This window comes from Clostridium sp. DFI.1.208 (assembly GCF_024463855.1).
Lineage (GTDB): Bacteria > Bacillota_I > Bacilli_A > Erysipelotrichales > Erysipelotrichaceae > Clostridium_AQ.
The window spans coordinates 1-51622 of the sequence record NZ_JANGCA010000035.1 but is presented as its reverse complement, the minus strand read 5'-3'; the positions used below and the strand labels follow the sequence as shown (position 1 = coordinate 51622).

Genomic DNA, 51622 nt, shown 5'->3' with positions numbered 1-51622 from the left:
TTGATTTAGCTCTAACGCATGACTTGCGTTTGAATTTCATTTTAGTTATCGTTATACCGAGAATATTGTTTTCTCAAATAATTGACGTTTCCTGTTCAGTTTTCAAAGACCGAAATTTCTATTTCGTGCGCCGTTCTTTCGTTCGGTGCCTGTATATAATACCTCTTTTAAAGATTATTGTCAACGATTTTCTACTCTTTTTTTCTATTTTTTTGCCTTTTTTATTTTAAACCACTATAAATGTAACATTTTTTCAATTTCTTATCTGTTTATGCACGAAATTCCTACCAAAAGGCAGCTTTCCCTTCCCCTTTCCTGCATATACTCCGGTTTCCTCCAGTAATTTGAAAAAAAGGTTGTAGATGCTCTGCCTGTCAGCTTTTATCCTGTAAGCTGCAAAACCAATCAGCCGGTTTGCTATCATACTGAAAGCATCGCGCTAACCTCCATATTTTCTCCATTCATCAGCCTCATTCTATCTGCATAACCCGTTTCTTCGTACAACGATCATTCAGATGGAATCGTATCGTTTTTATGAGTTCCCCGTAGATACTGCTGCCCCTATGTCACACTTATCGCCATAGGCTTCCCCTGTACGAGATGCCTGTGGTTATGCATGCAGGATCAGACGTTGTCGAATTCCTCTACTATGACTCCCTCTTGAAATTTCCATTCCGATGCGCCTGCATAGGAGCTGCAAATAAAGATGTGTTGCTTTATAAGCAGCTCCCAAGGTAGGAAATTCAGAACTGCCGTATGATTCCATAGTATCTAAACGCCCTTTCCCATAAGCAAGAATTATGAGAGTGCCTGTTTCTTTCCTGCTACGCTAGCGATACAGCATATAATCCAGCATATCTTTATAAAATCCAGCCTTTTTTAGCAGAGCTTCTGACTCTTTCGGATATTCTTTCACAAGCAGACGTTTTTTATCCGGATAGATATGCTGCTTACGATATGCCTGTACAAATGCACACAGGGCTTCCTCAGCAAGATTTATATCAAAGATTTTTAACGTACTTCCCTGTCGTTCAAAGACCATGACCACAAGGCCTCCTGCCAGAGCCACTGCTGTTCCTGCTATATTCATAAAGGCTGCAGAAGCCGTATGCTCCAGCAGCTTTCCCCACGGCTGCATAGGGTCCTGCGCATTTAACCAGCAGATTTGCTGCTTGGGGTGAGCCAGCATATGCATGCTGCCTTCATATTCCTGCTTCCATATAAACTGCGTACCGGACAGTCCTTTCACAAAATAGCCTCTGCGAACACGACCGGTAAATTCCCAGATACTGAGCAGGTCCAGAGCCTCTCTCCAGCTAAAGCCTTGTTCCTGTTCCATCTGCTGTTGAACTATGCGAAAGGTCTCTCTGCATACGATTCCATACTCCTGAAAGCATGCCTGAATCAAAGCCTCTGCCGTGATGGGCTTTCGAGGACGGATAATGTCCCACCTTCCGGATGACATCGCATACGCTCGGGCATGAAGCTGCTGCTTTGTGGATGCCTTTTTCAGTTTCTTTTGATTCAGCCACTGACGCACCGGTGTAAAACTGTCTGCACAGACAAGTCCCCGCTCTGCCAGCTTCAGCAGATTGGCGTGCACATCCCCTGCCTGCGGTATTCTGTTGAGCGCATGCAGAAAGCTCGCTCCCTGCAGACAGAGTCTTTGATAAATTCGTTGTTCCTGCATTTCCTCTGTTTGCAGATCCTCACAGCTGTCACTTGCGGCAGCTACCGGCTGTTCCCAGTCGATATCCTCATAACGATGAAAGCTTAGCGTACCATCCGGATGCAGCTTCCAGAAAAATTCACCCTGTGCCAGCTCCTGATCCAGCAGCTCCGGCTGATAGCCGTTTATTCGAGCGGGCAATAAAACACTTTCCCACAAAGAAGCCGTAAATCTCTGATTGCAGAATAAAGCAAGTGTATCCTTCAGCTGCTCTTTGGCAGGAGCATTATGAAGAACACGGTTGACAAGGAGTGCAGCATACCGATGGGAGGGCTGTGTAGCAGCCTGGGTGCGTAAATTCTGAATTGTTTGCTTTCTTGCTCTCTCATACTGTTTAAAATGATAATAGCAGCCATCATCCTCTACCGCTTCTTTTTTGCGACATAGCTGCTGCAGCCAGGATTGTACTGTCTCCTCTTGAGGGAGATAACGTTCCTGAATCTGCTTTAGCGTCTGTGTCTGCCGATAGTACAGCATACGGCGAATGATATGCATGCCTGCGTTTGCATCGTGCTCTGCCAACGCCTGTGCATACTCCTCACGCTGTTCTGCAGCAATCCAGAGTCCGGGTTCAATGTAGGTGATCAACCCCTGTGCAGTTAGTTCATGCAGCCAGTCCGCAATTCTATGCTCAGCAGGCTTACCATCCATTCCTTCTGCACATACCTCCTTGATCTCCTGCGCTGTCATATCCCCTTCCATCATCAGCAGAGTATGCAGCGCATTGGCATTTTGAATTGTCTTTTTCCGCTTTCCGGTATGCTGCAGGGCCTCTAGAGAGGGCTTTATCTGTTCCAATTGCTGCAATTCCTCATATACTGCCTGATGAATGCGCGGTGTTGTCGGTGTATATTCATACATTTCCGCAGCCTCTACCCGCCATTGCAAGGGCAGTGATAGCGGAGAAGGGGTATCCAGCTGCATTTCATGGACATGGATATCCCCGCTGCGAATCGCATATAGGACTTTTAGCAAACCCTTCAAATCCCATTGATCCTCCATGCATTCACGTTTGGTTTCCAATATCAGGGGATGCTGCTCCTCCTGCAGCAGGGCTTCCAGCATTTCCGTGCTGCGAAGTCGCTGCATCCACAAGGGTTGTCGTTTGTTTCTGCGCATTCCCATCATGAGAGCGCGGGCAGCATTATAGCGGAAATTCATACTGAAAACAGGTGTAAGCGGCAGCATGATTTCCAAAACTTTCTGAACTGCATCCGGGTCGATGGTATACAGCAGTCCCTCTTCGATTTTCCCCTCTCCATAGGAATATAACAGAATACCGTCTTCTTCGTCCACGCAACCGATATGTGTTCCGTTCATTCTCTGTGCCGCATCCTGTAAAAGCAAGGCAAGTGGCGCATTGACTCTTCTTCCAAACATGGTATGCAGCATCGCCTGGGGACTCCCTGTGGAATCTTTGAAATGCTCGATCAATATCGTCTGATCATCCGGCAGAATCTCGGTTGCCTTAATCTGCCGCTTTAAAAACTCGCTTGTATGTTCAACAGCTGCAGCATCCAGCCCCAGTGCCTGCAATTCCTGTGGCAGTGTATTTTGCTGGTAAGCCTCTGACAGCTTCCTCATAATAGCACCGAAGGCCAGACTTGTTTTCAGACTGCGCCCCTTGATTTCACCTTTCCAGAAGGGTAGTCGGGCACCCTGTGAATAGGTCTGTGTGACAACTACGCTGTCTTTATCCATGCCAACCACCTGCCATGCATTTGCCCCCAGCATGAAGCGATCGCCCAGTCGGGTTTCATAAACAAATTCCTCATCCAGCTCACCGACCTTGACCCCGTCTTCGGTTTTTGCTATATACATGCCTTTATCCGGTATGGTTCCACCAGCAGCGACAGCAAGCATTCTGCTGTAGGGATCCGCAAGAACACAGCCGTGTACACGGTCATAGAGAATACGCGGACGAACAGGCACCTCTCTTTTGTGCTCATAATCCCCTGCCAGCATGCACAGAATACCGATCACCTCCTGTTTACTAACATCGCAGAAGGTATAGGTGCTTTGCAAAAGCTCCATGACATCATCAATCGTATAGGCAATTTTGCTAAGATGCCATTTCCTTTCAAACTCCCTATGCGTACCGCTTGATACTGCAGCCATGGAGACAAGCTGCTGCGCCAGAACATCCAGACATTTCTTTGGCGGAGATGCCTGTTCAATACCGCCTGCCTTCGCAACTGCTGCACTCATTCCGCAAAACAGCGTTTCCTGTGAGGTTCGGGGATACATAAACATATAGCTAATCCGTCCCGGATTGTGGCCGGCGCGTCCAAGACGCTGCATCGTACTGGATATGGAGCGCGGGCAGCCAATCTGTAAAACCTGATCGATGCTACCCACATCAATTCCTAGCTCCATGGAGGAGGTGGCGCAGAGCAGACGAAGGGTGCCGTTTCTCAGAGCTGCCTCTACCTCCAGACGCTGTTCCTTTGACATACTGCCGTGATGTACGCGCGCAAAATCCTCACCGCCAAGCTGATTTACATAATATGCCAGCTTTTCAGCATATCTGCGGCCCTCAGAGAAAGCGATGACGCTCCTGCATTCCAGACATTTTGCATAGACATTTTCTGCAAGCTCTTCCCAGACAGGATCCTTTCTTCTGCCCAGCGCAGGAGTCAAGCCATTGACCTCGATATGTATTTGCTTCTGCATGTGGGGAGCTATGATGCTTACTGCATCCAGAGACAGATAATCAGCAGCTGTCTGCAGCGGCTCAATCGTCGCAGACAACCCGATGCGCTGTAGCTTTCGTTTGCACAGCTTCTCTAGTCTTGCGACAGAAAGCATAAGATGCGCACCGCGTTTTGTATCAATGAGCGCATGCAGCTCATCGATGATCAATGCCTCTGCCGTGTGTAATATTGTTTGCCCACCTGTGCTTGTCAGCATTAAATATAAGGATTCTGGTGTAATGATCAAAATATGAGGCGGATGCTTAATCATTCGCTGGCGATCTCTTTGTGGTGTATCACCGGTCCGTATGCCTACTGTGATTTCCGCTGCCCCCTGCCCGTTTGGTTCCTGAGCGATGCCGGATAAGGGTTTATTCAGATTTTCCCGGATATCCTGTGCAAGGGATTTTAAAGGTGATACATAGATGAGATACAGCTGTTCTTTCAGCTTTCCCTGATTTGCCAATGCCTGCAGCTTATCAACAAACACCAGAAAGGCAGAGATTGTCTTTCCTGTTCCTGTCGGTGCGCTGATCAAAACAGAACCGCCTTCCGCTATCGCAGGCCATGCCTCCTGTTGTACTGCAGTCGGCGCAGAAAACGTATGGGCGATCCAGTCTTTACTTGGCTGTGTAAACACGTGCATATAGCTGTCTTTCTCTTTTCCCATACGATGACCTCCTGCTTTCTACTTATATGTTTTGCGAATTTCGTATACTTATAACGATTTTATCATACTTTACCGGGTTGTGCTATATGTGCTTAGAGCCCTATACTGCAGGTTAGAGTCTTGTTACTAGGGGAAAGCATGTATAGGATTTTGTGCAGGAGCTATCCATCTCTTCGCGGATAGTTGTTTTATGGGTAAGTGAATGTATGTGAGCCTGTGATTCACCCGGAAGCAGAAAAGCCACAGCTGTCCTGAGATACGGAATACATACTTTGGATTCATTAGGAGTTCCTCCTGAAGCGGTTTGTAAATGTGATTCCTATTTCTCGCTCCTTATAAAAAAACAGAAACAGCAATGCCTGCTCCTGTTCGTTCTTATAATTTTAATTTTCTTCCTCCCAATACGCCTGTACGATCGGCAGCACAACATCGTGGGAATCCTCACATGCCACAATATAGTCAATGAATAATTTTTCTATATCTGCATCATGCTTGATATCTGCTAAAAGCTGATAGGCAATTTTTTTCACTTTTCCTGATGGCAACCGTTTGGCGCATTGCATGGCTACCTGTTTCAATCTTTCATCCTTGTGTAATTTCATAACATACAGGATTGCTTCCAGTCTCTGCTGATTCACAGCTGTTATATCGTTTAAGCAGTCTATAATCAATGCAGTTTCCATAGGCTTTTCATAAGGAAGATCTGCGGCAACGATTTCAGCATATTCCGTCAATGTTGGATAGCCCTCTGCACAAGCTTTATATTTCTTTTCCCATTCGCGGTTATTAACCGTCCCTGCCCGGATAGAAAATGGCACATCCTTCCGGTTTGCTGTTAAAGCAATATACTTTTTGGGTACGTCCCTTGCTTCCACTGTAACAGATGAAAACCAAAGCTTATCCGGAATACTTTTTGTAGCTGTTTGCTTATAGCTCATTCCGGTAAATGGAAGAATCACAATACAATGCAGCGGCTTTTTCAATAGAAAAGCGGCACATGCCTTATGATGACCATCTATGATAAAATTCATAAACTCACTGAAATTATAAACAATGGCACGAGGATGATTATCTTTCTTTGTAAATGTATCCATGTAATATTCAATCCGCTTCTCATTGAAACAGGAGGCGCTTTGTGTCGGATATAGGTAAACAGGGTGTCCACTAATATAGCGCAGATGATCTGTAAGGTATACACCCGCAGTTGCGGGATTTTCTATGAGCTCATTCCTCGTGTTCCAAAAGAAATTTCCGGCACCGTCTGTTGGATAGCATACCGCATCCGCAATCACATAAAGTCCTGAATCGACTAGCCCAAGAAGAGGAGTTATATCAAGAATTGATTGCTTTAGTGATGAATAGGGTGCATTTATCTTATTTTGTATGGCGGTAAGCTCTTCACACCCGGCATTTTCTATACCATAGCCTGTCGCCAATAGACTGGTGCAGGTCGGACATTCTGATGAATTTACTTGTAGTAAAGGGACATCATTCAGCATCATCTGGCTATTATAACGATATTCATTATCGTTCTTGCCACTAGAATTGTACTTACACTCTGTATGATAGCGGGTTGTGAGTGTACCTTTCCCTTTTACATATACAAGCTGTGCTTCCTTGATAACAGGTACTTCTGCTATATCTACCTGACAATCAAAATGAGTGATGATGATTTTATATGAACGTTCATACAGTAACCTCCTCTGTTTTTTTATAATATCCCCTTCGACTCCGGCAACTGTTATCACCGTTTTCATATGAGATTGAGATAGCAGTCCTTCATGAAAATATATAGCACAATATGCCTCAAAAATATATAAAAAAGGTATAGATACATCGAAAGGACTTTATTCAAGAGCTTATCTGAGCCTTCCTTTGGAATGTACATATACCTACTACGTATTCTGGCGCAGCAGAAAGGATTTGAACCTCCGGTGTCAATGACACGCCGGTTTTCGAAACCGGTGCATTAAACCAAACTCTGCCACTGCTGCATATCCATTGATGATTATATAACAGAATACAATTCTTTTTCAAGACTATTTGAAAATTCATTCTGCTTTATCTGCTATTCGCGGTTCTTTCACCTTATATATGTTTTTACAAACCGATAAGAAAAAACATGCAGTATGGTATAGCACCACGACTACATGTTTCTTTATGTTATTCCTGTACTTCAACAGCAGGCTGTTCCAAGGTGGTATCCTCACCGTCCATGATCTGCTGAACCATTTCACTGGTCAGACGTTCCGGACCGGCAGGGACATACGCCATAAAGTTGTCATCGTCTTCCTTATGGTTACGCTCCTCACGGATTTCCTTTAGTTCTTTTGCCTTTTCTCCAATAATCAGATTCATTGGACGCTCATCACCTACACCGGTTCCGGCAGGAATCAGCTTACCGATGATGACGTTCTCCTTCAGACCAATCAGGTAATCCTTTTTACCCTTGATTGCAGCATCTGTCAGAACCTTTGTGGTTTCCTGGAAGGATGCAGCAGACAGGAAGGAATCTGTTTCGACAGACGCCTTGGATATACCCAGCAATACCGGTTTGAAGGTAGCAGGAATCTGACCGCTCAGCAATGCCTTACGGTTGATCTTCGTGATTTCCGTCAGAGAAATCTGGACACCAGGATTCAGATGCGTATCGTTACCTTCCAGTACGACAACCTTGCGAAGCATCTGACGAATCATAACTTCAACGTGCTTGTCACTGATTTCGATACCCTGACTCTGATAAACCTTCTTGACTTCCTTCAGAATGTAGTTCTGTACCTGACGTACACCGGCAACCTTCAACAGCTCCTTCGGATCAACCTGACCCTCGGTAATCTTGTCACCGGCTTCCACATGTGCTCCCACCTTCATCCAAGGACGAATTGCCTGGATCAGGGTAACCTTGTGGACAATACTTTCTTTATCATTGGATACGGTAACTTCATATCCTGTATCAATCTGATGAACATCGGTGATTTCACCTGTGATCTGTGCCAGCACGGCAACACCCTTTGGACAACGAGCCTCAAACAGCTCCTCGACACGAGGAAGACCCTGTGTGATATCTCCACCGTCGGCACTTGCCACACCACCGGTATGGAAGGTACGCATGGTCAGCTGTGTACCAGGCTCACCGATTGACTGTGCAGCCATGATTCCAACAGCCTCTCCGACTTCGACATCCTTGCCGGTTGCCATATTGCGGCCGTAACATTTCTTACATACTCCATAGATGGATTTACATGTAAATGCACTACGGATATACATTCCCTCAACACCGGCGTCGACAACCTTCTGCGCAAGTGCATCGGTAATAAATTCATCACTTTCCAGAATGACCTCACCGGTCTTCGGATCCGTGATTTCCTGCTTGCTGTAACGTCCTACCAGACGGTCAAACAGACTCTCGATGATCGTATTTGTCTTACGGTCAACGATTGCTTCCACCCAGTAGCCCTTATCCGTACCACAGTCCTCCTGCTTAACGATAACATCCTGTGCTACGTCAACCAGACGACGTGTCAGATATCCAGACTCGGCTGTTTTCAGCGCGGTATCGGTCAGACCTTTACGCACACCGTGAGTGGAGATAAAGAACTCGGACACGTTCAGACCCTCACGGAAACAGGAGTAGATCGGAACCTCTATGATGGTAGGAACATATTCACCTTTGGCAGACTTGGACTGGTTTGGCTTTGCCATCAGACCACGCATACCAGCCAGCTGTGTAAAGTTGGAGGTATTACCACGGGCACCGGAACGCGCCATCATACTGATTGGATTTTTACGAGGAAGGTTTCCCAGCAGCTCCTCAGCGATATCATCCTTGACATCCGCCCACAGCTTATTCAGGTGACGCTCCCATTCCATCATGGTAAGCTTACCCTTTTTACGCAGTGTTTTCAGCTCTTCGGCCTTCTGTTTTCCATATTCCACATGCTCTTCCTTGTGCGGTGCGACCTCGATATCGGACAGGGATACGGTAACACCGGCAACGGTGGAATACTGGAATCCCATATCCTTGATCTGGTCAAGGATCTCACTTGTTTTCTCTGTGGAATAGCGTTTAAAGATTTCACCGATGATTTTTCCGAGGTCTTTCTTTTTGAAAGCCGCGGTTACCGGCATGGACTTGATAGCTTCCTTCACGTCTTTTCCCATTTCCAGGAAGAAACGCTCCGGTGTTGCGACAAAGTTTTCCGCACTGACTTCGTTTAGGAACGGGAAGTCGGTTGGGAACATATTGTTGAAGATTACCTTACCAACGGTTGTCAGCAGGTATTTTCTATTTTGTTCTTCTGTAAAGCTTTCCTTGTGTAAAGCACGGGCAGGAATGGCAATACGGGAATGCAGATGAATCTGCTGTGTCTGATATGCCATCAGAATCTCATTGATGCTGCCAAACACATGTCCCTCATTATCACCATAGCGCGTCCAGATTGCAGCGGATTTCGGGCAGTCAACGGCATTGTAGCGGTCGGCCTCCTGATAGAATTCCTCTGCGGTTTCCTCCATCGTCAGATAGAAGTTTCCCATGACCATATCCTGACCAGGTGTAACGATTGGCTTTCCATCCTTTGGACCAAGGATGTTGTTGCTACCAAGCATCATGACGAGTGCCTCGGCTCTTGCCTCTTCACTCAATGGTACGTGGACAGCCATCTGGTCACCGTCAAAGTCGGCGTTGAAGGCAGTACATACCAGCGGGTGCAGACGCATAGCACGTCCTTCAACCAACTTCGGCTTGAAGGCCTGGATTCCCAGACGGTGCAGCGTAGGCGCACGGTTCATCAGAACCGGATAGCCGTCAATGACACTTTCCACAATATCCCAGATACGTGGATCCTGACGATCGATCAGCTTCTCCGCAGTCTTCGGATTGCTTGCAATTTCTTTATTTACGATTTCATTGATGACAAACGGCTTGAACAGCTGAATTGCCATTTCACGAGGCAGACCGCACTGATACATTTTCAAATCCGGTCCGACCGCGATAACAGAACGTCCGGAGAAGTCAACACGCTTACCCAGCAGGTTCTGACGGAAACGTCCCTGTTTTCCTTTTAGGGAGTGTGACAGAGATTTTAATGCACGTCCACCAGCACCAGTGATTGGTTTGGAACGACGTCCGTTATCAATCAGCGCATCCACCGCTTCCTGCAGCATTCGCTTCTCATTCTGCACGATGATAGCCGGGGTTCCCAGCTCCAGCAGCTTTTTCAGACGGTTGTTACGTGTTATGACACGGCGATACAAATCGTTCAGATCGCTTGTCGCAAAACGTCCACCATCCAGCTGCAGCATCGGACGCAGATCAGGCGGGATTACCGGAATTACCGTCATGACCATCCATTCCGGCTTATTGTCTGAGTTACGGAAGGCTTCTACGGTATCCAGACGCTTGATCAGCTTTTTACGCTTTTCACCCTGTGCAGACTGCAGTGCATCCTGAATATGCTTGAATTCCGCTTCCAGGTCAACCTCTGTCAGCAGCGTCAGCGCAGCCTCGGCACCAGTCTGGGCAGTAAAGCTGCCCGGACCGTAAATTGCCATATTTTCGCGGTACTCACGTTCAGAGAGCACCTGCTTGTATTCCAGCTTTGTATCCTTAGGATCAGTAACGATCCAGGATACGAAGTACACAACCTCTTCCAGCTGCTTCGGTGTTACATCCAGCAGCAGTGCCATACGGCTTGGAATACCGCGCAGATACCAGATGTGCGCAACCGGAGCCGCAAGCTCAATGTGTCCCATACGCTCACGACGAACGCTGGATTTTGTTATTTCTACACCACAACGGTCACATACAACTCCCTTGTAGCGTACCTTCTTATATTTTCCACAATAACATTCCCAGTCCTTGCTCGGTCCGAAAATTCTTTCACAGAACAATCCATCTCTTTCAGGCTTCTGAGAACGGTAGTTGATCGTCTCTGGTTTCTTTACTTCACCATGACTCCATTCGTGGATTCTATCAGGTGAAGCCAGGCTTACCTGAATTGAGGCAAAATTATTAACACTCATTTACTTACGCCTCCTCTTCGTTTTCATCATAGCTCAGCTCAATGTCTTCATCTTCTATGAAGTCATCAGCCTCTGCATCGTCATCCAGAAGAATTTCATCTTCGGATTCGTCATCTGCGACAGCATCTTCCTCTTCTACTTCCAGATCATTGATGTCTTCCTCACCGACAGGCTCAGCGGCAGGAATCGGAGGCAGAGTTGCAGCTGCTTCGCTGTTGTCCTCCTTGCTGATATCTACTTCGTTACCATCTTCATCCAGCATCTTCACGTCGATAGCAAGAGCCTGCAGCTCGTGCTTCAATACGCGGAAGGATTCCGGGATACCCGGTTCCGGAATATCTTTTCCCTTGATGATTGCTTCGTAGGTCTTTGTACGGCCGACGATATCATCGGATTTCACTGTCAGGATTTCCTGCAATGTATGAGCGGCACCATAGGCCTCCAGTGCCCAAACCTCCATCTCTCCAAATCTCTGACCACCGTTTTGTGCCTTACCACCTAACGGCTGCTGAGTTACTAAGGAATATGGTCCGGTTGCACGGGCATGCAGCTTATCGTCAACCATGTGGGCAAGCTTGATCATGTACATGACGCCGACTGAAATACGCTCATCAAACGGTTCACCGGTACGTCCATCATACAGTACCTGTTTTCCATCCACGGTCATTTCCGCTTCCTTCATGATATCGCTCAGCTCGGTGTTGTTGATACCATCGAATACCGGAGTGGAGAATTTCACGCCCAGCTTCTTGGCAGCATATCCCAGATGGATTTCCAGTACCTGACCGATGTTCATACGGGAAGGCACACCGAACGGGTTCAGCATGATATCAACCGGTGTTCCATCCGGCATGTAAGGCATGTCCTCTACCGGAAGAATCTTGGAGATGACCCCCTTGTTACCGTGACGTCCGGCCATTTTATCACCCTCAGAAATCTTACGTTTCTGAACGATGTATACTTTTACTGTTTCATTGACTCCAGGCGGCAGATCGTGTCCTTCGCTTCTTTTGAAGACGCGGATGGAGTGCACGATTCCGGCACCACCATGCGGTACCTTCAGGGAGTTGTCACGTACCTCACGTGATTTCTCACCGAATATCGCCAGCAGCAGCTTTTCCTCAGGAGAGATTTCACTCTGCCCCTTCGGTGTAACCTTACCGACCAGAATATCGCCTTCCATAACCTCTGCACCGACCATGATGATACCACGGCTGTCCAGATTACGGCATGCATTTTCACTCACGTTTGGAATATCGCGGGTGATTTCTTCAGGCCCCAGCTTTGTTTCACGGCAGTCAATGTCGTATTCTTCAATATGAATGGAGGTATACACATCATCGCGAACCAGACGTTCACTCATGATGATCGCATCCTCGTAGTTATATCCGTACCATGTCATATAGGCGATGGTTACGTTTTGACCAAGTGCCAGCTCCCCGCGTTCCATGGATGGACCATCGGCAAGGATATCACCCTTTTCGATACGCTCTCCCTTGGAAATGATCGGACTCTGGTTGATGTTGGTTCCGTTGTTGGAACGCTGGAATTTACGCAGACGGTATTCTCTGCGGTTTCCGTCATTCTCACTGACGATGATTCTCTGAGAGTCAACATATTCCACGACACCGTTTTCTCTTGCGACGATACCGACTCCGGAGTCCTTTGCAATTTTGAACTCTACACCGGTTCCGACATATGGAGAATGCGGCTGCAGCAGAGGAACGGCCTGACGCTGCATGTTCGCACCCATGAGGGCACGGGAAGCATCATCGTTTTCCAGGAACGGTACACAGGCAGTCGCAACGGATACGATCTGTTTCGGAGAGACGTCGGCCAGTTCTACCTCTTCACGTCTTGCGATGATGGTATCTCCGGCTTTACGCGCTACGACATGCTCATTGATCAGGCGGCCTTCAACAACCTCGTTGGCCTGTGCGATAACATAATCGGCTTCTTCATCCGCAGACAGGTAAAGTGCCTCTTCCTGTACAGTTCCATCCGCATTCACGATACGGTACGGAGTCTGAATGAAGCCGTATTCATTGATTTTTCCATACGTCGTCAGGTTGGAAATCAGACCGATGTTTGGACCTTCCGGTGTCTCGATTGGACAGATTCGCCCATAGTGAGAGCTGTGAACGTCACGAACCTCGTAGCTCGCACGATCACGGGTGATACCACCAGGTCCCAATGCGGAAATACGGCGCTTGTTTGTCAGCTCAGCAAGCGGATTCTGCTGGTCCATGAACTGAGACAGCTGAGAAGAGGAGAAGAACTCCTTGATTGCCGCTGTCAGCGGACGGATATTGGTCAACTTCTTCGGTGTCAGGGTCGCGATATCCGCAATGGACATACGCTCCTTAACCACACGCTCCATACGGCTTAAACCGATACGGAACTGATTCTGAATCAGCTCTCCAACGGATCGGATACGACGGTTCCCCAGCATATCGATATCATCGGTATCTCCAACGCCCTCCATATTGTTCAGATTGTAGGCATAGAATGCATACATATCGGAAATAGTAATGGTGTGCTTGTCAGCATACGGGTCATTTCCCATAACCTTAACTACTGCACCGTCGTGGTCACGAATCAGGATTTCCTGAATCGCAGCTCCCACTAACCATGCATATAATACAGCACCGTTGTTGACCTTTGCTTTGATTTCATCTACGGCAGTCACACTGAGTGCTTCCGGCTTGTGGCGAGGCGTATAGCCATCCACGAAGAAATCGCCTTCCTCGTTGACTACATCTTCTCCATTTGCATCCGTCAAACGGGCAAACGCGTACATTCTCTGTCCGTAGTTCAATACAGCATTCACATTCGCGCTTGTCAAAGCAACCTTCTTGGCGATGATGCCGCCATGAACAGCTACCTTTTCCACACCCTTGACAATAGCCTCCACATCCTGTTCACTCAGAATGCTTCCTTCATACAGTGTACCGTCTTCCAGCTCCACATCGCCTGCCAGAACACGTCCGACAAGACCGAGGTGATTGCTGCTTGGTACATATACCTTATCCGGATGATTGAACAATGGATTGAACGGGAATGCATTGACATGCATACCTTTTTCCAGCTCTGTGCGAAGCGCATTACGCTCATCGCGATTGACCATGGTACCGCTGGCCATAAATACATTGCCATCCGCATCCAGAATATCCTGTGCAAGATGATGCTTATCAACACGGTTGATCGCGTTCAGCTTCTTACGCAGCTTATAGCGTCCAGCCTTTGTCAGGTCGTAACGACGCGGATCAAAGAACTTCGCATTCATCAGTGTAATGGAGCCATCCAGTGTCGGGATTTCATCAGAACGCTGATTTTCGTAAATGGACAGTAACGCCTCCTGTGTTGTCTTGACCTTATCTGCCATCAGTGTGTTTTCAATTTCTTCGTATTTGCCGAAGAAGGATGCATATAATGTAAGGTACAGATTCATGAACTCGCGATCCTCATCATCGATCGCGACATTTTCCACGATATCTCTTCCCATAGCCTTCAGGAAGGTTTTGATCTGCATCGTGTCATGTGCATCCTCACTTCTGTCAAGATCCACAGACATACCGATCGCCTTAAACAGAATAGAAGACAGCATTTTACGTTTCCGGTCAATGCTCATGTTTAAAACACGTCCTGTAGACGCCTTTTTCACTTCTGTCAGAAACTCCAGCCATGTTCCGCGGCTTGGAATCAATTCACAGGCAAAGGATTCCTTCCCTGTTTTTTCCTCATAACCAGTGGAAAAGTACGCACCCGGGGAACGCACGATCTGCGAAACGATGACACGCTCCGCTCCATTGATAATAAAGGTACCGGTTTCCGTCATCAGCGGGAAGTCCCCAAGGAAGACATCCTCCCACTTGTTGATAACCTCACCAGTTGTGTTATCTGTAATTTCAAGCTCCATACGGGCTTTCAAAGGTGCCGCGAAATTACATTCGCGATACATTGATTCCTCCGCATTGAATTTCGGCTCTCCAAATTCATAGCCAGCGAATTTCAGCTTGATATTTCCTCCATAGTTTTGAATCGGGTAAATCTCATTAAAAACTTCCCCAATTCCTTCGTTCTTGAACCACTCGAAGGAGTCTGTCTGGATTTCTACCAGGTTTGGCAGTTCCAGATGCCCGCTTACTTTTGAGTAGTCTCGACGCTCTGCCTTTTTACCGGAAGCGACAATACGATAAGGCTGTTTTTTGTCCATGTACGCCATCCTTTCTACAAGTTTCACCTATCAAAATAAGGCATAAAAACCCATTTTAATATTTTAGTATTATGCAATTTATTATAATATCAACTGTTTGTCAAATTGTCAATGCTTTTTTTGCTTTTAGTATGAAATATCCTTTTTCCTTGTGAATGATATCGCAATTTCCAAACACTTCTTTTATTTTCGTCACAGCGCTGAGAGCTCCCTGCTGTTTACGGATCACAACCCACAGTGTACCCTGATCCGCAAGATGCTCCCATGCCTCCTCGAAGATTTTATAGATGACGTTTTTACCGGCACGAATCGGAGGATTTGTTATGATATCAGTAAAAGTATTCCCACTTACCTGTTCATATACATCGGACACATGAATGTTTGCTTCGATCTTATTTTTTTCAGCATTGTCCCTGGCAAGTGCTACCGCCCTGGGATTTACATCCACCATTTCAACCTGCTTATCCGGCCATGCCTTTTTTGAGACAATTCCCACAACACCATAGCCGCAACCCATGTCCAGAAGTTGATTTCCCAGCTCAGCCTCATGCTCATGCAGCGTGTTCAGCAGTACCCGTGTCCCAAAGTCAACACTGTCTTTGGAGAATACGCCGTTATCGGTAATAAAAGAAACGTTAAAACACCAAAACCGGAAAGATATTTCCTTCCGGTTTTCTGCTAAATGACGATTATCTGTAAAGTAATGATCCATCGTTATCCCGCCTTTTTAGGTGACAAAAAGCCTTTCGGCTTTTTGTTGTTTGTAAAATGTGTAAGTATGAATTACTTGATTTCTACAGAAGCACCAGCGTCCATCAGTTTCTTCTTGATTTCTTCTGCTTCTTCCGGTTTGATGTTTTCCTTGATTACACTTGGTGCCTTGTCAACCAGACCCTTAGCGTCAACCAGACCTAAACCAGTGATTTCACGTACTGCCTTGATGACAGCAACCTTTGTTCCACCGATGTCAGTCAGAGTTACAGTTACTTCGCTAGGTCCTGCAGCAGCAGCGTCGTCTGCTACAGCAGCTACAGCAACTGGTGCAGCAGCTGTTACACCGAATTTTTCTTCGATTGCTTTTACTAATTCGTTAAGTTCTAAGATGGTAGCTTCTTCTAAGTAAGCTAAGATATCTTCCTGTGCTAATTTTGCCATTTTCATTTTCCTCCTGTAAGTTTATTCCTGTGGAGCTGCTTCTTCAGCAGAACCTCCGTCTTTTGCGTCAGCCACTGCCTTAACAGCACATGCAAATCCACGTACTGGAGACTGCAGACAGCTTAACAGCATTGATAACATACCTTCACGGTTCGGCAGACTGGACAGTTCTTTAATGGTATCTACACCAACAACTTTTCCTTCTACGATTCCGCTTTTCAATACCAAGTGTTCATGTTTCTTAGCGAATTTTGCCAGAACACGCGCAGGAGCAACTGCGTCACCACCGAATGCGATGGCGTTTGGTCCGATCAGATCCTTTGTAAGATCATCCGCACCTGCTTCAACAGCAGCACGCTGAGCCAGTGAGTTTTTGTAAACCTTGAACTCAACACCTTCTTCGCGCAGATTTCTACGTAACTCGGTTACTTCGGCAACGCTAAGTCCACGGTACTCAACAACAACAGTTGACTGAGATTCTTTCATTTTCTGAGCAATTTCAGAAACGACCGCTTTCTTGCTATCGATAATCGCCTGGTTCATAACTTCACACCTCCTAAATTTATATGTAACAATATACCCTTTAAGAGTGATATAAAAACACCCGCAGGCATAGACAGACTACGGGTGAAAGTTTAGTATCTAACTTTTACCTCGGTAACATGATTAAGCCATAAGGCCGTTACTGTCTATGGTATATTGATAACATCTGATATTTTAACCTGCTAACGAGACTTTGTCGATCGTTATTTTTCAACAGCTACTTTGACACCAGGTCCCATGGTAGTGGAGATTACCAGGTTTTTGATGTAAGTACCCTTTACAGCTGCAGGACGTGCTTTTGAGATAACCTTCAGCAGTGCATTGAAGTTGTCAACCAGCTTCTCATCGTCAAAGCTTACTTTTCCGATCATCAGGTTGATATTTCCTTCTTTGTCAACACGGTATTCAACTTTACCCTTTTTGATATCTTCAACAGCTTTTGCTACATCCATGGTAACTGTACCAGTCTTAGGGTTTGGCATTAAGCCCTTTGGTCCCAACAGACGTCCCAGCTTACCAAGCTCACCCATCATGTTCGGAGTCGCAACGATTACATCGAAGTCGAACCATCCCTTCTGGATGTCTTCCAGCAGTTCTTTTCCACCAACGAAATCTGCACCGGCATCTTTCGCTTCCTGCTCTTTTGGTCCCTGTGTAATAACACAGACCTTCTGTGTTTTACCGGTTCCGTGTGGAAGCACCATCGCACCACGGATCTGCTGATCAGCGTGACGAGGATCCACATTTAATTTGAAGCTAACTTCAACAGATGCGTCGAATTTAGCGATGTTTGTTTCTTTTGCTAATTTTACTGCCTCGGCTACTGAATAAGTTTTCGTGCGATCAACTTTTTTAGCAGCTTCTACATATTTTTTACCGAATTTTGCCATTTTGTTTTCCGCCTTTCTTATTCAAAACCTTCAACTTCAACACCCATGTTTTTAGCAGTACCTGCGACGATACGCATAGCAGCTTCCACATCGTTAGCGTTTAAGTCTGGCATTTTGTATTCTGCGATTTCACGCAGCTGATCTACTGTGATTTTTCCAGCGATCTCTTTCTGGTTACCTGAAGCTTTTTTGATTCCAGCAGCTTTTTTGATCATCATAGCAGCCGGAGTTGTTTTGATTACGAAGTCAAAGCTCTTGTCCTCGTATGCAGTAATGATAACTGGAACGACATCACCAGCACGCTCTTTTGTAGCATCGTTGAATGCTGTACAGAACTGCGGCATGTTGATACCGGCAGAAGCCAGTGCAGGTCCCGGTCTAGCTCCCCCTGCAGGGAACTGAAGTTTACAAACTTTTGCAACTTTCTTACTCACAAGACATTCCTCCTATATTTAAAAAGTCTTATGCAGTGGTCAGAATGAAGGGTTGCCTCCTTCTCCCACGCATGAAAATACCACGAAACCGCGGTACTTAGTATTGTAATATGATTCGATTGGAATTGCAACTGTTTTTTTCACAAATTACATGCAGCCATACGAGCTCTGCACTGCCGGGAGGATATAAGCTACGTGCTGAAAACAGAATTGTAGCAAGCTGCTTTGGTTCTGACAGCAAGCAGTAGCAAAAACCCCTGATTTCTTTCACCACGCTTATAAAAGTAAATCTTCCGTTTGGATTCGCATAACAGCGTGCCCGAGCCCTCAAGCAGCTTTCCATATCAGAGAAAAATATAGCAAAACCGAAAGCAATGCCCCTCAAAGCTTAGCAAGAGAGATAAATCCCCAAGATATTGTGTGAAGGCGTGTATGACTGCTCGCACTGTGCGCATACAACAAACGGCAGTCTAAACGCAGCCGCAATTCGTATAAGCTCAGTCTTTTCTGATATCGATTCTGCGAAAATAAGCACAAAGCCCCAGCACTACACCCGCACTGTATACATTGCAGCGCAGCACTGCCTGTGCAACAGATATCCCCATCTCATTGCTTAAAATACGGCTGCCCTGTATATAAAAGCAGGGAATCCACGCCTGCAGCTTCGCAAATAGTTGATATTCCATACAGACGTACAGCAATGCCATCAAAAGACCGAAATAAATACAGGTATCCACCTGTTTGCGACACAGGCAGGAAAACAGAAACATTAAAATAGTCAGGAAAAGCAACGTAAACAGATACAATGGGAGGGAGGAGGCAAGATAAGTGCCTGCCGTAATCAGCGAGCCATTCTCCATCAGATAGGGATAAGCCAGTGAACCGCCGCCATACAGCAGCCAGGTCACAAGCGCGACAGTACCAGAAGCGACGACCAAAAAGCCGGCTATCATCGTAATCGCCGCAAGCAGCTTGGCAAGCAGAATACGTTCTCTTGATATAGCAGTGGTATAGATGAGCTTGTACACATCCTCCTCAAAATCTCTGCACACAATCATGGGAACGATACTTACCGCAAGCAGAAAGAGAACGAGCAGCGATACATTGCCGTGCAGCAGCTGATAGAAAAAATTTGAAGTCTGATTTTCAAATGGGGTAGCATAGGGAAGCAGCTTATGCCCCAGCATATAGGTGGTCCAGACTGCCTGCCGCTCTCGCTCCTGTAGCTCATAGTTGAGCACAAACTCATGGTTTTCCTTCATCCATTCAATTTCTCTTATATAAATACCGTGCTGCACTCGCAGCTTTTGATCCAGACTTTCCGCATAGCGTTTGGAATCGTAAATCTGCATCAGCAGATAGTAATCCTCGTATTCCTTCTGGTAGAAATTTTCCGCAGCTGCTGCTTTATCCTGAACAGCATTGTGTAAGGAGCTGTAAAGAAGATAGGCATCTGCATAGGCCTGATTTCTTTCTTTCTGCATATAGCTGCTTGCCTGCAGGTGATAATAGGGTATGTGAAGGAGAAGAAAGGCGAGCATGGCCATCAGGATACAATAGGTATATTTGCGGGAAAGCACACGCCTGCATTCCTGAATATAGAAGGCAATCATGTGGTTCTCCGAAAGACCTGCTGGTAAAATTCTTCCATGTTAATCACCCTCTGCTGAACATCCGTGATTAGGATACCGGCATCATGTGCGGCAGATAAAAGCTTTTGCAGACCATCCGAGGATACAAATTCCACCATCATATGCGTAGCATTCAATAGCTGATAGGTCTCAGCAGTCCTCTGCAATTCGGATAATGTGGATAGCTTTTCCAGTTGCTCCGTTTCCAGTACATACTGCCTGCGATTGAGCAGCGAATCCTGTGTAGTTATCATCTTCCCCTTATCTATACAGAGAATTCTGGTAGCTATTTTTTCTATTTCTCCCAGCTGGTGAGAGGATATCAGAATACTCATCGCCTGCTCCTCCACAAGCTTTTTCAGATTCTCCCGCAGCAGCATGACACCATCAGGATCCAGCCCGTTCATGGGCTCATCCAGTATGAGAAAACGCGGCTTTGCCAGCAAAGCAATCCCCAGACCAAGACGCTGCTTCATACCTAGAGAATACTGCCCGCACGGTTTCTTCAGAGCCTCCTTCAAACCGGTGAACTCCTTCACCCTTGCAAGCTGCACAGCATCCGTTTTTCTTAATCGGGCAAAGAATTTCAGATTCTGCTCTCCTGTCATATCCAGATACATACCCGGATTTTCAATCAGGGACGACTGTACCTGCAATGCCTTTTCCCGATCGTGTTTTATGGAAAAGCCTTCGATGAGAATATCTCCCTCCTGAAAGAAGACAAGACTGTTCATGCATTTCATGAGTGTAGATTTACCTGCGCCGTTTGGCCCGATCAGCCCAATGATTTCCCTTTCACCAACCGTGAAGCTGACATCATCCAGCACCTTGGCTTTGTCATAATATTTTGTTACATGCTGAACCTCAACTAAGCTATGCATCCTGCATGACCACCTTTCTTTCTGCAGCATATAGATGTGATGATTCATTACACATCGCACTTCAAAACAGAAAGCCTCACATAGCGGCTCTTGTTTGCGATGAAGACAAGGCCTTGTTCTCTACATGGACCCCATATCCTTTTTCCTGAACAGCAGACAGGCTGCGGCAAACAGCAGCACCCCCGCAGCTGCTACAATGGTGAGCGACCATAAGTAGGAAGGACCGATATAACCTGTAACGGCATAGACAGGATTGCGGTAGGTAAAGGGATTCACAAGATTATATACAGCTGTCGCTTTTTGTGGCGGCGATAGAAAAATCCCTGCAAAAGCGGTAAAAAGAGCTGCTGCAGCGGCGGCGATAGGATTCGCCAGCAATACATGGAAGAACAGCTGTAAAATTACATAAAACATGAGCAGGACCGCTGTGAACAGGGTGCAGGCAAGCAGAGCCTTCCAGAATGGAAGAATCTCCATTTCCGGCTGTGGCTCCATATCACCAGGATTCCATGGTGAAATCCGGGTATGAAAGAAATAAATTTCTTTTTCCTCATTATAAATCAGATTTGTTTTCTCTATCTGGTTATCAAGCCCCTCAAAGCTTGTAAAGCCTTTGGAATATGCGAGCATCGGCGCATCCACTTCCGCATATCTGTCTGCCGCCCCTGTAAACAGAAAGACTGGAGTGAGTGGTATAATCAACAGAAGAACCAGTCTTTTGAAATACTGCACACACAGCCGTTGTAAATAAAAGCTGCGTTTTTTCGGCTGTGTCAGCAACAGCTTCAGCGTACCGCTTTTGTAATCAAAGTAAATCATATCCATACAAATCAGGGTACTGAGTACAAGCAGCAAAACAGGAAGCAGCTTTTCGGCTATATGATACAGAGAGGACATGCCATCATAGGAATCCGCAGATAATAAGGAGCATCCCTTTTCATGATACTGCTCATACATACGGGCTCTTGTGACAATTCCGGGAAATTCCTGCAGGATGCTTTCCGGATTGCCGTATAGATCCGTCTTCACCAGAAAGGAATATGCAGACTGCTGCATACCAAGTTCCTCAAACATGGCATCCATCTTCTCTTTTTCCCTTTGCATGACGGCTTCTGAAACGACACCGCTTAGTCCGCTGTGGGTATACAGCTGATAGCGATACAGAGCACTAAGCAGACAGATTTTTGTCATACTGCGTGTATAGACTGGATAATCCTCTTTTGCCAAAGCATTCATCGCTTCCTTTGTAAGGGCATCATACTCCGCAAGAGAGAATTCAATCTTTTCTCTTTCTGCTTGATTTTCTATATAAGCGGATACTTCCCGCGATGATGGCAGGACACTTTGATATGTTTGTATCACGGCAATTTCCTGTTTTCGCAGGCCTGCTGCTTCATTGATCCTATAAAGCTGGCAGAAGGAAAGGAATAAAACAAAAATCAGTATGCACAGAATCCCTTCCTTTTTGAATTTACACGCAGACATCATACTACCTCTTTCTCCCATGATACCCCAGCATTTACGCTGCATGCTGGGCGGATATAAATACACTGATTTTTATTCCCTATGGCAACGTCAGGTAAAAAAAGACAACCATGTAACCCCCTGCGACCCACGCCTGTAAGCGCTATCTATGCATTTATAGTAGCATCCTCATCTGCTTTGGTCAATGCGCAGGATAAAAAAACAAAGCATTTTCTCATGGTAAATCTCCCCAGCAGAAGAGCCTATCAGCCAATAAAAATTAGACAGAATGCAGGTGCTGCTCCCTGCCCTGTCCTGTTGAAAATCGGGTATGGTTTATTCCTTATTTATAATACTTTGCCTGCATTGCATACAGCTCCGCGTACAGACCTTTTGTAGCAAGCAGCTCCTCGTGAGTGCCGCATTCAACCAGCTCTCCTTGCTTTAGGACAAGGATCGTGTCACAAAACCTTGTGCTGGACAGACGATGGGAAATATATATAGCAAGCTTTCCCTTCACAAGCGTGGAAAAGGTTTTATAAATTTCGTTCTCTGCTCGGGGATCCAATGCCGCAGTAGGCTCATCCAGTACGATGATCGGTGCATCCTTATATAATGCACGGGCAATCGCCAGCTTTTGTCCCTGTCCTCCTGACGGTTCAAAGCCCTCAGAATCAAAATCCCTGTGAACTGCTGTATGGACGCCCTGCTTTAATGTTGCTATACGCCTTGTCAGTCCCAGCTGGTTCAAAGCTTTGAAAACACGCTCATCTTCTATCTCCTCCTGCAAGCCGATATTCTCCGCTATGTTGAAAGAGAATAGCTGATAATCCTGAAATATGGCAGATATCTTCTCCTTGTATTCCTGATATGAGAATTTCTTTATATTGATACCATTGATTAAAATTTCACCGCTCACCGGCTCATATAAACGACACAGCAGCTTGATAAACGTAGACTTACCGGCTCCGTTTTCACCGACGATAGCGACCTTCTCCTTACCGGAAAACCTAGCATTCACCTTATGCAGCGCCCAGGTTGATTTCCCCTTATAAGCAAAGCTGACATCCCGGAACTCTATGGATTCAATCACCTCGGGAAATGATACTGTAGCATCTGCTTCCGTATGGATTTTAATTGGCAGATTCAGATAGCTCTCTACTGCATCAAAATAAATACTATATTGCCGTACATCATTCATACTGTCCAATACATCGTTCATGGCATCGGTAAAGGTTGCGACAGCACTGATATACAGGGTGAAGTCACCAATCGTTATCAGGTGTCTGGAAACAGCATATATCATGTACAGGTATGCTATTCCCCGCTGCAGCAAATCAACGAAATGCAGAACACCCTGCGAGCAATTTAACAGATGCATCTGCCGACGATAGAAGTGCCATAATTCTCTCAGGACACTTTGCAGCTTTGCAATAAAAAATTCATGCTGTCCGTTAATCCGGATTTCTTTTGCATAGGTGACATCGGATAACAGATTATTCAGATAGGACAACCTTCTTTCCTTTGGATTTTTTTGCATTTCCAATGCGGCATAGCGCTTTTTCAAATGCATTTGTGCGATGCTGTTGATAAGTACCAGCAAAACAAAGACGGCAAGTATCCTCGCATTCATCGCAAGTAACACTGAAAAAATTGTAGCGAATATAAAAAGCTTTCCTATGATATTTACAGCTCTGTCCAACACGAAGCTAAAGCCCTGACCATTTGCATACAAAAATTTTTCAGCATTCTGTTTCATATCAAGAAAGGCAGGATCCTCCAAATTTTCTAAATCGGTCTTGACCAGACGCTCTCCCAGCTCTGTCTGAAACCGCTCCAATATGATACAGCGTTTATAAAATGCTGTATTTTCAAAGCAGCTGGACAAAAGCTTTGTCAGGAATATCCCTATTGTGAAAAACACAACAAGCTGGATCAGTCGGTGGAATTCATTCCTCCCCAGAAATTCATCGATGATGAGCTTTGGAAAAATCATAATTAGGATCGGTGTTAGCGAATTACTGATCTGATATAAAACCAGACAAATCAAATATCCTTTATCGACTCTCCATGCATAGCACCAAAGAAATTTTAAGCTTTGAAACATACGCATCACCCTCTTTTCATATGTTGTTTTCTCCTGTACATCTATCCGCGCAACGCTTTCCCATACAAGGCCTGTTTTGTGAAAAGTGTCCAAACGTAACAATGTTTTGTTACAAGAAAATTATAGCGTAACATTGTTTTATTGTAAAGCGATATTGCATCATTTTCCTTTTTTCTAATTCTTTATAGCCACAGCATAGCCACAGCAGGCAGGCATATCATAGTTTACGGAAGGTTATCGAGCAGCCCTCAATTACTACCCTGTGTATATCGATAGGAGTAACCTCAATCCTGTATGTTTATTCATATTTATTGCAGCCTGGCATGCATCTTTATGCAATGAACAAGCGCAATTCATGGCATCAACAGGCGGCCAATCCCGATTCTCATATCTAATTATTTCTACAGCCTCACGGTTTAAAAGGCTGCCTTCTTTGACTTCCGTCTTTCTGCGAAGGAGTGCATAGCTTTAAAATCATCAGTTACTTTTACACCTTTTATGCAATATGTAAACGTTTCCGCTCGTATTTTCAGCAAATTCATTATATAATATAAATAATAAACGAAATAGATGGGAGCTGACAACATGAGCAAAAAATCAAAAATCATCACTGGGCTGGGGGCAGCATCCACACTTGCTGCCGCAACAGATTTCTTCCTATGCCGGACACTGTTCGACCAGACGCTGAACCGGAAAAAACTGAAAAAGGGAAAACAGCTGAGCCTGGCGGACGCGGATCTGAATGATGAACAGAAAACACGGCGCCACAAGGAGCTGCTGCTCTGCAAGAAATGGTTACAGAATGTTGCGGTTGATAAGGTATCTGTAGAAAGCGAAGACGGTCTGCAGCTGGTTGGCATGATTTACCCTTCCCATGACCATACATCACATCGCTGGGCAATCGTTCTCCATGACTACGCCTGCTGCAAGGAGGATATGCGAACAGTCGCAAGAGCCTTTCATGAACAGGGCTATCATGTGCTTACCCCGGATGCACGCGCACACGGAGAGAGTGAAGGCTCTTTGATTTCACTGGGCTGGAATGAGCGTAAGGATTTGCTACGCTGGATTGATGCGGTTCTGGAAATGGACGCTCAGGCGGAAATCGTTTTGTATGGCATCTCTATGGGGGCAGATACGATTCTATTCTGTCCGCAGGACAAACTGCCTGCCGCAGTACGCTGCATCATAGAGGACGGTGGCTACACCTCTGTATATGATATCCTGTCCTGGCAGATGACACACTATTATAAAATGCCTCCGTTCCCGATTCTGGATTCCATGGGTGTCCTTGTAAAACAGAAGATGAAATTCGGAATCCGCAAGGCAAGCGCATTGCCGAAGATGGAGCGAGCCGTTCTTCCTACGCTGTTTCTGCATGGAGAAAAGGATGTGCATGTCCCCTGTGATATGGCATTTGCCTTATATGATGCCTGTCAGTCCGTGAAGGATCTCTACATTGTGGAAAACAGTGGACACAGAGCCAATATGTATGAACAGCCAAAGGAATATTACCAAAGGATTTTCCGCTTCCTCGATGCGCATATGAAATAAGCGTTACACGAATATCCTTTCCCAACGCATACTGAAAAACAATCCTGCATAACTCTAACACAGGATTGTTTTCTTTTGCTTTCTTTTGTTATTTACGAATCGGGAAGCAGATTTCCGTCACAAAATCCTTTGGATTGTCACACTGTCCCCATCCCTTGTGATACATACAGAAATTCGCTCCGTCCAGCTCATAGCCGTTTTCTTCAATCCACAGCGTAATCGCCATGCAGACCTCACTGATCTGGCTGTAATCACCGGTGAAGGTAACACTTGCCACAGTTTCATCCTTCAGCTGTCGAAACCGGATATCCTCCACATCCTCATAGCTGCCGATCACCTCAGTGGCGATTTCCACATCAACATCCTTTTCTGCGAATCCCTCATCATAGAAATATGCCCGCGCATGCTGCGGCTGTGCAAAGGTGATGTCCCGATGCTTTTCCGCAAGGATGCTGTACATTCTCTTCCACACCAGATCCTCACGTTCATATGTGGGAATCACGGTGCGCAGGGTTGCGGCATACATTCCTTTTATCTGTTTCACTTCTACTGTATAGTTCATAAACGTATTCTCCTTATCGAGCAGCATTTGGGCCTGCTCCAGTCGAATCAGTGTATTTAAAATTCTCTGCTGCTCCTCTTTCAGCTCCTTCATGCGTATCTGAAAATAACGCTGAATCTCCTGTGGACTGTCGTACTGCCGCATGATTTCCTCCATCATGGCCACACTGAAGCCGGCTTCCTTCAGAAACCGTATTTTGGCAGCCTCAAAAATCTGTTCATGCGCATAAAAGCGATATCCGCTTTCCTCATCCACCTGGCGGGGCTTCAACAGATTATGCTTTTCATAATAACGCAGCATTCGGATGCTGATTCTGGACAGCTTTGAAAAATCACCGATTTTTAACATGCAAGGTACCTCGCTTTCCTGAGCTCATACGAAGTATACGCTATGACACAATGTCAGAGTCAACCCGTTTTTAAAAATATTGGACCGTTCGTGTATCCAGACAGATAACGCCCAGTCTGCTGTGAATATCATTCGCCGCACAGCCGCAGTCGATATCCACAACCCGCGCAGTTTTCAGATTCCCTGTATCCGTCCAGACAGCATAGGGGCGCTCCTGCTGGAAAAACAGTGTCGGTGTATGTCCGACAATCACTGTACGATCATCAAACGGACGCATATGCACATCCATACGATCCCATACAAACTGTTCAATCGCTGCTTCTTTTCCTTCCATATCCTGCTGTGTAACGACACCGTGTAAAAACTGCGGCTGCGCACTGCCGTGTACTAGGTAAAATACTTCATTATTCACCCTGAGATCACAGACAGCAAGTGGCAGCTGATCCAGATAGTCCAGAAGCTCACGCTGCTGTACTTCATGCAAACGTTCAAAGGCATCCATGGTTGTTCTACAGTGATTGCGTTTCCAGCGATCGATGACCACCCATGCCTCATGCATATCGGTTATCACATGATGGATTGCCTCATAATACTGCTTCATCATATACTCATGATTTCCCAGCAGCATCACTACATGTTCACGCGTCATCACATCGCGAAGAATGGCAATTCCATCCGGTCCGCGATCGATCACATCCCCCAGTATATACAGAGTATCCTCCTCTTTTAATGCAAGAGCCTCCAGCATGGCATCATAGCGGCACTTCAAACCATGTACATCACTCATGACATAGGTACTCATAAACATCCCTCCTTACGTTAACCGGCAGTTAAAATATTCAACAAAATGTTAACCAGTCCTCCATTGCAGGAAGCCCTGTCCTGCCGTATACTATAAATACAGGTATTTGTAGAAAGTAAAGGTAATACGTATGGATATTGGAAAAAACATTGTTCGTCTTCGGAATGAAAAGGGCTATACTCAGGAAGCACTGGCATCGCTGCTTCACGTCAGCTGTGCGGCTGTCAGCAAATGGGAGCATGGAAGCAGCTGTCCGGATATATCTACACTTCCCATTTTAGCACGAATCTTTGACATCAGTATTGATGAGCTGTTGAATTTTGAAAAAAATCTGAGCAAAGAGCAGGTAAAAGAGCTGTGTGAGGAAATGCTGCAGCAGTTTCAACAGGCACCGTTTGCAGAGGCTATGGCTTTTGTCAGGAGACTTTTGCGGCAGTATCCCAACAGTGAAGACCTGAAGCTGTCAACAGCACGCTTATATATGCAAGTGCTTTTACTGGTACAGGAGGAGGAACAGGCGAATGAATTTCTGGCACTGGCAAAAGAGCTTGCCAAGGAGATGATGCTTTCCGGCAATCTGGAGAATAAGCAGCTTGCCGGTATTCTCACTGTTAATTTTATGGCGATGGAACAGCATTATGAAGAAGGGCTGCGTATCCTTCAGGAGCTTCCAAAGCTTGCGGATACCGCTTCTCTGGAATGCTCACTCGCCATGCAGATCAAGGATGAGGAGGATGCAACGCATATGCTGCAGGCACATCTGTTCTCCCATTATAATCAGCTTGGTATGATACTGCTGAATATGTGTAATCTGGCGAATCGTCATCATCACAAGGAACAGCTGAAGGACTGTCTGCAGCTGATTGAAGCATTAAACCGCTCATTCCGCTTCCCCTTATCCATTACCTCACAGCTGTATATGTATACCGCAGAGCTTCAGGATGAGGAGCGTACGCTGCAATATATAAAGGAATATATTACACAGTTAAAGGCGATGGATCAGCAGCAGGAGCTGCGTCAGACCTTACTGCAAAGCAATCCATGGTTTGACCATGTACAGCTCAGCAGCACAGCGGTGCCGAAGGGTATCCTGCAGGGGCATATGAAAGAGATGTTAGAAGAAATGATGCAGTATAAAACACTCCAGTTTGATAGTGTGCAGCAGCTGTTGAAAAATGAGCTGCGCAGCCTGTCTGATTGAAAGGGATAACCAGCATGTATAGCAGCTGCGAGGAACCCATACACAGCATGATTTCCATGGCTTCTTCATAAAAGCGTAACAAAGGAAGCCTTTCTCTGCCTCTCTAGCCTACAGAAAGCATGTGTTACTAATCGTTATTGTATTGCTATCGTATAACCAGCATGGTGAATATTCGCTGATAAAGTGTCCAGCACAATGGGAATCTAATTTTGATATCGATGCTATCCCCTTATGACCATCTGTTTTCATAATGTTTTTAAGCAACGAATTACCAACCCCATGATAATTTAAAGCACCCTTTCCTTCTCACGATAATTTTGATATCCACGAATTTTCCTATGATAATAAGTTGCTTTTTTCTTTTGTTCTTTCTTCAGAAGGTCTTTCTAGTAAACAAAAAAGACACGCGATGTGTCTCTTGTTTCTATGAACGGTAGCTGTTGCTTCAGCACTTACACGTAGGAACAGAAAGAAACATCCTTTCTGTTCCATCACTGCGTGCTATGATTCGCATAGCTTATGATTCTATAATAATTCTGTATGCAGACTCAGCTGTTCCAGCAGCTGCGTTTTCTTTTCTTCATCCCGCAGCTGCGTAAAAATATCATCCTCCACACTGCGAATCCAGTACAGCCGTACACCATCCTGTTTCAAATGCAGCGGGAGAGGATTCACACTTTTATCATCGTCAATCAAAACACAACCGGAATTCTCTTTCACACGAATATCCAGCGTATGTCCATGTCCGACACAGTCAATCGCATGCCATGGCAGTGAGCACAGCCCGGCAATGGATGTGAACAGCTCCAGCTCCTCTTCCTTACGCAGGGAATCGCTTGGATATTTCATTGCAAATTCACAGCGGGCATACTCCTCGTATTCCGCATAATAGCGGTCTGCATTCGGCATGGAAAACATCCCGGTGCCAATGGTGAACACATAGGTTTCTCCATCTTTTTCAAAGGTCAGCAGCAGTCTGCTTGGAAAGCGGTCCTTGTTTAAGTCATAGCAGTTTGTTGCTGCTCCAAATATATCACTGAGTGAAGAAAAATACGGGGTATTGTAATTCTTCCACACCTCATTAAATTCCTGCTTCCAGAAATCCTTTCCCTCCAGGATTCGTTCTACCATAGGACTGGCATCCTTCAGCCTCCAGGACACCATATTGTTTTCTTTCGCATACAGGGCGTAGCCGGGGAAGTTATGTCCATCTGCCCAGGAGGGTATCACACAGACAACCTCACCGTTATACAACAAACCGGCGATATGGCCTTCCTTGCTCCAGACGATTTCCAGTGCTTCCTCATTCCAGGGATCTGTAGACATAGCTTCATCCACAAACATGCTCGGTAATACCGGTTGATGATCCTGCTCGATTTTCTCCTTCTGAAAGGATTTTGGTGCCGCAACCAGATTCTTCACCCAGCAAGCAGAGCGGGCAATCAGCCGTTCATTTTCAAAATCCAGATCATACATATAAAAATAAATGCTTTCGCCATCACTAATAACATCGGCCGCAATCGGACACAGCGGTGATTCCGAAAACTTCAGACTCATTTCCTTGATTTCTTCCATTACAGTCTCCTTTTTTCTTATGTGTTTATTATACAGGAAAATCGAGAAAATAGCACTTTACAAAAGCTATTTCACAGCTGACTTTTTCAGATAATACAAACATGAAGCAGAAAATTCTATGAGGATAAAACAATCAGGAATTGCTAAATCATCTCTTGTATTTAACCTTCTATTTATTGCATATACCTCATAAAAAATATCGAAACTTTGAATATTTCATAATCAACTTAATGAGTTAGCATCAATGCTAACTGTATAGATAAATATATATGTAACTATTTATAGTTACATAATTATCATCTATATTTAACCTTTTATTTATTGCATATTCCTTATAAAAACTTACTAAATTTCTGATTATCTTTTCATAAGTTGGTAAATGCCGATATATCCCGTATTTTAGGGCTTTATCGGTATTTTCTTTTTGGAAGATACCTTGCATAAGCTGGCATTTACCAGCATGAAAATGCAACCAAAAGTAGTAAATGAGTAGTAAATATAGGCTCCGATATTAACAAGCCAGTCTTTCCAGCTCCGCTTTTGCAGATTGAAATGTACCGTGTGCATAATAGCCAAGTGTCATGGTTATGTTAGCGTGTCCCATGAGATATTGTAGGGTATTAGGGTTCATTCCTCTGTTTGCCATATTCGTACAATAAGTATGTCGGAATGAATGTGGTGTGATGTTCGGTAACTTGTCCTTGTGGTACTTGTTATACTTCTTAATCAGTCCTCGCACCATGCCCTCATAGTTTCCTGCAACTTTAGGCAAGCCCTCACGGTTCAAGAATAAGAAATTGCTGTAACCACCTACAATCAGCGGTTGTGCCTTTCCTCTGTTCTTTAGTATTCTTTGGATTGCTTGATAAGCCCGTTCTGTTAATGGAAGTTCCCGTTTTCCGTTTTTAGTCTTTGGCGTTTCAATATAGTAGCCGATTTCGCTATCTTTCAATAACTGGTGGTCTATATTGAGTATTCTATTCTGCATATCAATATGCGTCGTCAGTCCGCAAAATTCAGAAATACGAAGTCCCGTTTCCAGCAGAAGCACAACCTCATCATAATACTTGCTGTAAATCTTGTCCTTTTCCATAAAGGCAAGCAGGCGTTCTTCCTGCTCTGGTGTAAGGATAACTTTCTGTTCCGTATCATCTTCCAGAACATCACTTAGCTTAAATTCAAACGGGTTCTTTCTGATACAGTCGTCTTGTATTGCCATATAAAATGACGCTTTCAAGGAACGCTTGTAGTTATCAATCGTTTTATAGGCATATCCTTTTTCGCTCATTCTGATAGCCCATTCTTTAGCGTCCGACTGTTTAACAGTATCAATCGCCCTCATACCCAATGGGTCATTTTTCAGAGCGTTCATAAGATACTGTCGTCCCTTTTCAGTAGCCCTCTTGATGTTCTTTCTTTGGCTGTTTTTCTTCTCATAAAGCTGGCAGACTGTCATTTTACCGCCTGCCGTGTCGATACCGTCATTGAGGTCTTTTTTTATCTGTGCTTCTTTTTCCCTCAACGATATATCATCACGCTTTCCAGCAGGTGTCTTGTCTGTCGGTACAAGTTTCCAAGAATAGATAAATTGTGGCTTTCCGTATATATCGGTATATTTATAAACGTATCTTCCGTCTTTTCGCTGGCTCTCTCCATTACGCAAATTGCGATTTTTACTGTCTTTTCGTTTCACATTAGACATAGTGTAAAGCTCCTTTCCGTCATGGAATGAGCCGTGATACGCTATACCTTATTATACCATATCTACGGCTCAATGACATTAGATTTCGTCCAATGTATCTATGATTTTTTCAAATTGTTTTCGCTTTATCTGAATACGATTACCGTTCACGATAACCCAGCCAGCGTCAATATTTTCTTCAGCTAATTTACGTAACTTCTTTTCGCCGATACGGAAGTATTTGGACGCTTCTTCAATCGTCAGCGTATATTTTTCCCAGATAGGCACATCAGTATTGTTCATAATCTATGCACCCCCTTTACTGTGTGTCATTTTTTACAAGCAGGCAGACGGCTTTGGAAAGCTCCGTTAGTATCTCAACTATTCCCATTCTTATGGGCAGAACCGCACCATGCGGACGTATCATTATTCTGTGAGGATAGGTCGTGGCAAAACGACTTTTCCAACAGTCGCTCTCGGATCACTGCGTGGGTCGCTCGCTTTCTTTTGAAAAGGTCGTGGCGTACAGTCCCCGTGGCTCGCTATCTCACAAACGTATCTGTCTGCTTTATTTAGTTGTCAAAGAGCTGTGGCGAAAGCGTGTTGCTTTCATATAAAAGCAGGGTGCAGAGCAGGAAAGAGGGGATTGAACAAATCATACTCTGCATTACTGCTTGTTATTCTTCTTCGATTTCTAAGGCAATATCAAACCCTAAAATCATTTTGATAAGTGCTTCTCGGATAAGTCCCTTTAACTCCATATCTACGACAATATAAACATTTCCGTATTCATCATAAAGTGGACGCAGACAGCACTTTGATATGTATGGGTCATAAAATGCCAGTATCTTTTCAATCGCTTTTTCGTCCCCGTCCATAGCCTGCGAAAGCAAGTAGTAAGACGGCTTCTTAAATGTGTGTTTCATTTGCTATCGTTTCTCCTTTAATAGTTTTCTCATAAGTGCCAATGAATTGTGGCGGTTCTGAAAAACTCCGCTTCTGGAAATATTTTGCTTTTTGGCGATTTCTTCATTGTTCATTTCCAAAAAGTAATACATCAACAAAGTTTCTCGATTACGTTCGGATAACTGTTTCAAGGCTTCTGCCAATTCATCATCATAGACACGAATATCATTACCGCATACGTTGAAAATCGTATAGTCTGTTTCGTAGTCGTCCCATACAGCCAAGTTTTCGACCATGATTTCTGGAAGTTCACAAAAGGAAATTTCTTTTTCCTTTCTTCGCTTAAATCCCTGCTGATAGTCCCTGACAACATGACGGACAACTTTCTTCAAACAACTTTCAAAACGGCATTGAACAGTTTTCTGGAAGTCAGACGGTTTCATCAATCTCACCCCCTTTCCGTTATGACGTGAAAAGTGTTTATCCCTCTTTCCGCACCATATAGGGAATGGCAAGTGTGATTTGTTAAGTTGAAACCAGAAAAAATCGAAAAAACTTTTTGGTAAAATAAAAACAGCCCGTGTGAATGTGAATACACAAACGGACTGCTTTATAAATGTTATCTGTATGAATTTTTAATTCTTGTAGAGGGTAGAATGATTGTAATGCTGGACTAAAATATTTTTTCAGTTGGGAACAGCAAAGTATTCTTCCATATACAATCATGATATAGCCCCCTTTACCAGAGCTATACCTTGAACCACCAATGAAAAAGGACGGCTCTGGTTATATCCAAAACCGCCCCGTTATATTTTCAAAACGCACAAAAGTATATCATCTCGGAACGGTTTTTTTTATTTTCCGTTACAATGACACCTTCTGAATTATAACTGCATAATATATGCATTTTTAACACATTCTAATTACATAACATGAGATATAAACTCATGCTAGGTGATTTAATATGAGAAAAACAAAAGAAACACATACTTTTGATTTCAGACCGTTAGGGCTGGCAATCAGAGAAGCCCGTGAAAGAGCAGGGCTGTCCCGTAATGATTTAGGCGACAAGGTATTCTATGGGGAACGCCATATCGCAGATATTGAAAATGTCGGTTCACACCCAAGTTTTCAATTATTCCATGATTTAGTTACCATGTTCAATATATCTGTTGATGAATATTTCTATCCAGCAGAGAAAGTGGCAAAAAACACAGCTCGCCGTCAGATAGAAACAGCACTTGATTTATTGAGTGATAACGAATTAAAGATTATTCAAGGTACGATTGACGGTATCTTGAACAGCAGGGAGAATAAGAAGTAATCAGCTTCTTATTTTCCCTATTTTCTTTTTAACTGTATTTCTTCAAGACTTATTTGTTGATCTGCTTCGCAGGGAACAAATAAGAGCCGACAATCCATAAGTTGCAATAACCTACAAATTATCGGCTCTGCGTCTTAGCGTCTGGCTCTTTGATAATAGTTACTTTTCCATGTTCTATATTGATTAAAGTTTCCGTCTTACACTTTGGACAGAACAAAGGGAAATTTACCAGTTCCGTATCTTCTCGCACTTTAGTTCGTGTCTTATTATTGCAAATGGGGCATAATACCCATGACTGCATTTCCATTGAAACACCACCTTTTATTTTAAAGGAATACAAAATTCACATAAATGTGATGAAATTTTTGAGAAAGCATATCGTTCAATAATAGGCTTTGAAACATCTATTGATAAATCAGCAGTTAATGTCTGAATGTTCTTCCAAAAATCTGATACACTTTCCTCAGTATGTTCAACCTCAAATATAGCGTAGCAACCATTAGCAATATTGCGGACTGGTAAATCATATTTACTCTCTTTATTAGAAATAATAATACCTACATCATATCGTTGTCTTTCTTCTGAAATGTACATAGGATTGTCCAAAGCTATACCAAGTATAGTGGTTTCTTTTTTTAGTAAACCTTTCGCTTTTAAATACGCTTTAAAGGTTTCCATTAAGTGTTTATTCTCCAAACCATACTTACCAACTCTACGCATATATGCTATCTTTATATCTTTAAATTCTTCAATTTTCAAATTATTACCTCCTGCTTAAAATGAATATCAAGCTTGATAAGGTAATCGTAAGGGCAATTAAAATGAATTTCAAGAACTTTTTTAAATTGGCAAAAACTTTTTTAAATTGCAAAACTAATGAATATTAAAGAAATTAAATTTTTGTTTTCTTCGTAATTTTATAAATATATTCTTCTGGTGTAGGGTGTTTGTTTCCAAAATACTTTTTGAAATTTGCCTGCACATCTGGGTCGGTGCTGTTCATAGCTTCATCAATAGTAGCTTCTATATCAGCCCGTACATCAGCCAATGACATACCGCCAGCCTTTGCACCAGCTTTCAAAGCTTTTTTAATATCTCTCTTTTTAAGACCTATCATAAACTTTCTCAACCCTTTACCATTTAAAAAGCATTCCACAGAAATACAAATGCAAAGATACAGCCCCAAACATTTTTATTTTTTATTTTAAAAGTTCATCATAGTATTTTACGTTTCCTGTCGAGTAATAATTGTAAAAAGCAGTAATTTTCTTGTCAGAATATACATTAAGGCTCTTTAGAATATTTTTCGTCCATTCTAATGAGCCTGCCGAACTTGCTGTCACTAAGTTTCTGTCTAAAACGGAATTAGAACAAACATACGAGCTCTGTCCTGCATAGTTTTTTGAAAAGAAATTTAGATACTCCAAAGAATTACTTGTGTGTTTAAATTTATCTAATATACCATAATCAGCAAGTGCGAGTGTTGCCCCACAAATAGCACCTACTAAAATATTTTTGTTTAAACATTCTTGTGCTTTTTCCAATATTTCTTGATTTTCTTTACTTCCCCAAGTAGAAGAACCCGGTAAAAGTAGAGCTGTACTAGCGTTGAAATCAACTTCTGATATAGTATAATCTGGAACAATTGTTAATCCACCTAAAGTTAAGACGGGTTCTTTATTAAAACTAACTGTCTTTACTTCAAATTCTTTAGTTCCATTTTTTAATAATTTTTCCATACTGAATGCTTGTAAAATATAACCAATTTCGCATTCTGCCATGTCGTCTAATAAATATACATATACTTTTTTCATTTTCACATCTCCTCATATTTTCGATATGAGAAAATTATATAGCAGGAATAGTGACAAATGTATGTCACTATTAAGTGAAATTTTTCTTTATTTCGCTGATATGAGCTAATACTTTTTCTTTGTATTTTTGAGGGGATAATATTTTTACTTTATCGCAAAGACCCAAAAGGATTGAGAATGTTATAAAATCATTTTCTTTAATCTGAATTTCTCTTATAAAACATTCATTAACAATTTCAACAATTTCTCCTTTAAAGTATTCATTAACTAAAGTATCTATTTCTTTTTTGTAAGATAGAACAACAGTAATATTTGTCTGGTTGCGCCTTTTTTCAAAATCAGATAAAAGGTCAGCTATATTATCATTGGATTGAAAAAGCTCTTTTGTTAAAGAAATATTTTTCATTCTTACTACTTTGAACATACGATAATCATTTTTAGAAGTATCATATCCAAAAACATACCAAGAATACCACCTATAATATGTATGTAATGGGTTTAAAAAAACTTTTTTTGTATTTCCTGCGGAATTAGTATATGTAAATTTTATAGTTCTCTGTTCTTTTGTTGCTTTATTGATTAAGTCTACACACCCCATAATTTGTGGACTTTCCGTTACAACTGAGAAATCAACATCTGGAAGTGTATTGATATTTACATCATTATAGAGATGCTTCATTTTTTCGTAAGTTTCAATGACTTTTTTATTTCCGTAAACAGTTCTTAGACTATTTAAAGCAAGCAAAATATATTCTTTATTATTGTTGTCAATAATTTTTTCATCAACCTTAAAATCTTTATTTATGATATATCCACCATTTACACCTAACTCAGAATAAATCGGAATACCGGCAAGAGTTAGTGTATCAATATCTCGTAAAATCGTTCTGCGAGATACTTCAAACTTTTGTGCTAATTCATTTGTTGTTACACACTCTCTATTTATTAAATAAAAGATTATTCCTATCAGACGTTCTATTTTCATACTTTCAGTCCTTTAACTGTTTTCTTTGTAATTATATAAATATATTCTTCTGGCGTAGGGCGTTTGTTTCCAAAATACTTTTTGAAATTTGCCTGCACCTCTGGGTCTGTACTATTCATAACTTCATCAATCGTCGCTTCAATATCAGCACGTACATCAGCCAATGAAATACCACCAGCCCTTGCACCTGCTTTTAATGCCTTTTTTATATCTCGTTTTTTAAGACCTATCATAATTAACCTTTCTTAATCATAATTGTAAATTTATAAATTCATTAGTATTAAAAATGAAATTCAAATATATTACTAAAATCATTATTCAAGACATAATATACTTTATTTTTTTCTGTAGAATATACAAATGAAACCCTAGTTGCCCACAAGTCTTTTTGAGAAACAGATTTTAATACTTTAAATGCGTCATTTACTGAAAAATCTTTATCGTATCCTGCCAATAACTTTTTAGCCACTTCGTATCTTGTATCCCCAGAAACAATGTACGGCTTTGTTATATCTGGTTTTAGAATAGAATAATTTGTAATAAGTGAAAAATTCTCTTGTTCATATCTATACCCAATTCCGGGTTCAATAATTAAAACACGTCCTTTTTTATCAGAAAGCATAGCTTGCATAGTAGCATCTGGTGCATAAATAATTTTTTTCCTTTTAACAATGTCTAAGGCTTTATCAAAAGAAATCTCAGCTTTAATGAATTTTTCTGTTAATTCAGATATTGTAATACAATCCTCGCTTTCTATATACTTTGCGTTTTCGTTACCATGCACATAAAGAAGTGTTCCTACATTACCATTTTTATTTACCCCATGAAATGAATGATACAGACCGTCAGGCATTTTAATACCAATATAAAATCTATTTTCTTCGGTAATTACAGTATGGTCCCATACAGAGAGGTCAATATCAAAATTAAAACCAACAATTTTATCTATACCATTGTAAACAAATCTTGTACACATATAATCGCTCCTTAAAATACTATTTTAAATAGTTATTAAACTAATCTAATTAGTATTTTAAAATATTTTTGTAGAAAAGTCAATAAATAGTCATAATTTTCTAATTATATTATTGACCACACTAATTCGATTAGTTAGAATTGTGTTTGTATGATATTTTGAATGAGGTGAATAACTATGAAAACCACTAAAGAAGCAGTAATAAAAACAACATCAGACTTAGCAGATGAAAAAGGATTAAATAATGTTTCGTTAAAAGCTGTTGCTCAAAAATTAAACATTCGTACACCATCTTTATATAATCACATAGAAAGTTTAGATAATCTTCTTTTAGAAGTTGCTCATAATGGTATGCGTGAGATGAATGAAAGAATGATGAAAGTTGCCGTTGGAAAAATAGAGAAAGAAGCAATTAAGTTAGTTTCTATCGAATACCTAAACTATATGATTGAACACCCTGGAGTTTATGAAACAATTCAATGGGCTGTGTGGCACGGAACAGAGGAAACAGCAACCATTTTTAACAATTATCTTTCATTATTAACTACTCTTATCCAATCATGCAGTCTTAATAAAGACAAAACACTTGAAATATTAAATATGCTTACTGGAATAATTCACGGTTATACAACTTTACAATTAGGAAACGCCTTTTCTGCTCCAGACAAAGTTAGATTTGAATTAGCTGAAGCAATAGATACTTTATTAGTCGGGATTTTCCAGAAGTATAAGTAATATAATTAGGCTTACAAATCAATACAGAATTGCAAGCCTAATTATCATTTACCCTACAATTTTCCAGTTACTATCCTTATGTAGCACAAGCTCATACTGCGAAACTTGCGTTGCCTTTGTCTGATTATCAAGGAATTTTACGGCTACTTTGACTTTCACATTGTCCCCGTCCTTTGTAAATACTGGGTTTACCAGTTCAGAATAAAGGTAGTCCCTGCCGATAGGCTCAAGCACATTTCCCGATACATAGTAAGCAAGTTCTTTTTCTGTGGCTGTCGGATAGAGCTTAAAGAATGTTTCCAAAAATGAGGTAGCGTCATTTACGGTATCAGCGTCCACGCTTGCGTCTGCTTCTGGTGTTTTAGGCTCATAGTCTGATTTTTCGATTGCTGGTGCAAGGGTAGGGTTCTGAACGATTACCATATCCCCGTCAGCGTCCACATGGACTTTCACGGTATAGGTTGCTTTAATTGCTGTTGTCTGTTCTCCCTCTTTTATCTGCTGATCTACTTCGTAGGTGGCAGAAAAAGTGTCCGTTCCCGACTGTTCGATATTCCACACAATCACATCTGTAACTGTGGAGCTAGTCGGTATATCGGTTCTAATGGTATCAACATTCAAGTCCTGCAATTCCTTTGTCAGATAACCGCTGATTGCCTGCGTCCTTGCTTCAATGGCTTCTTTGCTGTTACTCCATGTGTAATAGGACTTCGCAAAGTTCTTCACGAAATTTTCAATCCCGTTGGTGTCCTGCAAGCGAAGCTCAATGATTTCTTTTTCATGCGTGGTGTGCTGGTCGATAGCCGTAAAATTCTTATACACCCCAAAGCTCACGCTTGCGATAAGCACCACCCACAACGCAATTACGGTTTTCTTATGTGTGCCTACCTTGACAGTACGCACCTTTTTTCCTTTGACATTTTCTGTCTGTTTCTTACTCTTCTTAAACATATTTTTCAAGTCCTTTCTATTGTTTTACTCGTCCTGCACCGATTAAATGCTGTTGCCAGTAACTATTATTTAGGTCTGCATATCCTATCGGGTCGCCTGCATGATATATCTTGTTATTCCCTACATAAATTGCAACGTGCGTTACATAAGTACCAGCGTTATAGGTAGAATGGAAAAATACCAAATCGCCAGCCTTTGCCTGCGAGAGTGGCAGATGTTGGGTTGCGTCATACTGGGCTTGTGCCGTTCTCGGTAAGGAGATACCAGCTTTTCCATAGCACCATTGCGTAAGTCCCGAACAGTCAAAGGAAGTGTTGGGATTGCTACCGCCATACACATACTTCCAGCCTTGATATTTCAACGCTTCATTCATTACTTTTTGTGCCAGTTCCCCCGATACCTGCGGAACAGTTAAATACTGATTGACTAATTCGACGTAAAATTGATTGCCATACTGATAACGCCAGCCCCCGTTCTTCGCAACGGCTATCGGGTTGGTGTAGGTTACTTTCTTTCCGTCCGATTTTTCACGGGCGAAGCTCTCTGCAAGATTATATGTATGTTTCTTTCCTTTTCCTGCCACATATCCCACATAACCACCGCCATAGTTATAGGACTGTATCGCTACATTCAAGTCGTCCATACCTTGATTTTTGCAGGAAGAAAGCAGGGACGCAAAATACTTACACCCCTGCTTGATTGAGCTTTCCGTATCTAAAGAGTTGGGCGGTAAACCAAGACTTTCCGAACTCTGCATAACATCTTCTGCCGTACCGCCACTTTCTACTTGAATGATAGCCAGCAACACATTGACATACTCGGAGATACCGTTTTCTCTGGCGTATTTTTCTACCATAGGCTGATGTTTTAAGACTTCTGCGGATAGGTTCATACCCGTAATGCTAGAAGAAAAGTTGCTGTTCTCGTCGTCGCTGTCCGCACTAATCAACACACCAAAGAACAGTACCAGAGAAAAGAGGATAGGAAACAGACTGCCAATAAGAGCGATATGTTTCAGTTTCATTTTTTCTTCTGTCCTTTCTTCGTTACAAGGTTACGGTTCTTTTCGGTATGTTCCGTTGTACGCTTTGATTGTTCAAAGGTCTGTGTCTTTGTGGTACGCTCTGCTTTGTAATTCTGGCGTGTTTCCTGCGATACCACTTTTTCTACATTCTGTCTATGTACTGGCTGTGCCGACTGGGTCGCTTTCTTATCAGAAGCACCAGAAGATAACGGACGCTCTTTGATAACAGTTGTCTTGACTGGCTCACTTGCTTTCGGAGTGGTCGCTGTGGCAGGGCGTTTGACTTCCTGCATTTTTTCCGCACTCGGCTTTGAAGCTGTGGCTGGTCGCTCATGGGGACGGGTAGCTCCCGTTGTCGCTGATCCGTCCGTCTTTCTATGTCTTGCTTCTTGTGCCTTTTGAAGCTCCATACGCTTATCAGCGATATTCTGCCTATGCTGTTCCTGCTTTTCCAAGCGTCCCGTCTGTCTGGACTGCTGTTCCTGCACCATGCCACGCTTAAAGTCAGACACGCTGGACTTTGCCTTTTCCTTTACGGAATATACCGCATAAGCGGTCTGTGTCGGCATATCCTTGATATTTTCTTTGACAGCGTTTGCCTTGTCTTTCACTTTATTTTTCGTATCTAAGACAGCACCTACCTTTGAGCCTGCACGCTGTCCCATACTGGAAGTGGTATTGACCCGATTTTCTTTAGAAGCGGTATTTTTTCTTTCAGCCCTCTTGCCAGCAACGGCACTTCCAGCCACCGCACCAGCCACACCGCCCGAAATACCGCCAGCACTTACCGCCCTTGCAATACGGTGTTCCATACGCCTAGCCCGATGTCGCATAAACAGATATGGTCTGCGGAAAATCCTGCGTCCCATGCTTTGACTGTCATTAGCGTTCAAAGAGAACATACTCATTAAATCGCCCAGCTTCATGTAGATACCTGCAAAGCAAACTATCTGCAAGAACGCCACCATAAAGAACGGGTAGTCTGTGGAGATGTTATAAAACATACTGGAAATGCTGAACGCCACCGTTACAATGAGTGTTATTCCTGCCCGTGTCATTATGGTATTAAACACTCTCACGATTGCCTGCTTTGCCATGCTTTCATAGCTCGGTATCATAGAAAGTAGAAAGCTGATAGGCAGAAACATAGCGAAGATAATAAAAAGTATCTGGCTGAACAACATCATGCCCGTAAGCAAGAATACGAATATCGTGATACCCAAGTTGAAGAACAAGAGGAAGAACACCATACCCAAGCGGTTTACGACCTGCGGTATCGTCAGATTGTTGTTGTCGTTGTTCTCGATTTCTGTTTTCACGACTTCCTCTCTGGTTTTCCCGTCCTCGTCCTCTGGGCTTGCCGATACGAGAGCTTCTACACGGTCTGTACCGATTTCCTCTGCGTTGCTGTTCCCGAATTGAAGCAAGAGCCACGGCTGTTCCACTTGAATAGAAAATAAGCTGTCCCTTATCAAGTCCACGCTGTCCTTGCCCTCGCTGTCAGAGTTGGGGAGTATGATTTTTGTTCCCAAGTCCAACGAAGCGGTACTAATATCACTTGAAAATTCATTTATCTTCTTGATGTAATCAGGAGCGTAGGCAATAAACGAAGCGGACAGCACGAACACCACCACAAAGTTGATAACGGCGTGAAGTGCCTTACTGGTTTCTCTTTTTATCAGTCCCGTATAGGCAACATACATTCCCACTACTAAGATAATGAGAAGCAGGAAACCAACATAGAAGCCCGTGGAAGAAAAACCGTTTGAGGTAACGCCTGCAAGGGTCTGTATGCTTTTTCCGATACTATCTGCCATATCATTGATGAAGTCCAGTTTATAGGCTTCCTGCACCACATACCCCGTTGCATTACTCAAATATAAACTGATAGTCCAGACAAAGTTGGTAATGCAGTAAAGCCCGTACTGTACCGATTTTCCAATCCCGTCCAGCCAGTTCCACGGCAACCACGACCAGCTATTATCTACATAAAAATCAAGCTGGTAGTTGGAAAGGGGATATTTTGAGTAAAGATTTTCTGCGTTTATGGTATCGTCCACAAGCCCCGTCGCATGAGCTACCGTCCCCAGAAGTGAAAGCAGGATAAGGGAAAGTGCCACGACAAACAGAACCATTTTGAGAAATTGGAAAATCTTCTTTTTTGTGAACGCACCTATTATCCTTTCTTTCATCACTCCACCTCATTTCTCTTAACTGGCGGTCTGGTATCAAAGGCGTGTAGCAGTTCTTCAAAGACGGGGTGTATCTGTACCACACCGACACGCCCGTATAAGTCCTGCAATAAGCATTGCCCGTTCTCCAAATCACGCAAGCGTTTCTGGTTGTTCTCGTCGTCCTTGTCGATACCGAAAAATTCTAAGGTCTGCTTTATCTCGTTAATGTCGGTACTACGAAAGGCAAACTTCAAGCCGATATTGTTTTTCAGACTTTCCTTTGAAACATCATAGGCAGACTGGGTAACAAAATAAACGCCTGCCTGCATAGCTCGTCCAGCACGAACCAGCTTATTTGATAAAGTTTCGCCTTGTGCCACATTTAAGAACGCCCACGCTTCGTCAAGGTCTACAATCTTAAAAATGCTTCTGTCGCTGTGAATGAAGTCGAGTGCAAAGGTACTAATCACAATCAGCATAGATACCGACAATAATTCAATGGTCGTGTATTCCTCAAAAGTGGTATCTTTATCTGGCAACACAAGGTCGGCTACTTGAATGATATTGAGCTGGTTATCCAGACTGATAGCATTTTCCACCGTACCGTCTGAAAACAGCAGATGTGCAAAATCATAGTCTGCAAAGCTGTCGATATGGTCTGCGATATTGCGTGAGATTGCGGTATCTTCCTTTCTCAATTCTTCAATAACGTATAACAGTCCTCTTTTTTCACTCTGGGTAACGGAGCGAACCGCTTTACGAAGTACGGGGAATTTTTCGCCGTCCCTAGAGGAAATACCCGTTAAAAATGTCAAAATGTCGATTGCCAGACTTTCAGCGTCTTTGACATTCTTCATAATCACGAATGGGTCAAGAAGTCCTGCATTGTCCTTATCGCTGGTTAGGTTTACGATATTGATTTCATGGGCGATTTCTGGGAGCGTTTCTTTCCAATTTCCACGCTCACTTTTAGGGTCTAACAGAAGTGCTTGACCGCCAAACAGCACCGCATAATATACCAGAAGATTATTGCAGAACGACTTACCACCGCCAAGCGAACCGACAAAAGCAGAAGCAAGGGCATTTGTAACTGTACCTTTCACACCCTGCGAAGCTAAAGACGGTTGCAGGTACACATTTCTTCCCGTATCAACGGAATAGCCCATATAGATACCCGTAGTTTCCCCTAACTGCTGTGTCGCACCAAAACCAAGCCCAGCTAAAAAATCTGATTTTACATACTGCACATAGTCATTGATATATCGCTTGCTGGCTGGTAAAAATTCAGAATGAAGCCCCAGCATATCCCCAGCAGGACGCACCAGCTTTACATTGAGGTCGTCGTAAAAGTCCTTGACTTCATCACAACGGCGTTTCAGCTCGTCAAGATCGGGTGCAGACACCCGTATCACGTAGCTTAACTTATACATACTTTCTTTGCTCTGGTCTAAGTCCGTTTCCAGCTCGTCCACGCTGTCTAATGCGTCCACCACATTTGAGCTGGTTTCACTTCCTGCTTGATAAGCGTGATTGTCAAGGTCTTTCAATTCCTTTTTCTTATTTCTTACTGTGGTAAGAGCCTTTCGGTTCTCCACGATTTCTACATTCATAGAAGTATCAACGGGGAATGTGAATTGCTGTTGCTGGAAATAGAAGATTTCACTTGACGGAAAATCAAGCTCGCCTACAATCGCATTGACGGTAAAGTAAGACACATAGCTTTCCTTGTCCTCATGTTCCAATCTTAAATACCGCTGGCTTTCCTCAATCGCACACCTTGTCGGACGGATAAGGTCGTAGTATTTTATCAGCGTTTCTTTCTGCAATTTCTTCTTTGGTAGCTGGTACTCATAATCTTCATAAGCGATACCGTCCCTGCCGTAAAGATGTTCCATGAGATACCCAAAATCATTGATTTCCAAGCGACGCACCTTAAAGCGACGGGAGATTTTATTTTCCAGTAACTTTTCCATTTTCATGTAACGGTTGATTTCATCATTCGGCATGGAAACAAAATCATTCATCAGCGTGTGGTTCACTTCATGGAGAAATTCTGTGAACGTCAGCCACGCCGATTTTTTGATGTTCTTCAGATTGAGCTGTTCTTCCGTAACCATGAGCTTAAAGCCAAGAAAAAAGCGGTAGTCCACTTGATTATCCCCAATCATAGATACTAACACTTCGGTCTGTTCGTCTATTTTCTGGACTGCCACCTCACGAAGTTTCCCCGTTACCAGTTTCTTTGACTGCTCCTGCATACTTCGTATGGAGCTTTCCGTGGCAATCTGCAAGGCATGAATTTTACCCTCACGGGACTGTGCGATAAGCTGTCGAAAGCTGTCATGCACAATAAATTTCTGCTCTGCGGATAGGAAAGAATAATTGTATGGTATCAGCTCATAGTAAGCGAACACCTCATTGTCCTTGTTCCAGACAAGGTTATTGTCAATATATTTTATCGGGAACATAGTTCACACTCCTTACTGCCGTGATTGTTTCATTCAAGGTCTGCTTATGCAGTTTTACGGCTTTTCCTGCATAAGTGATTTTAGGTCGCAGGGCATAGGTTATCTGTGATTTCAAAAAGCTGTACGGCTTCTTTCCGTCAAAAGTTTTCTGCGACATAAACCAAGTGAGAGCAACGGGAATACCAAAATATTTGAGAAATGCTCCCTCAATCATGGAAAGTGGGGGAATATCCCCAAACAGAATGATGAGAAATTCCGTAATCACAAACCATGTAATCTGTGTAAAGGTAACGGGAAAAGGTAAGTTAAAGTCATTGATTGCATACAAGACTTTTTCCACGTTCCAGATACCCGTATAAGATTTAATCTTTTTCAAGTTCTTTCAGCTCCTTTCAAAATAGAAAAGGACAGCCATGTTTCAGACTGTCCCTTAAAAGAGAAATACGCTGTCAGTAGCAACCATGCTTGTCGCTGATCTTCCAGCGTTAATATGGTATCTCGCACATACCTCGGCTTGTTTCAATAAAGCAACCGCCCATATCCAAATCTCGCCCGTAGGCTTCATAGTCAATGTAGTTCTGTAAGCTGGGTGGAATATCCCCTAGTGCCTGCAATTCGTCTATGTAGTAATAGGCAACGTCTGTCATGGTTTCACAGTCTGGATAATAATAAATATCGTCCTTATGTTCCACGACTTCTTCCAGCGTCCCGTAGTGGCTGATAAATTCGTCCAGACACTCTGCGATATAGTCGGGAAGTTCCTCTATCATTTCATACATCTCATTAAGTTCTTCAATGGAAACATACTCGCCAATCGCAATGGGGAAGTTATTGGTATCATGGATTGCGTATTCTTCGTACTGTTCATTCAAGCCAATTTTTTCTTTCACATCTTCTTCGTCAATGGGGAATGTGAACCAAGCCCCAACCAAATAGCCCTCATTGTATCTCCCAAGATTCGCAATATAAACCGCCATATCATCTGTCATTTGCACCACCTCATTTCCTACTCTGGCAGTTCAAAGATACCGTGTTCTGTTTGCAGGAATTTTCCGTGTTGCTGCAAGTGATTAGCGTATGCTTCATAATCAAAATAGTATTCTTGACAGTCCTCGGACAGATGTTTAAACGTCGGGTCATTCATCAGCTTTTGCCTTGCAACATCAATCATACTTTTACAGTCTGGATAAACCGTAATCACGTTCCTGCAAATATAAAGTGCTTCTAAGTTCTCAAATACGGTAAGAAGCATTGGATATTCTTCCTGCATATCGGCTACTAGCTGGCGGTACATAAAATCGAATTCATTGAGCTGGTACACGCTTGTATGTTCGTGGACTTCATCAGCAAAGGGCAGTACCTTTTCGATAATGCGGTAATCCCTGCTTTCTGCACCGACACCTAACTTTTCTTCAAATTCTGCAACATCTATCGGCAGGTCGAACCAGTACGACATTGTTTCTTCTCCAGTTGTTCTTCCCGTTTCCACCAGCACCCTTGTTTCCTGCATTGTTCCTCACGTCCTTTCTGTTGTTTCCTCACATCTTTTAAGGTCTGGTATGACATACCAAACACATATTTTGAAAATTTTTCTAACTGTTTCTGCGGATAATCGGCAAGGTTCAGTTGCTTCATTTCATGCCACACCTTGCGTTTATAAGAGGGCAGGTCAGAAAGATATTCACAGCCGACTTTTGCCTGCATATACTTAAAAATATCGTTCATTTCATCACTCCAATCTAAAATTTAGGTAGAAAAAAGCAGTCAATCCTAAGACTAACTGCTTTGTGTATATGGATATGAAATTATAAAACTAGAAGCTGTTTATTTTTTCTTTTTAGGTTTTGGCGTTGGTAGTTCATCATACATTACATCAAACAACCCCGTCAGAAACTCCTTATTATCAACTTCGTCTACCAACAGCATTTCTTTTGCTCCCTCATAGGGTAACTCATACGAAGCTGTTGGCATATAACTAATTGCTGATTTCACTTGTTTAACAAGCAATCTATCATCATAGATACCACCTACAATCTTTCCACGATAATAAATAATAAATTCTCCCATCATAGCTCGATAAGTAATTTCTTCCAGCTCTGATAACTGTCCTAAAATAAACTCTAAATATTCTTTGCTTGACGCCATAATTCCACCTCACATTCAAATTCTTACGTGTTTCCAATCTCCCACAAAAACTGAAATTTGACTGTGTAAAACTACAATTTATAGTACTATCTTTTTCCATTTTCTGATTTTTGTTCTGAAAGTTCCAAAAGGTGCAACAGTATTCACATGAATAAACTTATATACTTCCCATACTGCTGTTTTAGTCGCTTCATCAGCCCATTTTCTCATATGTGGTTTAAATAATTCTTCCTCACTCAATGAATCAATCATTGTATAGATTTTATTAATATTTTCATTTAATTTAGCTTTCAACTCTTGCAAGGATAAATGAGCATAGGTATCCGTAAACCACTGATATAATTCACCAAGTTGATTCCATTTAAATTTATCCGATGGTGTTTTTACTTGAAATCCCTTTCTTTCATCTTCTTCCCATTTAAGAAGTAAGGTTGTCCATCCTACCTGATAAGCAAGGTTTTCTGCTGGAGTTCTATCAACTTCATCAACTCTCTTATCTTTTAAGGTTTCTGGAATATTATCAAATTCTGAAATATATTTCACAAATGCTTTATTTATTTCAGTTTTAAGATTTTCTTTATTTTCGTATACTCGCAAAAAAAGCACCTCCACAACTTCAAATTTATCACTTTTTCATATCCATATTATAACATTCTAATATCAGCACCACAATAAAATTTTACGCCCCGATAATCTTATTGAACAGTTCCAGCAACACGTCTTTGACACCACTGGCATTGAATACCAATCCGACAGCGATAAGGGCTACTATTAAGAAGCCGATAAGTTTTGAAAACTCACGCTTGAACCCTAAGTAAATACCAATTACTACGATTGCCATAAGCACTAAAGATTGTGCATTGCTTAAAAACCAGTTGTACAAATTTTGTCCGAAATTCATTTAATTGTCCTCGCTTTCTTCTAATTGTTTCATTTTATAGTCAGCTTCTTTGCCGACACTCATAATACACATCAGAACTACACCAATATCCATGCCAAGTGATACCAGCAGTAAGTCCTTTATCAATTCCCACATCATAATCAATCACTCCTTTTCCTGTTCTATTAGCTCGTCTACCGAAGCCGTCTGCTGTTTAACTATCTGTTTATGCTTATCCGTCAGCTTTGCCTGCTGTTCAATGGTTTTGAGATACTCTGTCTGATTGCCTGCGTCTATCTGTTTCAGCATTTTCAACGTAGGTGCGACTTGTCTTGCTATCCAGTTGAGCGTCCTTGAAAGAGTATAAGGCTCTGGCTTTGTCGTCAGTTTCAGACTTTGCCTTTTATCTCCGATAAACCACGCCCAGCGGTCATTGAGTTTCCAGTCGCTTTTTCGTTTGTCGGGTTCTTCATCAACAAACCGCACATACTGGTTGATGATAGAAAAGGCGGTCTGCTCTGCGTCATAATACGTCAGCAAATCTCGTACTGCATAATAGGCACGTTCATTCCGTAGCCGTATCTCAAAACGGTTGATAATATCGGCTTCTTCCAGCGGTATCCCGAACTTGACGTACTGCTCATAGTCCTTTTCATAGATACAGAAATACACATCGGATTTCAGCGAACCAAGATAAAGGGTACGCCCCATATATTCTCTGTCGTCCTCTCTATGCTTGATAAGCTCGCCCGACAAGTAAAACTTGTAACTTCTGGACTTTCCGATATATTCCCGTTTCCTGCATTTTTCCGCAAGCTCTGGAATATCCAAAATGCCCATATGGTCGTTGATAGCAAGGTCGATACGCTTCATAACACCACCGTCTACGAGTGCGTCCATGAGAAAGTCATACCAGCTTCTTTCCTGTGCCAGCAAGTAACTTTCAAACTGTCGGCAACCTCGCCCCTTTAACTCTAAAAGGACACCCTTTTCTTCGTCAGCCGACGTATAGATAAAGATGTCCCCTAAAGAATAATGCTCCGTATAACTGTAATGTCCGTAATCTTCATGGAGCATATAGTTGATATTCAGTTTTAATATATCTTTGATAATGTGCTGTATATCCAGCGTGGGAAAACGGATTTTTACATAATCAAACAGCATGGTAAGCGGTGCTTCTGGATTGAACTTTGCCAGTTCCTTTTGCAGAGTATTAAGAAGTTCCTTTGACGGCTTCATTTTTCCGCTTTCTATCTTGTTGAGATATTCCCTTGTGATACCAGAAGCCAACGCCAGCCTGCCTTGTGAGATACCGTAAGCAATCCGTTTCTCCCGTAATTCTTTTATTCCTTGTTCTTCATTCAGAACCATACCCCCAATCTGTAAAGTGTGAAGTTTTTTAAGGCGACTTCACATCTGAATTTTGCAAGGAAACTATGCGATAAGCCTTATGTTTCCTATGTTTTTTGTCTATTGTCCATTTGCAAACGTACCCCTCTGTTAGATACCGAGGGGTTTTACCTGCTGGCGTGGCTTCGCCACACCAGCAACGGCTAGTCCGTGCCGTCGCCTTTCGCTTCGCACGTCGCCGTCCCGTCCTGCCTTGCTTGTGCAAGAGAGCCGATAGTCTGCAAAAAATCATGTCCTTTCGGGACTAAAGGCGTGTAAAATTCGCTTATCACGCTTGTTCCCACATCACAATAGCCACGCCCCTTGATACGTTTCTGGAAAAACTGCTTTTTCACATCTGAACCAAAAAGCATACCGTAACCTAATTCGCTGATACGCCCCAATCCCACACGGAAATTGAAGTTATCTCTGATACCGTCCGAGAAATACTTTGCGTCTGGACGCTGGCAGGCAACGATAAGGAAATAACCTGCTTGTCGTCCCAACATAACGATTTTCTTTAACTGGCTAAGTAGGTTTACGCTTTCTTTTGTCCCCAGCATTTCAAAAAATGCCACATATTCATCAAAGATAAGAAAGCAGGGTGGAAGTCCCAAATAAGCATAGTTTTCGCCCGTCTTATAGTTCGGGTGTCGTTTCATTTGCTCGCTTCGCTGTACCATGCCCTCATAAAAAGCATTGACACAGTCTATCATTTCTTCTTTGATATGGTAGACGTTCGGCATGACTGTTCCCAAGTCTGCAAGGTCGCTGTTCTTTGGGTCTAAGATATAAAGGACAGCGTTGGTATGCAGTAAAGCTTCAATGAGCGTCAGCAGAAAATATGTTTTACCGCCACCAGTCCCACCAGCAATCAGAGCGTGAGGGAGTGCGTCATATTCCCAGACAAGATTTTTCATCAGTCTAAGACAGCCGTTCTCTGCCCGTACTTCATCAATGGTAATGCGGTTCGCTATCATATCATAAAGCAGGGTATATTCGATATAGCCGTCATGCAGGGTCTTGTCGGTCAGCTCACAATACAAGCCACTTTCCAATTTATCCTCCAACCGTAAAAGCTGGTCTTGATATTTTCCCAGCGTAATTTCACAGCGGATATGAAGCAGTCCTTTTTCCATTTGATAATAAATCTTTGGAAACCAGACGATTTTTTCCCTTGATCTGCTTTGCAGGTCAGTAAAAAAACCGCTGTCTTGTACGGTATCGGCTTCATACCACTTATTTTCCAGTATCATTCTTGCCAGCTTTTGACGGTGCAGTAGCTTCTTGAAACTGTCGTAACAGAAGCGGTAATACCCAAAAGCGACCAATGCACAAACACCAGTCGCTATCAATATGGTTATGAAGTTGTAAGGGGAAAGCGTCAAGCCGTTTTCTAACAAGCTGAAATGCTCCCAGTCGGTACGCATGAGCTGTTTGCTATTCAGTAGCAGGAGAACTGTCACGAACACAAACAGAAGCGTCTCTATGGAAAAATGATAAACAAGGTGCTTGTCGCTGGCTCTGATACGGTGTCCTTTGTTCCAAATCATACGCATAAATCAATCACTCCTGGTATATTTAAGTTACTCATATAATGAGTAATAAATTTAATATACCAGTTCTCCTTTCCACCTGAATTATTTGGTATCACTTCAGGTTGTGATAAAATGTGTAATTGTGAATGTGGA

Annotated in this window: 44 protein-coding genes, 1 tRNA gene, 1 pseudogene and 1 other annotated feature; of the genes and pseudogenes, 4 read left to right on the top strand and 42 right to left on the bottom strand. The window is 43.0% G+C overall.

Annotation, left to right across the window (positions count from 1 at the left end):
• Positions 1-829 precede the first annotated feature (829 nt).
• From NE665_RS16420 to NE665_RS16355, 14 genes and pseudogenes are all read right to left on the bottom strand, one after another.
• Complete coding sequence (locus tag NE665_RS16420) at positions 830-5092, bottom strand: DEAD/DEAH box helicase (RefSeq protein ID WP_117443091.1); 4263 nt, start codon at positions 5090-5092, stop codon at positions 830-832.
• A gap of 383 nt (positions 5093-5475) precedes the next feature.
• The gene (locus NE665_RS16415) at positions 5476-6849 is read right to left on the bottom strand and encodes a hypothetical protein (RefSeq protein WP_117443092.1); all 1374 of its coding nucleotides are present in this window, start codon (positions 6847-6849) and stop codon (positions 5476-5478) included.
• 148 nt (positions 6850-6997) lie between these two features.
• A tRNA-Ser gene (locus tag NE665_RS16410) sits at positions 6998-7086 on the bottom strand.
• Between the two features lie 379 nt (positions 7087-7465).
• Positions 7466-11116, bottom strand: a pseudogene (gene rpoC / locus NE665_RS16405) (DNA-directed RNA polymerase subunit beta'); the annotation flags it as partial.
• Between the two features lie 4 nt (positions 11117-11120).
• Positions 11121-15332 (bottom strand): DNA-directed RNA polymerase subunit beta, encoded by a 4212-nt coding sequence (locus NE665_RS16400; protein ID WP_117443094.1) that lies wholly within the window; start codon positions 15330-15332, stop codon positions 11121-11123.
• 100 nt (positions 15333-15432) lie between these two features.
• Positions 15433-16044, bottom strand: a complete 612-nt coding sequence (locus tag NE665_RS16395; protein ID WP_117443095.1) for a methyltransferase — start codon at positions 16042-16044, stop codon at positions 15433-15435.
• 71 nt (positions 16045-16115) lie between these two features.
• Positions 16116-16487, bottom strand: coding sequence for a 50S ribosomal protein L7/L12 (rplL, locus tag NE665_RS16390; protein WP_002607387.1), 372 nt, complete (start codon positions 16485-16487; stop codon positions 16116-16118).
• Positions 16488-16508: 21 nt separating this feature from the next.
• Positions 16509-17030, bottom strand: coding sequence for a 50S ribosomal protein L10 (gene rplJ, locus NE665_RS16385; protein WP_002607386.1), 522 nt, complete (start codon positions 17028-17030; stop codon positions 16509-16511).
• Between the two features lie 43 nt (positions 17031-17073).
• Positions 17074-17200: a sequence feature (ribosomal protein L10 leader region), on the bottom strand.
• A 33-nt stretch (positions 17201-17233) separates the two neighbouring features.
• On the bottom strand, positions 17234-17920 hold the full coding sequence (gene rplA, locus NE665_RS16380; RefSeq protein WP_117443096.1) for a 50S ribosomal protein L1: 687 nt from the start codon (positions 17918-17920) through the stop codon (positions 17234-17236).
• Between the two features lie 17 nt (positions 17921-17937).
• On the bottom strand, positions 17938-18354 hold the full coding sequence (rplK, locus tag NE665_RS16375; protein ID WP_117443097.1) for a 50S ribosomal protein L11: 417 nt from the start codon (positions 18352-18354) through the stop codon (positions 17938-17940).
• A 497-nt stretch (positions 18355-18851) separates the two neighbouring features.
• Complete coding sequence (locus NE665_RS16370; protein ID WP_117443098.1) at positions 18852-19967, bottom strand: ABC transporter permease subunit; 1116 nt, start codon at positions 19965-19967, stop codon at positions 18852-18854.
• Positions 19964-20866, bottom strand: coding sequence for an ABC transporter ATP-binding protein (locus tag NE665_RS16365; protein ID WP_178760130.1), 903 nt, complete (start codon positions 20864-20866; stop codon positions 19964-19966). Before NE665_RS16365 ends, NE665_RS16370 begins: the two co-directional genes overlap by 4 nt.
• A 120-nt stretch (positions 20867-20986) precedes the next feature.
• Positions 20987-22354 (bottom strand): hypothetical protein, encoded by a 1368-nt coding sequence (locus NE665_RS16360; RefSeq protein ID WP_147324011.1) that lies wholly within the window; start codon positions 22352-22354, stop codon positions 20987-20989.
• Between the two features lie 319 nt (positions 22355-22673).
• The gene (locus tag NE665_RS16355; RefSeq protein ID WP_178760131.1) at positions 22674-24437 is read right to left on the bottom strand and encodes an ABC transporter ATP-binding protein; all 1764 of its coding nucleotides are present in this window, start codon (positions 24435-24437) and stop codon (positions 22674-22676) included.
• Between the two features lie 585 nt (positions 24438-25022).
• On the opposite strand from NE665_RS16355, the gene NE665_RS16350 reads away from it, so the two are divergent.
• A complete protein-coding gene (locus NE665_RS16350) occupies positions 25023-25991 on the top strand; it encodes an alpha/beta hydrolase (RefSeq protein ID WP_117443102.1) in 969 nt (322 codons plus the stop codon).
• A gap of 88 nt (positions 25992-26079) precedes the next feature.
• Here the strand turns inward: NE665_RS16350 and NE665_RS16345 are convergent, their stop codons facing one another.
• Positions 26080-26901 (bottom strand): MerR family transcriptional regulator, encoded by an 822-nt coding sequence (locus NE665_RS16345; RefSeq protein ID WP_117443103.1) that lies wholly within the window; start codon positions 26899-26901, stop codon positions 26080-26082.
• A 70-nt stretch (positions 26902-26971) separates the two neighbouring features.
• Positions 26972-27703: a metallophosphoesterase gene (locus NE665_RS16340; protein WP_117443104.1), complete on the bottom strand. Its 732-nt coding sequence runs from the start codon at positions 27701-27703 to the stop codon at positions 26972-26974.
• A gap of 130 nt (positions 27704-27833) precedes the next feature.
• Between NE665_RS16340 and NE665_RS16335 the strand changes: the two genes are divergently transcribed.
• Positions 27834-28904: a helix-turn-helix transcriptional regulator gene (locus tag NE665_RS16335; protein WP_117443105.1), complete on the top strand. Its 1071-nt coding sequence runs from the start codon at positions 27834-27836 to the stop codon at positions 28902-28904.
• A 525-nt stretch (positions 28905-29429) separates the two neighbouring features.
• On the opposite strand, the gene NE665_RS16330 is transcribed toward NE665_RS16335, so the two are convergent.
• From NE665_RS16330 to NE665_RS16310, 5 genes are all read right to left on the bottom strand, one after another.
• Positions 29430-30479 (bottom strand): suppressor of fused domain protein, encoded by a 1050-nt coding sequence (locus tag NE665_RS16330; protein ID WP_117443106.1) that lies wholly within the window; start codon positions 30477-30479, stop codon positions 29430-29432.
• A gap of 511 nt (positions 30480-30990) precedes the next feature.
• Positions 30991-32181, bottom strand: a complete 1191-nt coding sequence (locus NE665_RS16325) for a site-specific integrase (RefSeq protein ID WP_004843378.1) — start codon at positions 32179-32181, stop codon at positions 30991-30993.
• Between the two features lie 78 nt (positions 32182-32259).
• On the bottom strand, positions 32260-32463 hold the full coding sequence (locus tag NE665_RS16320) for an excisionase (protein WP_004613735.1): 204 nt from the start codon (positions 32461-32463) through the stop codon (positions 32260-32262).
• Positions 32464-32837: 374 nt separating this feature from the next.
• Positions 32838-33086: a helix-turn-helix domain-containing protein gene (locus NE665_RS16315; protein ID WP_076627782.1), complete on the bottom strand. Its 249-nt coding sequence runs from the start codon at positions 33084-33086 to the stop codon at positions 32838-32840.
• Positions 33087-33089: 3 nt separating this feature from the next.
• Positions 33090-33509: a sigma-70 family RNA polymerase sigma factor gene (locus NE665_RS16310; protein WP_076627783.1), complete on the bottom strand. Its 420-nt coding sequence runs from the start codon at positions 33507-33509 to the stop codon at positions 33090-33092.
• Between the two features lie 521 nt (positions 33510-34030).
• Here NE665_RS16310 and NE665_RS16305 point away from each other — a divergent pair.
• Positions 34031-34390, top strand: coding sequence for a helix-turn-helix transcriptional regulator (locus tag NE665_RS16305; RefSeq protein WP_076627784.1), 360 nt, complete (start codon positions 34031-34033; stop codon positions 34388-34390).
• A 118-nt stretch (positions 34391-34508) separates the two neighbouring features.
• Here NE665_RS16305 and NE665_RS16300 read toward each other — a convergent pair whose 3' ends face one another.
• The 7 genes from NE665_RS16300 to NE665_RS16270 all read right to left on the bottom strand — a co-directional run bounded on the left by NE665_RS16300 (position 34509) and on the right by NE665_RS16270 (position 38165).
• Positions 34509-34697 (bottom strand): cysteine-rich KTR domain-containing protein, encoded by a 189-nt coding sequence (locus NE665_RS16300; protein ID WP_076627785.1) that lies wholly within the window; start codon positions 34695-34697, stop codon positions 34509-34511.
• Positions 34698-34711: 14 nt separating this feature from the next.
• On the bottom strand, positions 34712-35149 hold the full coding sequence (locus tag NE665_RS16295) for a GyrI-like domain-containing protein (protein WP_074431867.1): 438 nt from the start codon (positions 35147-35149) through the stop codon (positions 34712-34714).
• Between the two features lie 133 nt (positions 35150-35282).
• Complete coding sequence (locus tag NE665_RS16290) at positions 35283-35507, bottom strand: hypothetical protein (protein WP_052829451.1); 225 nt, start codon at positions 35505-35507, stop codon at positions 35283-35285.
• Positions 35508-35589: 82 nt separating this feature from the next.
• Complete coding sequence (locus NE665_RS16285) at positions 35590-36204, bottom strand: DJ-1/PfpI family protein (protein WP_077735072.1); 615 nt, start codon at positions 36202-36204, stop codon at positions 35590-35592.
• A gap of 70 nt (positions 36205-36274) precedes the next feature.
• Positions 36275-37189, bottom strand: coding sequence for a WYL domain-containing protein (locus NE665_RS16280; RefSeq protein ID WP_202666994.1), 915 nt, complete (start codon positions 37187-37189; stop codon positions 36275-36277).
• On the bottom strand, positions 37186-37422 hold the full coding sequence (locus NE665_RS16275; protein WP_077744568.1) for a hypothetical protein: 237 nt from the start codon (positions 37420-37422) through the stop codon (positions 37186-37188). Before NE665_RS16275 ends, NE665_RS16280 begins: the two co-directional genes overlap by 4 nt.
• Before the next feature lie 47 nt (positions 37423-37469).
• Positions 37470-38165: a conjugal transfer protein gene (locus tag NE665_RS16270; RefSeq protein ID WP_076627788.1), complete on the bottom strand. Its 696-nt coding sequence runs from the start codon at positions 38163-38165 to the stop codon at positions 37470-37472.
• A gap of 177 nt (positions 38166-38342) precedes the next feature.
• Here NE665_RS16270 and NE665_RS16265 point away from each other — a divergent pair, with 177 nt between their 5' ends.
• Entirely contained in the window at positions 38343-38900 is a 558-nt protein-coding gene (locus NE665_RS16265; RefSeq protein WP_076627789.1) for a TetR/AcrR family transcriptional regulator, read from the top strand.
• A gap of 48 nt (positions 38901-38948) precedes the next feature.
• Here the strand turns inward: NE665_RS16265 and NE665_RS16260 are convergent, their stop codons facing one another.
• The 14 genes from NE665_RS16260 to NE665_RS16195 form a co-directional block, all read right to left on the bottom strand.
• Positions 38949-39851 (bottom strand): conjugal transfer protein, encoded by a 903-nt coding sequence (locus NE665_RS16260; RefSeq protein ID WP_009264280.1) that lies wholly within the window; start codon positions 39849-39851, stop codon positions 38949-38951.
• Positions 39852-39867: 16 nt separating this feature from the next.
• Positions 39868-40875 carry a C40 family peptidase gene (locus NE665_RS16255; RefSeq protein WP_009264281.1) on the bottom strand — a complete coding sequence of 336 codons (1008 nt, stop codon included), beginning with the start codon at positions 40873-40875 and terminating at the stop codon, positions 39868-39870.
• Positions 40872-43067: a hypothetical protein gene (locus NE665_RS16250; RefSeq protein ID WP_077735069.1), complete on the bottom strand. Its 2196-nt coding sequence runs from the start codon at positions 43065-43067 to the stop codon at positions 40872-40874. The genes NE665_RS16255 and NE665_RS16250 overlap by 4 nt, the downstream gene beginning before the upstream one ends.
• Positions 43067-45517: an ATP-binding protein gene (locus tag NE665_RS16245; RefSeq protein WP_009264283.1), complete on the bottom strand. Its 2451-nt coding sequence runs from the start codon at positions 45515-45517 to the stop codon at positions 43067-43069. The genes NE665_RS16250 and NE665_RS16245 overlap by 1 nt, the downstream gene beginning before the upstream one ends.
• Positions 45495-45893 (bottom strand): conjugal transfer protein, encoded by a 399-nt coding sequence (locus NE665_RS16240; protein ID WP_010723729.1) that lies wholly within the window; start codon positions 45891-45893, stop codon positions 45495-45497. The genes NE665_RS16245 and NE665_RS16240 overlap by 23 nt, the downstream gene beginning before the upstream one ends.
• Before the next feature lie 109 nt (positions 45894-46002).
• Entirely contained in the window at positions 46003-46506 is a 504-nt protein-coding gene (locus NE665_RS16235) for an antirestriction protein ArdA (RefSeq protein ID WP_009264285.1), read from the bottom strand.
• Positions 46507-46523: 17 nt separating this feature from the next.
• Positions 46524-47027 (bottom strand): antirestriction protein ArdA, encoded by a 504-nt coding sequence (locus NE665_RS16230; protein ID WP_009264286.1) that lies wholly within the window; start codon positions 47025-47027, stop codon positions 46524-46526.
• Positions 46946-47242: a hypothetical protein gene (locus tag NE665_RS16225; RefSeq protein ID WP_009264287.1), complete on the bottom strand. Its 297-nt coding sequence runs from the start codon at positions 47240-47242 to the stop codon at positions 46946-46948. The genes NE665_RS16230 and NE665_RS16225 overlap by 82 nt, the downstream gene beginning before the upstream one ends.
• Positions 47243-47341: 99 nt before the next feature.
• Positions 47342-47662 carry a TfoX/Sxy family protein gene (locus tag NE665_RS16220; protein ID WP_077716481.1) on the bottom strand — a complete coding sequence of 107 codons (321 nt, stop codon included), beginning with the start codon at positions 47660-47662 and terminating at the stop codon, positions 47342-47344.
• A 78-nt stretch (positions 47663-47740) separates the two neighbouring features.
• Positions 47741-48259, bottom strand: coding sequence for a ClbS/DfsB family four-helix bundle protein (locus NE665_RS16215; RefSeq protein ID WP_009264289.1), 519 nt, complete (start codon positions 48257-48259; stop codon positions 47741-47743).
• 82 nt (positions 48260-48341) lie between these two features.
• Positions 48342-48563, bottom strand: a complete 222-nt coding sequence (locus tag NE665_RS16210; RefSeq protein WP_077716480.1) for a hypothetical protein — start codon at positions 48561-48563, stop codon at positions 48342-48344.
• Entirely contained in the window at positions 48564-48698 is a 135-nt protein-coding gene (locus tag NE665_RS16205) for a DUF3789 domain-containing protein (RefSeq protein ID WP_256302572.1), read from the bottom strand.
• 9 nt (positions 48699-48707) lie between these two features.
• A complete protein-coding gene (gene mobT, locus NE665_RS16200; protein ID WP_077716479.1) occupies positions 48708-49913 on the bottom strand; it encodes a MobT family relaxase in 1206 nt (401 codons plus the stop codon).
• A gap of 182 nt (positions 49914-50095) precedes the next feature.
• A complete protein-coding gene (locus NE665_RS16195; protein WP_077744575.1) occupies positions 50096-51490 on the bottom strand; it encodes an FtsK/SpoIIIE domain-containing protein in 1395 nt (464 codons plus the stop codon).
• Positions 51491-51622 lie beyond the last annotated feature (132 nt).

What these genes read in the sequence shown, in the direction of transcription:
- rplL (WP_002607387.1), bottom strand. Translation starts at nt 16,487, where the DNA reads ATGGCAAAATTAGCACAGGAAGATATCTTAGCTTACTTAGAAGAAGCT.
- NE665_RS16205 (WP_256302572.1), bottom strand. Translation starts at nt 48,698, where the DNA reads ATGTGGGAATTGATAAAGGACTTACTGCTGGTATCACTTGGCATGGAT.
- NE665_RS16310 (WP_076627783.1), bottom strand. Translation starts at nt 33,509, where the DNA reads ATGAAACCGTCTGACTTCCAGAAAACTGTTCAATGCCGTTTTGAAAGT.
- NE665_RS16300 (WP_076627785.1), bottom strand. Translation starts at nt 34,697, where the DNA reads ATGGAAATGCAGTCATGGGTATTATGCCCCATTTGCAATAATAAGACA.
- NE665_RS16275 (WP_077744568.1), bottom strand. Translation starts at nt 37,422, where the DNA reads ATGATAGGTCTTAAAAAACGAGATATAAAAAAGGCATTAAAAGCAGGT.
- NE665_RS16415 (WP_117443092.1), bottom strand. Translation starts at nt 6,849, where the DNA reads ATGAAAACGGTGATAACAGTTGCCGGAGTCGAAGGGGATATTATAAAA.
- NE665_RS16235 (WP_009264285.1), bottom strand. Translation starts at nt 46,506, where the DNA reads ATGACAGATGATATGGCGGTTTATATTGCGAATCTTGGGAGATACAAT.
- NE665_RS16315 (WP_076627782.1), bottom strand. Translation starts at nt 33,086, where the DNA reads ATGAAACACACATTTAAGAAGCCGTCTTACTACTTGCTTTCGCAGGCT.
- NE665_RS16255 (WP_009264281.1), bottom strand. Translation starts at nt 40,875, where the DNA reads ATGAAACTGAAACATATCGCTCTTATTGGCAGTCTGTTTCCTATCCTC.
- mobT (WP_077716479.1), bottom strand. Translation starts at nt 49,913, where the DNA reads ATGGTTCTGAATGAAGAACAAGGAATAAAAGAATTACGGGAGAAACGG.
- NE665_RS16220 (WP_077716481.1), bottom strand. Translation starts at nt 47,662, where the DNA reads ATGGCGTCAAGCAAAGAATATTTAGAGTTTATTTTAGGACAGTTATCA.
- NE665_RS16335 (WP_117443105.1), top strand. Translation starts at nt 27,834, where the DNA reads ATGGATATTGGAAAAAACATTGTTCGTCTTCGGAATGAAAAGGGCTAT.
- NE665_RS16230 (WP_009264286.1), bottom strand. Translation starts at nt 47,027, where the DNA reads ATGCAGGAAACAAGGGTGCTGGTGGAAACGGGAAGAACAACTGGAGAA.
- NE665_RS16210 (WP_077716480.1), bottom strand. Translation starts at nt 48,563, where the DNA reads ATGAATTTCGGACAAAATTTGTACAACTGGTTTTTAAGCAATGCACAA.
- rplJ (WP_002607386.1), bottom strand. Translation starts at nt 17,030, where the DNA reads ATGAACCAGGCGATTATCGATAGCAAGAAAGCGGTCGTTTCTGAAATT.
- NE665_RS16330 (WP_117443106.1), bottom strand. Translation starts at nt 30,479, where the DNA reads ATGGAAGAAATCAAGGAAATGAGTCTGAAGTTTTCGGAATCACCGCTG.
- NE665_RS16345 (WP_117443103.1), bottom strand. Translation starts at nt 26,901, where the DNA reads ATGTTAAAAATCGGTGATTTTTCAAAGCTGTCCAGAATCAGCATCCGA.
- NE665_RS16305 (WP_076627784.1), top strand. Translation starts at nt 34,031, where the DNA reads ATGAGAAAAACAAAAGAAACACATACTTTTGATTTCAGACCGTTAGGG.
- NE665_RS16290 (WP_052829451.1), bottom strand. Translation starts at nt 35,507, where the DNA reads ATGATAGGTCTTAAAAAGAGAGATATTAAAAAAGCTTTGAAAGCTGGT.
- NE665_RS16325 (WP_004843378.1), bottom strand. Translation starts at nt 32,181, where the DNA reads ATGTCTAATGTGAAACGAAAAGACAGTAAAAATCGCAATTTGCGTAAT.
- NE665_RS16340 (WP_117443104.1), bottom strand. Translation starts at nt 27,703, where the DNA reads ATGAGTACCTATGTCATGAGTGATGTACATGGTTTGAAGTGCCGCTAT.
- NE665_RS16360 (WP_147324011.1), bottom strand. Translation starts at nt 22,354, where the DNA reads ATGATGTCTGCGTGTAAATTCAAAAAGGAAGGGATTCTGTGCATACTG.
- NE665_RS16225 (WP_009264287.1), bottom strand. Translation starts at nt 47,242, where the DNA reads ATGAACGATATTTTTAAGTATATGCAGGCAAAAGTCGGCTGTGAATAT.
- NE665_RS16355 (WP_178760131.1), bottom strand. Translation starts at nt 24,437, where the DNA reads ATGTTTCAAAGCTTAAAATTTCTTTGGTGCTATGCATGGAGAGTCGAT.
- NE665_RS16395 (WP_117443095.1), bottom strand. Translation starts at nt 16,044, where the DNA reads ATGGATCATTACTTTACAGATAATCGTCATTTAGCAGAAAACCGGAAG.
- NE665_RS16285 (WP_077735072.1), bottom strand. Translation starts at nt 36,204, where the DNA reads ATGAAAAAAGTATATGTATATTTATTAGACGACATGGCAGAATGCGAA.
- NE665_RS16350 (WP_117443102.1), top strand. Translation starts at nt 25,023, where the DNA reads ATGAGCAAAAAATCAAAAATCATCACTGGGCTGGGGGCAGCATCCACA.
- NE665_RS16320 (WP_004613735.1), bottom strand. Translation starts at nt 32,463, where the DNA reads ATGAACAATACTGATGTGCCTATCTGGGAAAAATATACGCTGACGATT.
- NE665_RS16245 (WP_009264283.1), bottom strand. Translation starts at nt 45,517, where the DNA reads ATGTTCCCGATAAAATATATTGACAATAACCTTGTCTGGAACAAGGAC.
- NE665_RS16400 (WP_117443094.1), bottom strand. Translation starts at nt 15,332, where the DNA reads ATGGACAAAAAACAGCCTTATCGTATTGTCGCTTCCGGTAAAAAGGCA.
- NE665_RS16250 (WP_077735069.1), bottom strand. Translation starts at nt 43,067, where the DNA reads ATGAAAGAAAGGATAATAGGTGCGTTCACAAAAAAGAAGATTTTCCAA.
- NE665_RS16265 (WP_076627789.1), top strand. Translation starts at nt 38,343, where the DNA reads ATGAAAACCACTAAAGAAGCAGTAATAAAAACAACATCAGACTTAGCA.
- NE665_RS16260 (WP_009264280.1), bottom strand. Translation starts at nt 39,851, where the DNA reads ATGTTTAAGAAGAGTAAGAAACAGACAGAAAATGTCAAAGGAAAAAAG.
- rplA (WP_117443096.1), bottom strand. Translation starts at nt 17,920, where the DNA reads ATGGCAAAATTCGGTAAAAAATATGTAGAAGCTGCTAAAAAAGTTGAT.
- NE665_RS16365 (WP_178760130.1), bottom strand. Translation starts at nt 20,866, where the DNA reads ATGCATAGCTTAGTTGAGGTTCAGCATGTAACAAAATATTATGACAAA.
- NE665_RS16270 (WP_076627788.1), bottom strand. Translation starts at nt 38,165, where the DNA reads ATGTGTACAAGATTTGTTTACAATGGTATAGATAAAATTGTTGGTTTT.
- NE665_RS16370 (WP_117443098.1), bottom strand. Translation starts at nt 19,967, where the DNA reads ATGATTGCCTTCTATATTCAGGAATGCAGGCGTGTGCTTTCCCGCAAA.
- NE665_RS16420 (WP_117443091.1), bottom strand. Translation starts at nt 5,092, where the DNA reads ATGGGAAAAGAGAAAGACAGCTATATGCACGTGTTTACACAGCCAAGT.
- NE665_RS16280 (WP_202666994.1), bottom strand. Translation starts at nt 37,189, where the DNA reads ATGAAAATAGAACGTCTGATAGGAATAATCTTTTATTTAATAAATAGA.
- NE665_RS16195 (WP_077744575.1), bottom strand. Translation starts at nt 51,490, where the DNA reads ATGCGTATGATTTGGAACAAAGGACACCGTATCAGAGCCAGCGACAAG.